Source organism: Paracoccus sp. SSK6, assembly GCF_039770665.1.
Classification (GTDB): domain Bacteria; phylum Pseudomonadota; class Alphaproteobacteria; order Rhodobacterales; family Rhodobacteraceae; genus Paracoccus.
The window spans coordinates 1-56776 of record NZ_JBDPNJ010000001.1 but is presented as its reverse complement, the minus strand read 5'-3'; the positions used below and the strand labels follow the sequence as shown (position 1 = coordinate 56776).

Below are 56776 nucleotides of genomic sequence, written 5' to 3'. Positions count from 1 at the left end.
ATGACCAGGTGCCGGACGACCGGCGCCAGCAGTTGGCAGGGTCGCTGTCTGCCCTGCAGGCCGCGCTGGACAAGCTGCAACCGGCAATCGGGATCAACTGATGCGCCTTTCTCCAAGCCGCCGCGATGTTCTTCTGGGCCTTGCCGCAGGCGGGTTTGCCGCCCTTGCCCCGCGGGCCGAGGAAGCCGCCCCCCACCTCGTCGAAGCTCCCCATGTCACCGACGCCCCCGTGGCCGAGCCCCTGGCCGCCCGGCAGCGCGTGCCCTTTCACGGGCTGCACCAGGCGGGCATCACCACGCCGCGCCCCGAAAACGGGCTGATCGCGTCCTTCGACGTGGCCGCGACCTCGATCGACGATCTGGAACGGATGCTGCGGCTGCTGACCGACCGCGCCCGGCTGCTGACCCAGGGGGGCCCGGTCCCCGACCTGGACCCCGCCCTGCCGCCCGCCGATTCCGGGCTGCTGGGGCCGGTGGTCATGCCCGGCAACCTGACCATCACCGTAGGGCTTGGCGCGTCCCTGTTCGAGAACCTGCCCTGGCTTGCCGGGTTGAAGCCCGCCAAATTGCAGCGCATGGCGCAGTTCCCGAACGACGCGCTGGAGGCCGACTCCTGCCACGGCGACCTGTCGATCCAGTTCTGCGCCAACCTGCAGGACACCAACCTGCACGCCCTGCGCGACATCGTGAAGAACCTGTCCGAGTTCCTGGTCCTGCGCTGGATGGTCGAGGGCAACGTGCCCCCGGTCATTCCCGACGCCAATGGCGCCACGCCAAGCGCGCGCAACTTCCTGGGCTTCCGGGACGGTTCCGCCAACCCCGATTCCAACGATGCCGCCCTGATGGACCGCGTCGTCTGGACCACGGCGCCGGATGAGCCCGCCTGGGCGCGGGACGGCAGCTATCAGGTGGTGCGCATCATCCGCAACATGGTGGAACGCTGGGACCGCACCCCCCTGGCCGAGCAGGAGCGCATCTTCGGCCGCCGCAAGATGAGCGGCGCGCCCCTGGACGGCGGGCCGGATGCGACCGAACATGACGCGCCCGACTATGCCGCCGATCCCGAAGGCCGCGCGACGCCGCTTGACGCCCATATCCGCCTGTCGAACCCGCGCGATGCCCAAAGCCCGCGCAACCTGATCCTGCGCCGCGCCTTCAACTATTCGCGCGGCGCGCTGAAGAACGGGCAGCTGGACCAGGGGCTGCTGTTCATCTGCTACCAGGCCGATCTGGAGGCGGGCTTCATCACCGTCCAGAACCGCCTGAACGGCGAGCCGCTGGAGGAATACATCAAGCCCGTCGGCGGCGGTTACTTCTTCGCCCTGCCCGGCGTCCGCGACGATGCGGACTATCTGGGCCGGGCGCTTGTCGATGCAGCCCGGCGGACCTGACGCCCAGCCATCCCCTTCTGACGATCCACCCGGAGAGCACGCAATGACCGCAACCTTCCTTCGCAGCACCGTTTTGGGCCTTGCCTTCGCGGGCCAGGCCTTGGCCGCCGATCCGTCCCTGGACCTGGTGGGGCCGCTGTCCGACTACAAGATCTTCGTGGCGGAAAACACCGCGCAGCTGGTCACGGATACCGAGGCCTTCGTGGCGGCGATCAAGAACGGCGACGTGGAAAAGGCCAAGTCGCTGTTCGCGCCGACCCGCCTCAGCTATGAGCGGATCGAACCCATCGCCGAGCTTTTCTCGGATCTGGACGTGTCCATCGACGCCCGCGCCGACGACTACGAGAAGGCCGAGCAGGACGAGGCCTTCACCGGCTTTCACCGCATCGAATACGGGCTGTGGTCCGAAGGCACCACCGAAGGGCTGGAGGGGTATGCCGACCGGCTGCTGGCCGATATCCGCGAGCTTGACAGCCGCATCACCGCGCTGACCTTCCCGCCGGAAATCGTCGTCGGCGGCGCCGCCGTCCTGATGGAGGAGGTCGCGGCCACCAAGATCTCGGGCGAGGAAGACCGCTACAGCCGCACCGACCTGTGGGATTTCGACGGCAATTTCGACGGCGCGGAAAAGATCTATACCCTGTTCCGCCCGATGGTCGAGGCCGAGAACGCCGATTTCGTCACCAAGGTGGATGCCAACTTCAAGGCGGTGGACGAGGTTCTGGCGAAATACAGGACCGCCGAGGGCGGCTTCGTCTCCTATGAGGAACTGACCGATGCCGACCGCACCGTGCTGGCGGCCAAGGTGAACACCCTGGCCGAGGATCTGGCGACCCTGCGCGGGAAGCTGGGGCTGGGGTGATCCCGGCGCCCTTCAGCAGCCGGATCGCCGGGCTTGATGCGGTCGGACTGGCCCGCCGCCTGGTCGGCGCGCGGCTTACGGTGCGCGGCACGGGCGGGATCATCATCGAAACCGAGGCTTATGGCCGGGACGACCCGGCCTCCCACAGCTTTCGCGGCCCCACGGCGCGGAACGCTGCGATGTTCGGTCCCGCTGGTCATGCCTATGTCTATCGCATCTATGGCATTCACCTGTGCCTGAATGTCGTGGGGCGGCCGGGGGAAGCGGCGCTGATCCGCGCCCTTGCCCCGCAGGAGGGCCTTGACATCATGCGGATGCGGCGGGGCAATGCGCTGCTCTGCAACGGGCCGGGACGGCTGGCCCAGGCGCTTGGCATCCGGCCCGAGGATGACGGGGCATCCTTCGACGGGCCGGACATGACGATCACCCTGCCCGCGCAGCCGCCCGAACTGCTTGCCGGCCCGCGCATCGGCATCAGCAAGGCGCAGGATTACCCCTGGCGCTTCGGCCTGGCCGGGGCACAGGGGCTGAGCCGGCCCTTCCCCCCGCAGGAAACATCGCCCTGATGCAAGGGCGGGCCGGGCCCCGCCATGGCCGGCGCAGGCTACCGCCAAACCCTTGGAATCAATGAATGCGGGCCACGATTTAGCATCATTGACCCTTCCGCAGAACAATGTCACCTTTCCGTCATGGGACCGTTGCACTCGCGTCACCCAAGCCCGCTAGGCCCGGGCGCGAACCGCAACTCCGAAGGGGAGGAACATCATGAACCGTCTTTTCACGGCGTCCGCGCTGGCGCTGATCGCGTCGCTGTCGGCGGCGAACGCCCAGACCGAAATCCAGTGGTGGCACGCCATGGGGGGCGAACTGGGCGCCAAGCTTGAGGAAATCACCAAGGGTTTCAACGAAAGCCAGGACGAATACCGGATCGTGCCGTCCTACAAGGGCACCTATCCCGAAACCATGACCGCCGCGATCGCCGCCTTCCGCGCGAAGCAGCAGCCCGCCATCGTCCAGGTCTTCGAGGTCGGCACCGGCACCATGATGGCCGCCCAGGGCGCCATCGTCCCGGTCCACCAGCTGATGGCCGATCATGGCGAAACCTTCGATCCCGCCGCCTATCTTCCCGCCGTGACCGGCTATTACAGCGACACCGAAGGCAAGATGCTGTCGCTGCCCTTCAACAGTTCGACCCCGATCCTGTATTACAACAAGGACGTGTTCCAGAAGGCCGGGCTGGATCCCGAGACCCCGCCCAAGACCTGGGCCGAGGTCGAGGAGTTCTCGAACAAGATCAGGGGATCGGGCGCTGCGACCTGCGGCTTCACCTCGCGCTGGATCAGCTGGATCCAGACCGAGAATTTCAGCGCCTGGCACAACCAGCCCATCGGCACGCTGGAAAACGGCCTGGGGGGCCAGGACGCGCGGCTGTCGCTGAACGGGCCGGTGCAGGTCAAGCATTGGGACAACCTGAAACGCTGGGCCGATGAAGGGCTGTTCAAGTATGGCGGCCCGGTCGCGGGCGATGCGGCAGCACCGCTGTTCTATTCCCAGGAATGCGCGATCTACATGGAAAGCTCGGGCGGGCGCGCGGGCATCGTGGCCAACGCCAAGGACTTCCAGGTGGGCTACGGGATGCTGCCCTATTACGACGATGTCGAGGGCGCGCCGCAGAACACCATCATCGGGGGCGCCTCGCTCTGGGTGCTGTCGGGCAGGCCGGACGCGGAATACGAAGGCGTGGCCAAGTTCTTCGAATACCTGTCCAGCCCCGAGGTTCAGGCCGACTGGCACCAGTTCTCGGGCTATCTGCCGATCACGCAGGCGGCCTATGACCTGGGCAAGGAACAGGGCTTCTACGACAAGAACCCCGGAACCGAGGTCGGCATCCAGTCGATCACGCTGAACCCGCCGACCGAGAATTCCAAAGGCCTGCGCTTCGGCAACTATGTCCAGATCCGCGCCATCATCGACGAGGAGTTCGAGCAGCTGCTGTCCGGGTCCAAGGACGCGCAGGGCGCGCTTGACGCCGTGGTCCAGCGCGGCAATGCGCTGATCGAGGAATTCCAGGCGCAGAACCAGTAAACCCGGCCTGGGGCCGCGCCTTGCCGCGGCCCCGCCTTCCACAAGGGGAAGACGATGAAGCGCACGCTGTTTCGAAACCAGCTTCTGCCCTGGCTTCTGCTGGCGCCGCAACTGGCGGTCACTTTCATCTTCTTCCTGTGGCCCGCGGCCCAGGCGATCCGGCAAAGCTTCCTGCGCCAGGACGCCTTCGGCATCAACACCAGCTTCGTGGGCCTGTCAAACTTCAGGGCGCTGCTGAACAGCCCGGAATACCTGAACTCGCTTCAGGTCACGGCGGTCTTTGCCGTCGCGGTGACGGTGCTGTCCATGGGCTTTTCGCTGCTGCTGGCGGTGGCCGTGGACCGGATGATCCGTTCGACCAGCATCTATACGACGCTGCTGGTCTGGCCCTATGCCGTGGCCCCGGCGGTGGCGGGGATCCTGTGGTGGTTCATCTTCAACCCCACCATCGGCATCATGCCCTATCTGCTGGACGCCCTGGGCCATGACTGGAACCACATCACCTCGAAAACCGACGCGATGATCCTTGTGGTGATCGCATCGGCCTGGAAGCAGATCAGCTACAACTTCCTGTTCTTCGTGGCGGGCCTGCAATCGGTTCCCGCCTCCCTGCGCGAAGCCGCCGCCATCGACGGGGCCGGTCCGGTCAAGCGGTTCTTCGACATCACGCTGCCGCTGATCTCGCCCACGACCTTCTTCCTGCTGGTCGTGAACATCGTCTATGCCATGTTCGACACATTCGGCGTCATCGACGCCACGACCGAGGGCGGCCCCGCGCAGGCCACCAACATCCTGGTCTACAAGGTCTATTTCGACGGCTTCGTGGGGCAGAACATGGGATCGTCGGCGGCGCAGTCGGTGATCCTGATGGGGATCGTGATCGCGCTGACGGCGATCCAGTTCCGCTATGTCGAAAAGAAGGTGGCCTATTGATGATCGAGAACCGCCCCGGCCTGAACCTTCTGGCGCATCTGACCCTGATGGCGGGCGTGGCCGTGGTCGCCCTGCCCGTCTGGGTGGCCTTTGTCGCGTCCACCCACCCGCCGTCGGCCTTCATGTCGGGCACGATCCCGATGTGGCCCGGCCCCGATCTGGTCCAGAACTATGGCCGGATGCTGGGGGCGGGGGTATCCACCAGCGGCACGCCGCCGGTGGGCACGATGATGGTGAACAGCCTGATCATGGCGCTGCTGATCGCCTGCGGCAAGATCGCCATTTCCATCCTGTCGGCCTTCGCCATCGTCTATTTCCGCTTTCCGCTGCGGCAACTGGCCTTCTGGTGCATCTTCATCACCCTGATGCTGCCGGTCGAGGTGCGGATCGTACCGACCTTCCAGGTGGTGGCCAACCTGGGCCTGCTGAACAGCTATGCCGGGCTGTCGATTCCGCTGATCGCATCGGCCACCGCGACCTTCCTGTTCCGGCAGGTCTTCCTGACAATCCCCGACGAACTGACCGAGGCCGCGCGCATCGACGGCGCGGGCCCGATGAAGTTCTTTCGCGACATCCTGCTGCCCTTGTCGCGGACCAACATCGCGGCGCTGTTCGTGATCCTGTTTATCTATGGCTGGAACCAGTACCTGTGGCCCCTGCTGGTCACCACCAGCAGCGACCATTACACCATCGTCGCGGGCATCAAGCGCATGGCCGACGCGGTGGACGGCGTGCCGCAATGGCATCTGGTGATGGCCACCGCCATGCTGGCGATGCTGCCCCCGGTTGCGGTGGTGATCGGAATGCAGCGCCTGTTCGTCAAGGGCCTTGTCGAGACGGAGAAATAAGAAGAATGGCATCCATCACCCTTGACGCCGTGGGCAAGGTCTATGCGGGCGGCACCCGCGCCGTGGGCGGCGTCAGCATCGACATCGCGGATGGCGAATTCATCGTGCTGGTTGGCCCGTCCGGCTGCGGTAAGTCCACGCTGCTGCGCATGGTCGCCGGGCTGGAATCGATCAGCGAAGGCACGGTCCGCATCGGCGACCGCGTGGTCAACGACGTGGAACCCGCGGACCGCGACATCGCCATGGTGTTCCAGAACTATGCGCTGTACCCGCATATGTCGGTGCGCCAGAACCTGGCCTACGGGCTGAAGAACCGCGGCACGCCCCGCGCGGACATCGACCGCCGCGTGGCGGAAGCCGCCGAGATCCTGCAGATCGGCCCCTATCTGGACCGCAAGCCGCGCGCCCTGTCGGGCGGTCAGCGGCAGCGCGTCGCCATGGGCCGGGCCATCGTGCGCGAACCGGCGGCCTTCCTGTTCGACGAACCGCTGTCGAACCTGGATGCCAAGCTGCGCGTGACCATGCGGTTGGAGATCAAAGAATTGCAGCGACGGCTGCGCACCACCTCGATCTATGTCACCCACGACCAGCTCGAGGCGATGACGCTGGCCGACCGGCTGGTGGTGCTGAACGGCGGGCGCATCGAACAGATCGGCACGCCGCTGGAGGTTTACCGCAAGCCCGCATCGACCTTCGTTGCGGGCTTCATCGGCAGCCCCGCGATGAACCTGATCAACCGCCGCGCCGTGCCCTATCTGCCCGGCACCGCCCATGCCGCCACCATCGGCATCCGCCCCGAGGATCTGACCTTGGCCCCCGACGGCCCCATCGAGATGGAGGTGGTCGCGGTCGAGGAACTGGGCGCGCAGCGGCTGGTCCATGGCCGGACCGGAGGAGAAAAGCTGACGGTGACGCTGCCCTCTGACGCCGCGCTGTCCGACAGCCTGCGGCTGGTCTGGCGACCGGGCTCGCTACATCTGTTCGCCGCCGAGGGCGGGGCACGGCTGGAGTAATCTTCGTCCCGGCAAGGCATTGGCAGGGTCGCAGACCGGCCGATGCCTTGCCCCACCCTGTCACGCCGATCTGGACTTCGGCCGATTGAACGCCCCCACGCCCAGATCGGGGGGCGCCAGGGCGGCTTCGACGGCATCGCCATCCAGGCACACCGGGCGGGCATTTCCGGGAATGATCGCGTCCGAACCCCGCGCCCCGGCGTCACCGGAACCCTGCGTCCTGTCCCGCGTTCACTGCGACACCCTTCTTGGTCCATCATGATCAGGCGCATTGCAATCGTCGGCACCGGCCCCACCGGCATCTATTCCCTGCAGCAGCTTCTGGAGATCGGCGAGCCCTTGGCGGTCACCCTGTTCGAAAAGGCTGGCAGGGCGGGCCATAGCCTGCCCTATTCGCCCGAAAACGCCAGCAGGTCGATGCTGGCCAATATCGCCAGCATCGAAATCCCCCCCGTCGTCACCCCCTATCTTGACTGGCTGGAGGATCAGCCCCCTCAGAAGCTGGCGGCCTATGGGCTTGATCCGGACGACCTGGATGACCGGCAGTTCACGCCAAGATTGCTGCTGGGCGACTATTTCCGCGACCAGCTTCTGTCGCTGATCGAAACGGCCCGGACTGAGGGCCACCGGATCGCCCTTTGCGAGGGAACCGAGGTTCTCGACATCATCCCCGACGCGAATGGCCTGCGGCTGCGGACCAGCACGGGTGAAATGCGTTTCGATCAGGCGATCCTGGCGACGGGCCACGACTTCCCCGACGACGAGGATGCCGAGCCCGGCTATTTCCCCAGCCCCTGGTCGGGACTGATCACGGCAGAGATCCCGGCGACCTCGGTCGGGATCATGGGCACCTCGCTCAGTTCCATCGACGCGGCCATGGCCGTCGCTGTCCAGCACGGCCGCTTCCGTCGCAAGGGGGGCGAGTTGCGCTTTGACGTGGCGCATCCCGGTCTTCGCATCACGCTGATGTCCCGCTCGGGCATCCTGCCCGAGGCGGATTTCTATTGTCCGATCCCCTACGAGCCGCTGGCCGTGCTGACCGACGCGGCGGTCGTCGCCTGCGCCACGCATCCCCACCCCCTGGACGCCATCTTCGACCTGATCCGCGCCGAGCTCATGGGCGCCGATCCCGCCTATGCGCTCCGGATCGGCCTTGGCGGCCTGGACGCCGACAGCTTTGCCACCGCCTACTTCGCCGACCGCCAGGCTGCCGACCCGTTTCGCTGGGCCCGCGAGAACCTTGAGGAAGCCGAGCGCAACAAGGCCGGGCGGATCACCGTTCCCTGGCGCTATGCCCTGCTGCGGATGCATGAAAAGGTCGAGACGGTCGTGGCGGATCTGTCCGACGCGGACCGCGACCGTTTCGACGCGGGGCTGAAGAAGGTCTTTGTGGACAATTATGCCGCCGTTCCTTCGGAATCCATCCGCCGCCTGCTGGCGCTGCGGGACGCGCGCATCCTGTCCGTCCTGCCCCTGGGCGAGGATTACGACCTGACCCGAGAGGAAACCCGCACGGTGGTCAAGACCGAAGGGGCCACCCATGTCTTCGACATCTTCATCGACGCGCGCGGCCAAAAGCCGCTTGGCACCGGGGATCTGGCCTTTCCGTCGCTGCGCGATGCCTTGCTGCGGGCGGGCCAGGATGTTCCCGAACTTGCCGGGGATTACAGCCTGACCGGCCCGAAGGATTTCGAAGGGCGTGTCTGGCTTGGCTCGATCCCCTATCTGATGCATGACCGGCCCTTTGTCCAAGGGATCACCGCCTGCGCGGATCTGGCCGCAGCCATGGCCGGAGGCATCGCGGCAGCCGGGGACCAGCATCTCGTGTCCTAAACGAAAGGCGGACGATCATTTTCAAGGAACAACCATGGCTCCCTCCACCCCCTCTCCCGACGCCGATACGCTGGAACGGTTTGTTCCGGCGCAGGACGACAGCTATGCCACGGCCCTTTCGGAACTGAGGCAGGGCCGCAAGCAAAGCCATTGGATGTGGTTCATCTTTCCGCAACTGCGCGGGCTGGGACGGTCGGCTGCGTCATACCATTACGGCATCGCCGATCTGGACGAGGCGCGCCGCTATCTGGCCCACCCGGTCCTCGGCCCGCGCCTTGTGGCCTGCGGCGAGGCCATCCTGGCCCATGGCGACGTCCCGGCCGAGACGATCATGGGAGCGGTCGATGCCGCCAAGCTGCGGTCCTCGGCCACGCTTTTCGCGGCGGTCGAGGATGCGCCGCCGGTGTTCGGCCGCATCCTTCGGACCTTCTTCCAGGGCCAGCCCTGCCGCAGGACGCTGGAGCGGATCCGGTAGTTCTGCCAGGACGCGCGCCCTGCCTCAGCCCCCCAGGGCGATCCCTTCCCTTCGGGGATCGGCGCCGCCCGACAGCCCCTCGGGGCCGATCACGATGCCCTGCAGCCCCGAGGTCAGGTCGGTTTCGTTCAGCGTAAACCCCATGGCGGTCAGGCCTTCGGTCAGGGCGGCGGGAAGCCCCGCCTCGACATCCATCGGGCCGAAGCGGTTGAGGATGTTGGGCGCGGCCACGGCGGCCTGGATATCCATGCCCCAGTCGAGATGCGCGATGATCGCGCGGGCGACATAGCCGATGATGCGGCTGCCGCCGGGGGATCCGATCACCATCGCGGGCTTGCCGTCCTTCATCACGATGGTGGGCGCCATCGACGACCGGGGCCGCTTGCCCGGCGCCAAGGCATTGGCGATGGGCCAGCCCGCCGCGTCATGGGTTTCGAAGCTGAAATCGGTCAGTTCGTTGTTCAGCAGGAAGCCGCCCGTCATCACGCGCGACCCGAAGCCGTTCTCGATGGTCGTGGTCATCGACAGCGCATTGCCGTCCCCGTCCACGATCGAGATATGCGTGGTCGATGGCAGTTCCAGCGACGTATCCTGCCCCCACAGCGCCGCATGGGACCAGCCGGGCGCCCCGGCGCTGACCTCGGGCAGGCTGTCGTCGCCCGACAGCAGCTTGCCCCGTTCCGCCAGATAGGCGGGATCGATCAGGCCTTCGGTCGGCATCGGCACATGGTCGCTGTCGGCCATGAAGCGGCCCCGGTCGGCAAAGGCCAGGCGCGAGGCGTCGCCGATCAGCCGCCAGCTTTCCGGGTTTTCCGCCCCCAGCGCGGCCAGGTCGTATCCGCCCAGCATCCCCAGGATCTGCCCCACGGTCAGCCCGCCGGACGATGGCGGCCCCATGCCGCAAACGTCATGGGCACGGTATTCCACGCAGACGGCAGGGCGTTCGATCACCCGATAGGCGGCCAGATCCTGCATCGACAGCAGGCCAGGATTCTTCGCCCCGCGCACGGCGGCGACGATGCCTTCGGCCACTGCGCCCTGATAGAACCCGTCGGCGCCCTCGGATGCCAGCTTGCGCAGGGTGGCGGCATAGGCCGGGTTCGTCAGGGTCGCACCCGCCGCGACCCCCTGGCCGCCGGGGAAGAAATAGGCGGTCGTCGCGGCCTCGGTTTGCAGCGCATCGCCTTCCTCCGCCACCAGGCCTGCCAGCCGGGGCGAGACGGTGAAGCCCCCTTCCGCCAGCCGGATGGCGTCGTCGAACAGCCCCGACCAGTTGGCCTTGCCCCAGCGGCGATGCGCGGCCTCCAGCAGCGCGGGCGTGCCGGGGATGCCCACCGACCGGCCGCCGACCACGGCCTCCATGAATTCCATCGGCTGGCCGTCGTCTTTCAGGAACAGCGTCGGCGTGGCGGCCAGCGGCGCGGTTTCACGCCCGTCAAGTGTTGTCAGCTCGCCGGTTTCCGCATCATACCAGACCAGAAAGGCCCCGCCGCCCAGGCCCGAGCTTTGCGGCTCGACCAGACCGAGGACGGCCTGAACGGCGATCATGGCATCGGCCGCGCTGCCGCCCGCCGCCAGAACCTTCGCCCCTGCCTCGACCGCAAGGGGGTTGGCGGCGGTGATCATCCAGTTCTGGCCGGTGACCGCCTTGCCCTCGGCCTTGGCCGCAAGCGCCGCGCGCGCGGCGTCGGTCAGCGGGCCGAAGCTGTCGGCGGGCGTCGCGGTCTCGGTCGCCGCCTCGGGCGCCACGGCATCGGTCGCCTGCTGGGCAAGCGCTGCGGCGGCGCTGCCCAGAAGCAGCACAAGCGTCAAGGTTGCACGGGTCATCCGATCCTCCACCATTGGCCCCTATACTGTGCCCCGCCGGGGGGAAGGGCGCAAGCCAAGGCTGGAATGTGATGGCGGCCCGGACAAATCGCCTTTCCCGCCCGTCATGCCCGGCCTGACCCTTTCGAAAGGCCTGCGCCCCGGCACGACGATCGAAAGCGTGTCCTGCATCGAAGGCGAGCCCCCGGCGGTCGAAGACCTGTGCGGCTTCGACGGCATCGTCTTTCCGGGATCGCCCATCCAGATGCACGAGGACAGGCCCGAGGCACGCGCGGCCCTGCGCTTCATGGCCGTTGTCTTTCAGACGGGAACGCCCTCCTTCGGATCCTGTGCCGGGCTGCAGATCACCGCCGTGGCGGCGGGCAGGACCGGGCCGCGAGCGGGCGGCACCAAGGCTGCGGCCGGTCCGGTGCTGCAGGGTCGCCCCCGTCCCGGATGGCCCCCGCCATGCATTCAAGCGTCGTGACGGCCTTGCCACCGGGCGCGACCCTTCTGGCCCGCAACCGCGAGACCGCCGTCGCGGCCGCCGAGATCCGGCATGGCAACGGGGTCTTCCGGGGCGCGCAGTATCATCCCGAAATCACCCTGCCGGACATCGCGGCCTCCCTGCGGCGAAAGGCGGTGGACCTTTGGGGCAGGGCCTTGCCGAATCCGAGGCCGCGCTGGACAGCCCCGCAGCGGCTTGAGGTCTTGGTGCCAGCCTCACCGGCGCGCTCTTGCCTGGCAGTTGGGAGTGGATGAAGAAATCACCGATCCCGAACACCGCCTGCGTGAAATCGACAATTTCCTGGGGGCGATGAAGGACCGGGGCAGGATGATTGCCTAAAGCCGGGCTTGTGTCGGGCGGCCTTGCCGCCTGCTAAAGACGGCTCAGCAAGTCCGCCTTCTTGGCGTCGAATTCGGCCTGGGTCAGGATGCCCCGCGACAGCAGCCCGTGAAGCTGCTCGATGGCGGCAGGGATCGCGGTTCCTGTCGCGGCGGGGGGCGCAGGCTCGCCTTCAGGCGGCTTACCGGGGCCCGCAAGATCCACCCGTGTCAGGCTGTCCAGCGATACCGGCCCATGCTGGCTGGTGAATTGCAGGGAAGCGCCGCCCTGCTGCTGGGACACGCCACCGATCCGATGATCCCCGGTATCGTACAGAAACATCTGCCCCTTCCGCATCACCGCCAGGCGGCGCGCTTCGGGAAAGACCGCATAGCGCATGTCCCCCTGCGATCCGCTGGAGGAGGGCGTGCCCAGACCGCTTGGCCAAGCCGGGGTATCCGCAGGTTGGTGGCGCGGCGCAGCCGCTGCCAGACCCGCCAGATCCCGGATCAGGGCTTCGACGCGGGCCTTCAGCCCGGTGTTGAACATGTCGCCGACCATCAGCATGCCGCCCGACCACTGGCCCATGCCGCCGAATTCGGGATGATCGAACTGCGCCTGCGTGCCATGCCCCCGCACCAGCGAGGACAGCATCGCCCTTGCCGCTTCCACGCTGAAGCCGTGCCGCCGCGCGATCTCCGCGACATCCCGGCGGTCTTCGCCCGTCACTCGCATTGCCGATCTCTCCCCATCCGGCCGAGCCGGGTTCAGGCCGCCCGACCCGGAGCCCTGGATGCCAGGGCCAGCCTTCCCGGCATCGCCTGCGGAAGGGCCGCGTGCGGCCCAACCCCTTCATGGACCATGAAGGCAGGCAAGGCGGCAGAAGAACAGGCGCCGCCCTGCTCAGAGCCGAGGGTTTTTCTCGCCAAAGGCGGGCCTTGTCGGGTCTTCATAGCCCTCATGCTCGTCCTTGGGGATGGTGTGGCCGGTATCGCGCGTCGTACCCCGCACACCGTCGGGCAGGATTCCCGGCTCTGCGCCGTCCCGCCGCCCCTTGTCATTCACCTTGTCGGCCTTTTCTCGTTCTTCCGCCATGGAAAGCTCCCTTGCTGTTGCCATAGTCGAAGGCAGGGAAGTCGAAACAAGACTGGGCCGGATTTGTTCCCCCGGCGACCCCGACAAAGCGATGGCACGCGGCATGAAACCAGCCGAGGCCTGCGCCGTTGGGGATCATATCCCCTTGCCGCGCCCAGAGCCCCGCCGATGCCGGTCCCATCTTCCGGGCGGCGCTCGACCGCTTCGACCCGGAGCGGCGCGCCACCGGCGTGCCCGGAGAGGCTGTCGTGATTTCCGGCAACGGCTGGGTGCCCGAGCCGACCTCGTCGCCTCTGGCCTTCTGGTGCGCGCGGGCCTTGGGGAACCCTGCTACGGCCCAGGGCCGCTATCAGCCACGGGCAAAGTCAGCCACGCACCTGCAGCCCTTGGGCAAAGCGGCGGGCGTTTTCGACATAGCCCCGGGCCGATCGGCGCAATCCCTCGATCTGCTCCTCGGTCAGCGCGCGCGCGACCTTGCCGGGGGCGCCGATCACCAGCGATCCGTCGGGGATCTCCTTTCCCTCGGTCACGATGGCCCCCGCCCCGATCAGGCAGTTGCTGCCGATGCGCGCCCCGTTCAGGATCACCGCGCCCATGCCGACCAGGCTGTTGTCGCCGATGGTGCAGCCATGGACGATGGCACGGTGGCCGATGGTGCAACCCTCGCCGATGGCAGTGGGAAAGCCGGGATCGGCATGGATCATCACCATGTCCTGGATGTTGCTGCGCGCGCCGATGTCGATGGGGGCCTTGTCGCCGCGCAGGACCGCGCCGAACCAGACGCCCACATTCTCGCCCAGGCGGACATTGCCGATCACGGCGGCGCCGGGGGCGATCCAGCAGGAGGGCGGCAGTTCGGGCGTCAGGTCATCCAGGCGAAAGGCAGGCATGGCGTCCCTTTTCTTGCAGGCGGGTCAGGCGTCTTTCCCGCCAAGGCATAGCCCATCCCCCCCAGGCCCGCCATCGGTTTCCATGGCTGCCGGGCCGACACCTGACGCGTCCGGCCCGGGCATCCGTCAGGCCATCCGCTCCAGCAGGTCGCTTGCGACATCCAGCCGGTCCTCGGGGCCTGCATCATGCAAGGCCAGTCGCCTGTCCTCGCAGGTCAGCGCATCCAGGCCGGAGACCAGCGGCGCATAGTCCCGCATGTCCACCCCCTCGCGGAAATCGAGCGCCACCCCCTCGGGCCCCAGGCTGAGGCTCGCCACCCCCAGCCGTCCGGCCAGAACGCGCACCTGGGCCGCGCGCAACAGCGTGTCCACCGGCGGCGGCGGGGCGCCGAAGCGGTCCGCGATCTCGTCGGCCAGCCGCGCCACGTCGTCCGAGGTGGCAGCCCGCGCGATGCGGTGATAGAGGTCGATGCGGATTTCCGGCTCGGGGATGTAGTCGGCGGGGATATGGCCCGGCTCGCCCGGAACCTGCGGGGGCGGCGGGGATTCGGCTTCCCCCTTGGCGCGCCGCAGGGCAGTTGCCAGCATCTCCTGATAAAGGCCCAGGCCCACCCGCTCGACATGGCCGGCCTGCTTGTCACCCAGCAGGTCGCCCGCGCCGCGCCGGTCCAGGTCGGCGGCGCTGATGGCCATCCCCGCGCCCAGCCGGTCCATCGCCTGCAGCGTTCCCAGGCGCCGTCGCGCGTCCTCGGCCAGATCCTCGCCCCCGGCTGTCAGAAGATGGCAATAGGCCTGCGCGGGGCCGCGCCCGACCCGGCCCCGAAGCTGGTGAAGCTGCGCCAGCCCGAACAGCGCCGGGCGCAGGATCACCATCGTGTTGGCCCGCGCCACGTCCAGGCCGCTCTCGATGATGCCGGTCGCCAGCAGCACGTCGCCCTGGCCCCCGGCAAAGCCCACCATGGTTTCGTCGATCTCGCGGGCGGACAACCCGCCATGGGCGACCTGCAGATGCAGGTCGGGAAGCAGGCGTTCCAGGCGTTCGGCCACCGGCGCGATGTCCTCGACGCGGGGAACGACGACGAAGCTCTGGCCGCCGCGCCGCCTTTCGCGCAGCAGGGCCTGGCGCAGCGTGGCGTCGTCCTCGGTGCCGATCACCGTGCGGACGGGGCGGCGGCGGGCGGGCGGCGTGCGCAGATAGCTGAGATCCTGCAACCCGACCAGAGCCGTCTGCAAGGTGCGGGGAATGGGCGTGGCACTCATCGACAGGACGTGCATGGCCTTGCCCAGGCTCCGCAGCCTTTCCTTCTGCGCGGCGCCGAAGCGCTGTTCCTCGTCGATGACCAGCAGCCCGAGGTTCTCGAAGCGGACGGTCTTGCCAAGCAGCGCATGGGTGCCGACGGCGATACGGACCGACCCGTCGGCAAGGCCCCCGCGGACAGCGGTGGCGGGCTTTCCGGTGACCAGCCGCGACAGGTGCCCCACGGCGATCCCCAGGGGGGCGAAGCGGCGGCGGAAGGTCTCATAATGCTGGCGCGCCAGAACGGTGGTCGGCGCGCAGACGGCCACCTGGCAGCCGCTCAGGACCGCTGCGGCGGCGGCGCGTAGCGCGATCTCGGTCTTGCCGAAGCCCACGTCGCCGATCACCAGCCGGTCCATCGGCCGCCCCGAGGCCATGTCGGACAGCACGGCGCGGATCGCCTCGGCCTGGTCGGGCGTCGGCTGGAAGGGAAAGCGGGCGATGAAGCGTTCGTAATCGCGGGCGGGTGGGACCAGCTTCGGCGCCTCCGCCGCCTCGCGCGCGCGGGTCAGCGCCACAAGATGATCGGCCAGCGTCGCCAGCGCATCGGCGGTGGCTTTGCGGCGCTGCGCCCAGGCCGTGCCGCGCAGGCGGTCAAGCCTTGCGCCCGTCTCGGCCGTGCCATAGCGCCAGATGCGGCCCGCGTCATGGGTGGGAACCATCAGGCGTTCGTCGCGGGCAAAGGTCAGGCGGATGGCCTCCGTCCCCGGACGGTCAGGGTCCAGGGCCTCCAGCCCTTCCAGCCGGGCCAGGCCATGATCCTCGTGCACCACGACATCGCCCAGGGCGAAGCCGGGGGACGGCAGGGCCGACAGGGGGGTAAGGCGCCCGTCCAGGGGTGCGGCCCGGCTGCCCAGAAGATCCTGCGCGGTGATGACGACCAGATCCCCGGTCACCGCCCCTTCCGCCAGATCGGCCAGAAGAACGGCGCGGTCATGGCTCTCGCACTCGGCCCAGCTGGCGGCCTGTTCGGGCGGGCGGCCATCGGCCTGCCCGACCATGCGCGTGATGCGCGCCCGTTCGGCCCTGGAACCGGCCACGAAGATCACCCGCCGCCCCGCCATGCCGTCATCGGCCAGGAACCGCGCAAGCCGGGCGCGCGGGCGGGCGGCGGCGGCAAAGGCCGGGACGGCGCTTCCCTCCGGCGGGGACAGCGGGTCGATGCGCGACGCCAGATCCGCCCAGTCCTGCGCCCCCAGATAGAGCGCGTCCACGGGCAGCGGAAAGGCGCCATCGGCCTCGGCTTCCGCACGCGCCTCCTCCAGCCGGGCCAGACGCCGGTCCGCTGCCTCCAAGGTGGCGGGCAGCGCGGTGATGCGGGCGCCCGCCATGTGGTCGGGCAGGATCGTCAGCGCGTCCCAGGCCTTGGGCAGCCGGTGTTCGGCCCCGCGTTCCCAAGGATCGTCGGCATGGGGCAGTTCCGTGACGGGGATGATGTCCAGCGCCTCGATCTCGGCGGTGGAACGCTGGGTGGCCGGGTCGAAACAGCGCAACGAGGTCACCGTGCCATCCGATATTTCAATCCGGCAGGGGCGCGCATCGCCCCCGGCAAAGACCTCGATCGTGCCGCCACGGATGGCGATCTCGCCCGGTTCGTCCACGCGGTCGTCGGCAGCATATCCGGCCTCGCGGGCAAAGCCTTCCAGGGCCGCCACGTCCAGCGGCTGGCCCAGGCGGATCGGAAAGCTGCGCAGCGCCTGCGGGGGCGGCAGGCGCTGCAGAAGCGCGGAAAGCGGCGTCACCACCAGGTCGCCCGGCTGCGGAGCCCGCAGCTTGCGCAGGACGGCCATGCGGCGGCCCATCGCGTCGGGCGTGGGCGAGGCCCTGTCGAACGGCAGGCAATCCCAGGGCGGCAGGAAAAGCACGCGCCGCCCCGGCAGAACGTCCCGCAGGAACAGGGCCAGCGCCGCCGCCCTGCGTTCGTCGCGGGCCACATGCAGCACCCTGTCTTCCGGCCCCAGCCCGCGAAGAAGGGCCAAGGCCTCGATGCAGATGGGGGAAGGGTCGGGCATGGCCACCTTTGATCGTCGCTTCGGCCAGGGGATCTGCCCGGATCGTCCTTATGAATGCGGCGGCAGGGCATAGGTTCCGGCCCGTCCCGGCTGCCTGCCCGGCTGTCTGCGCGCGCCCCTGTTCCGCCCGGAAGGATCACCCTGCGGCGGTCCCTTTCACCTTGACATATCTGCGAAACGGGCCTGCCACGGCGCGGTCCCGATCCTGCGCCATGGCGGGATTAATCTTTATTGTTGCGGCCGCAGGGGAACGCTTTGGCGGAATTCGGGTTTTCCAGACGCATCCAGAAACCCGGAGAACGCCATGTTCCTGCGCGTCGATAAGTTGCAAGTCGAACTGCCCGCCCCCAAACGACAGGATCCGAACGCCGCCGCTGCCCTGCAGGAATTGCTGGGCGGCAAGTATGGCGAGATGTCCACGCTGGGGAACTACATGTTCCAAAGCTTCAATTTCCGCAGCAAATCGAAACTGCGCCCCTTCTACAGCCTGGTCGCGGCCATCACGGCCGAGGAACTGGGCCATGTCGAACTGGTCTCGAACGGCGTGGCCATGCTGGCCAACGGGCCGGACAAGCCCGGTGGGGACGAGCAATTCGGCGGTGACATCTCGAACGCACCCTTCGAGGAGATGAAGGACATCCGCTCGGCCGCCTCGTTCTACAGCCATGCGGGGGGCGCGGTTCCGGTCAATTCGAACTCGATGTCCTGGAACGCGGACATGGTGACGACCACCGGCAACGTGATCGTGGACCTGTTGCACAACTTCCACCTGGAATGCGGCGCGCGGCTGCACAAGCTGCGGGTCTATGAATCGCTGACGGACGCCAACATCACCGGGCGCGAGGTCTGCGGATACCTGCTGGTGCGCGGATCGGTCCATGCCCATGCTTATGCCCTGGCGCTGAAGAAGCTGACGGGCGTCGATCTGGACAAGTTCCTGCCCACGCCGAACATCCCCTTGGGCAACATCCCGGAATGCCAGAAATACCTGGCCGAAGGATCGCACCGCCGCCTTTATACCTTCAGCCCCAGCGACTACGAGGAAATGCGCGGCATCTGGGGCGGCGGCGGGGAAACCGCCCTGCCCGACGACCCGCCGGGCGAACTGGAGGTCGTGGACGGCATGCCCGAGGGCGGCAAGATCCATGACCTGACCGGCGTGCCCTCGGCCTTCACCCCGGACTACGCGCCCGAGGAAATGTTCGAGATCGCGTCCAAGCTTTACCAGAAGTCGCGCTGAGCGGCGATGGCGGTCGTCCCCCGGGCGGCCGCCGCAATACCAGGAGACCTCGATGTCCCGTCGTCAGACAGACCTGCCCCTTGCCGCCGCCGTGATTGCCCTGACGGTGGGCGCGGGCTTTGCGGCAAGCGCCATCCTGAAATCCAGTCCCAGGCGCCCGCCCGACAGCGCGCCCGGCCGCACCGCGCGCCGGTCCAGTTTCGGCGGCTATCAGGTCGCGGGCCGCACCGTCACCATCAATGCGCCGCGTTCGCAGATCTATCAGATGTGGCGCGACCCGGACCGCCTGGCCGACTTCATGCAGGATCTGTCCGGCGTGCAGGTCAGCGGCGATCAGGTGACCTGGGTGATCGACGGCCCTGCCGGCCGGTTCGCCGTGGAAACCCGCCTGGTCGAGGACCGCGAGAACGAGGCCTTGGCCTGGCGGTCCGTGGAAGGCGCCGATATCGACATCGAGGCCAAGGTCCAGCTGCGCGACGCCCCCGCCGGGCGCGGCACCGAGGTCGAGGCGCATATCGCCTGGCGCCCGCAGATGGGCATCGTCGGGCGATGGGCCAACGCCCTGCGCGGCGCGGATCCGAAGATGCGCGGCAAGCAGGAACTGAAGCGGCTGAAGATGCTGGTCGAGACCGGCGAGATTGCAACGTCGGACAACCGGCCCGATCAACAAAAGAAGGCAAGCTGATGCGCGCACTGACCTGGCATGGCAAGCACGACGTTCGCGTGGACACCGTTCCCGACCCGCAGATCGTCAACCCCCGCGACGCGATCATCGAGGTGACGGCGACGGCCATCTGCGGATCGGATCTGCATCTTTACGACGCGGTGATCCCCGGCCTGGCGCCGGGCGACATCCTGGGCCATGAATTCATGGGTCGGGTGGTGGATACGGGCCCGAAATCGACGCTGAAAAAGGGCGACCGGGTGGTGGTGCCCTTCACCATCTCCTGCGGGGCCTGCTTCTTCTGCCAGCAGCAGCAGTTCTCGGCCTGCGACAACTCGAACCCGGTGGAAAAGCAGGAAGCCTCGGAACTGCTTTACGGCCACCCGATGAGCGGGCTTTTCGGCTATTCGCACATGACCGGCGGCTATCCGGGCGGGCAGGCGGAATATGTGCGCGTGCCCTTTTCCGATGTCGGCCCCATCGTCATCCCCGAGGGCCCGTCGGACGAGGAGGTGCTGTTTCTGTCCGACATCCTGCCCACCGGCTGGATGGCCGCGGAAAACGCCGACATCCGGCCCGGCGACAACGTGGCCGTCTGGGGCTGCGGGCCGGTCGGGCTGTTCGCGATCCAGTCCGCGCTGCTGATGGGTGCGGGCCAGGTGATCGCCATCGACCACTACCCGCACCGCCTGGAACTGGCGCGGGGCCTTGGCGCCAAGGTCATCGACTTCAAGCAGACCCATGTTCTGGAAGCCCTGATGGAGATGACCGGCGGCATCGGCCCCGACGCGGTGATCGACGCCGTGGGCATGGAAAGCCACGGCTTCGCGCCCGACGCCCTGATGGATGCGCTGAAGCAGCGGGTGGGGATCGGGGCCGACAATGTCCATGCCCTGCGGATGGCGCTGATGGCGGTCAGGAAGGGCGGGCGCGTGTCGATCCCCGGCGTCTACGGCGGCCTGGCCGACAAGTTCCCGATCGGCGCGCTGATGGAGAAGGGCCTGCAGATCCGCACCGGCCAGACCCATGTGCAGAAATACACCAAGGAACTGCTGCACCGCATCCTGGAGGGAGAGATCGACACGACCTTCCTGATCTCTCACCGCCTGTCCCTGGAAGATGCGCCGACGGGATACAAGAACTTCCACGGCAAGCAGGACGAATGGACCAAGGTGGTCCTGACGCCCGGCTCTGCGCCCGCAGGGGGACATTAGGATCATGCCCGCCACCAATGAAGACGGCGAAAAGACAACCGAAGCCGGTCCCATCGACCGATCCGCCGGGGCTGCGGGGGAACCGTCGGATACCGATTACGTCCGCGCCACGGCGCCCGTGCGCAACCGGCTGGCCTGGCAGGTGCTGGTCTGGCCGGTCGCGATGATCCTGCTGGTCATTCTTGGCGCCATCTGGGCCTTGTCGTGATCGGGGTCTGGTCATGACGGGCCGCGCGCCCAGGCCCGGCCCCCGGCGGCTGGGCCGCGCGGGCGTAGCGGCGGTGGCGATCCTTGCCGCCATCATCCTTGTGATCTTCCTTGGCCGCAACCTGTGGCACGCGGCCGAGGTTCATAACGCCCCCCCGGAAATCGGACAGGATCGGCAGCCCTGATTTCCTGCGGATCATTGGCTTCTCAGGGTGCTTCTGTCGTGGAAGCAGGTTCTTGCGAAGGCGACCATGAGGCAGGGGGCAAGACTGACGATCCCCAGATACGTCCCGACGGGCTGCAGCTTGACGAACCGCGCGAACGCCATGGGCGCTATTGGCGGATCCAGCGCATCGCCTGGTGGAGCTTTGGGACGGTCATGCCGCTGACGATTCCAGCCTGACCGGCAACGGGGGCGTCTTCCACAGGCGGGCCGTCCAGTTCGCCCATGCCCGCGCCGAGATGCCGCGCGTGTCCCGCTGGGAAGGCACGGACAAGGGGACGGTCATCTTCGACACTCCGGCTGACAGCCACCAGTTCCGCATCTTCCAGCCCTTCTTCGACCGTTTCTCGATCGAACGGATCCAGCCCGAACCGGACCAGGCCCTTCTGACGCAAGGCGCGCAGGCGATGACCTTCCCCACCGCCGGCCCTGCCCGCATCAGGTCAGGATCGACCTGCAGGCCCTGCATTTCGGGTGGATCAGCTTCGACAGGACGGTCAAAGGCGAAAACCCGCCGCATCACCCTGATCGTTATACCCTGAGGAAGCCATGGATTCGGTTATTCAAGGCACCGCCATCCATGTTTTCCTGCTGACCGATGCGCCTGTCCGGCCGCCGGATGCTGGCGCAGAGGACGCCCTTCGATTTCGTCCTGCTGCTGTGGCGATCCTGATCCTGACGCTGTTTGCCACGGATGGGTGCTGGCCTATGCCAAGTCCCCTTTCCATGCGCGGCCTCGGTCCTGGACGGCAATCCCACCGCCTTGGTCGAGGCCAGCGGCGGCATCAGCATCATCCCGAAGAAACAGTAGGTGGATCAGCGTCCCTGACTGGGCGGGATCAGGAAACGCATGCGTTTCCTCGCCCGCGTGTGAAGGCGCCACCAGAAACGGTGCCGCTCAAGCCCACGGTAGGCCGGCGCCCGCCGAGGGCGGGGCGGGGCGGGCGCCGGCCGGGCTTCTGAAGCCCGGCAGCATGGGTGGCTATGAAGTCACTTGGCGAAGGCGACGGCCTTCGCCAAGCTGAAGGCAGCGCAGGTGTCATATCGGCACATCCTGGCCGCACCCCCTTCAGCCCGGTCACTCCTCCCTCAGCTTCCTTTCGACCTTGTCGCGGCTGTTGCCCTCGGTCCGGACCGCGTCGCGGACCTCGTCGCGGGACACGCCCATCTTCTCGGCCTCGTAGCGGACCTCGTGGTTCTGGCCGCCCGCGACCTTGCGCCGGTCCTGGGCGCGTCCGCGATCCTTGTTGTCCTGTGCCATGAATGCTCCTTATTCGTCGTTGGGCTTGGCCATCTTGCTGTGCATCCTGGCGACCATCTCGGCCGGCAGGATTTCGGCCACCGTGGCTTGCGCCTTGTTCTTGAGGCCGGGCGTGGCCTGCGCCGTCCCCTCCAGCATGGCGCGATAGCCGTATTCGGCCACCATCTTCGGATCGTCCTTCGGCCCCTGCCCGACCGGCGTGTCCAGCATCCCGGCGCGTTCGAAGAACCGGGTGTCGGTCGGGCCCGGCATCAGGCAGGTCACGGTGACGCCCGTGTCCTTCAACTCCTCGGCCAAGGCGACCGAGAAGTTGTCCAGAAACGCCTTCGAGGCGTTGTAGACCGCCTGATAGCTGCCCGGCATGAAGCCCGCGATGGATCCGGTGATCAGGATGCGCCCCTGGCCACGCGCGACCATCCGTTGCCCTAGGGGATGGGCCAGCCGCAGGACGCCCAGGATATTGGTCGTCACGACACGCTCGATGCCTGCCAGATCCTGTTCCAGGAAGCTGTGGCCCAGCCCGGTGCCCGCGTTCAGGAACAGCAGATCCACGCCCTCGCCCCCCAAGGCCGCCAGCACGGCCGCCGCCCCTTCCGGGGTTGCCAGGTCGGCCTGAACCGGGCGGGCACCCAGTTCGCCGGCGGCGGCGTGGATGGCGGCTTCGTCTGCGACGACGATGGTGTCATGCCCGTCGGCAACGCAGAGCCGGGCCAGTTCGTATCCGATCCCCGACGAGGCGCCGGTGACAAGGGCAACGCTCATGAACGGCATCCTTTGCAAGAAGAAACGGTCTCTGTCTTCAACAGGCTGGCTTCGGGTCGGTTCCCGCAACGAAGCGCGGACTAATATTTGTCGGTCGTCCGTCGCGGCAGGAACCCTTGGGCGCCGCACATGGTTTCGGAAAAACCCTTGGCGAACAGGATCGGCCATGTCCCGCATTTCCTTGCTGACGATCTCGGCCGCGGCCTTGGCCGCGCCCTCCGCGCTGCTTGCCCAACCGCAGGGCAAGGTCGGGCAATATTCCGACGTGACCGTCACCGGCGCGATCCTGGAGCCCGCGCCCCGCAAACCCGCCAGCGACGAGGAATTGCTGGCGGGCTTCACGCTGCCCGAAGGGGCGACGGTCAGCGTCTTTGCGAAGGATCTGGTGAACCCCCGGATGCTGGCCGTGTCGGCGGACGGCACGCTTTACGCCACACGGCGCAGCGTGGGCGACGTGGTCATGCTGCGCGACGACGATGGCGACGGGGTGGCCGACGCGCCTGTCACGGTGGCCAGCCGTCCGGGGATGCACGGCATCGCCTTTGACGGCAACACCGTCTATCTGGCGACCGTCAACGATGTCTATATGGCCGATGTCGCGCAGGAAGGCCGCTTCGGCGAACTCAGCCGCATCATCAACGACCTGCCCGACGCGGGCCAGCATCCGAACCGGACGCTGGGGATCGGGCCGGACGGCAAGCTCTATATCTCGGTCGGCAGCACCTGCAACGCCTGCGCGGAGCCGAACCCGGAAAACGCCACCATCCTGCGCGCCGAACCCGACGGCACCAGCCGCACGATCTTCGCCAGCGGGCTGCGCAACACCATCGGCTTCGACTGGGAACCCGGCACCGGCCAGTTATGGGGCATGGATCACGGCATCGACTGGCTGGGCGACAACGAACAGATCGAGGAGCTGAACAACATCCAGCAGGGCAGGCAATATGGCTGGCCCTTCGTCTATGGCATGGACCAGTTCAACCCGCAGGACAATCCGCCGCCGGGCACCAGCTTGGAAACCTGGGCCGAGATGTCCGAGGAGCCGGTGCTGGGTCATACGCCGCACGCCGCGCCGATGCAGATGGTCTTCTATGACGGCGCGATGTTCCCCGAATGGCGGGGCGATGCGCTTGTCGCCATGCGGGGATCCTGGAACCGCCGCCCGCCTTCGGGATACGAACTGGTCCGCATCGATTTCGAGGACGGCAAGCCCGTGGGGATCGAGCCGGTGATGACCGGCTTCCTGGCCGAGGGCGCGGAGGGCTGGACCCAGGCGGGCCGCCCGGTCGGCGTGGCGGTGGGCCGCGACGGCGCGATCTTCGTGGCGGACGACACGGCGGGGGTGATCTATCGCATCGTCTCGGACGCCGCGCCGCAGGACCGCCCGCCCGCAGGCGGGCCCGTGCCGAACGCCTTGGTCCCGCCGCCCCCTTCGCCCCTGGCGATGGAGGTGCTGAAGGCGGAAGGCGGCCTGACCGTCACTGCCCCCTTCCAGGCCGATGGCCCCATCGACCTCAAGCACGTGGCGGATGGTGACAATGCCTCGCCCGCCCTGTCCTGGGAGGGCGCGCCCGAGGGGACGCAGTCCTTCGTCATCATCGCCGAAGACCCGGACGCCAAGGAACCCAAGCCCTTCGTCCACTGGCTGGCCTATGACATCCCTGCAGGCGTCACGGCCCTGCGCGAGGGGCTGCCCACGGAACCCTCGCTTCCCGACCCGCAGGGGGTGAAGCAGGGCGCGAATTCCATGGGCTCGACCGGCTATACCGGACCGAAGCCTCCGGTCCCCGATGGGCCGCATCACTATCACTTCCAGGTCTTTGCCCTGGATGTTCCCAGCCTGGACCTGCCCCCCGCCGCCGACCGCGCCGCCGTTCTGGACGCGATGCAGGGTCATGTCCTGGCCGGGGGCGGCATCACCGGCACCTTCGACCGCAACTAGGAGAACCCAGTCATGAAATATCTTGCAACAGCCCTGCTGATCCTGGCTCCCATGGCCCCCCTGACCGCCCTGGCCCAGGACGCCGAGGTCGCGCCCCCGGCCTTTGTCGAAAAGGCCGCCACGTCGAACATGTTCGAAATCCAGTCCAGCCAGATGGCCCAGGACAAGGCGACCGATCCGGCGCTCAAGGAATTCGCCGCCCAGATGATCACGGATCACGAAAAGGCCGGTGCCGACCTGAAGGCCGCTGCCGGGGACATTCCCGTCCCCACCGAGCTTGCGCCCAAGGAGGCCGAGATGATGGGCCTTCTGGAAAAGGCCGAAGGGGCGGAGTTCGACGACCTTTACAAGACCATGCAGGTCCGCGCCCATACCGAGGCGGTGGCCCTGTTCCAGGGCTTTGCGGAAAACGGCGACGATGCCGACCTGAAAGCCTTTGCCACGGCGACCCTGCCCACGCTGGAGGAACACAAGGCCCATATCGAGCAGATCACGACCGGCCAGTAAGCAATGGCCATCCTTCGGCCGTGGGCGGAACAAACCCCGCCTGCGGCCGTTTGATTTCCGCCCCCGTGAAGGATCTCCGCCATGGCCCCGCGCACGTTCTGGAAAGGCTACATGAAGCTGTCGCTGGTGACCTGCCCCGTCACCATGATGCCCGCCACGACCGAGGGCGAGAAGGTCCGCTTCCATACCCTGAACGCCAAGACCGGCAACCGCGTAGTCAGCCAGTATGTCGATTCCGTCACCGAAAAGCCGGTCCGGGATGAGGACGAGGTCAAGGGATACGAGAAGGCCGAGAACGACTATGTCATGCTGGAGGACGAGGAGATCGAGGCCGTTGCCCTGGAAAGCACGCGCACAATCGACATCGACATGTTCGTGCCCGACCATTCCATCGGCTGGGTCTGGTATGACAGGCCGCATTTCCTGATGCCCGCGGACGAGGTGGGCCAGGAAGCCTTTGCCGTGATCCGCGACGCGATGGAGGCGACCGGCACCGTCGGCATATCGCGGCTGGTCATGTACCGCCGCGAACGCGCCGTGATGCTGAAGCCGCGCGACAAGGGGATCGTGCTGTGGACGCTGCGCTATGGCGACGAGGTGCGCGACGAGGACGATTATTTCGACAAGCTGACGGCGGACAAGCCCGAGGCCAAGCTGATGACCCTGGTGCGTAAGCTGGTCGATGAACGCACCACCCATTGGGACGCCGAGATGGTGAACGATCCCGTGCAGGCACGCCTTCTGGACATCATCGCCGCCAAGAAGAAGGGCAAGAAGAAACCCGCCCGGCCCCGCGCGCCCAAGGTGGAAACGCCCGACAATGTCATCGACATCATGACCGCGCTGAAGAAAAGCATCCAGGCCGAAGGGCAGCGCGGCAGGGCGTGAGACTTTTGCTACCGGGGCCGTTCGCACCCCCAAGGGCGGGTGAGTGATCCTGTAGGGTGGGGTTTCACCCCACCTCCGCTGTGGCCGGTGGGGTAGAACCCCACCCTACGCCCATTCCCAAGAACCCGTAGGGTGCGTGCTCGCACGCACCGATGCGCCCTGTGATGGTGCGTGCAAGCACGCACCCTACACCAAGCTATCCTTTCCGCCGCCGCCAAGCCTTCGCCTCCAGCGCCGCATGCTGGGGTGAAACCCCACCCTACGGGCTGATGATCCCCGACCACGCGGGCGGGGAAATGCAGGGCGTGTTTCCTGGCCCACCCGTTCCAGCGACCGCCCTACCCCTTCCGCCGCTGCCCCTTGACCTCCAGCGGGCGGGCAGCAGTCCGAAAATCTTCCCACGGATCGCGGATCAGCCCGGCAAGGCGGCTCGGCGTGTTTTCCACCGTGAAGTAGCTGGGGCCGATCTGGTCCAGTTCCTCCCAGGCGACGGGCATGGACACGGCGGCGCCGGGACGGGCGCGGGTGGAATAGGCCGCGACCGCCGTCATGCCGCGCTGGTTGCGCAGCCAGTCGATCAGGATCCGCCCCTTGCGCCTGGCCTTGGCGACGGTCGAGACATAGGCATCGGGCGCGTCCTTCGCCATCGCCTCGGCAAGGGCCTTGGTGAAGGCCTTGACGGCGGGCCAGTCGGCCTTGGGTTTCAAGGGCGCCACGACATGCAGCCCCTTCCCGCCCGAGGTTTTCACGAACGCCGCCAGCCCCGCGTCCTCCAACCGCCGCCGCACCTCCTGCGCGCCCGCGATCACGGCGTCCCAGGGCACGCCTTCGCCGGGATCAAGGTCCATGGTGATCGTGTCGGGGTGTTCCCAATCGGCCACGGTGGAACCCCAGGGGTGGATCTCCAGCGCCGCCGACTGGACCAGCGCCATCAGCCCGTCCAGGTCGTTGATCGCGACCATCGCATCCTCGGCCTTCTCCTTGGGATCCTTGACCAGGGCGATGTTCTTGTTGATCCCATTCCAGGCGTGCTTCTGGAAGAAGCGCTGTCCGTCGATCCCGGCGGGGTAACGCAGCAGCGCCAGCGGGCGGCTGACGATGAAGGGCGCGATCTTCGGCCAGACTTCGGCATAATAATCGGCAAGACCCTCCTTGGTGATGCCCTCGTCCGGCCAATAGATGCGGTCGGGATGGGTCAGGGTCACGCGGCGCTTGGGGGCTTTCGGCGCCTCCTTGGCCGGGCCGCTTTCGCGCACCACATCCGTAGCGGGCTTGTCCTCGCGCAGCCCCCGGAAGGATGCGTGGCGCAACAGACCGTCGGCGGTCCAGGCGCGGAACTCGACCTCGGCCACCAGTTCGGGGCGGACATGGCGGACGCCGCGCGCCTCGTCCGATGTCAGCTTGCCCGCGAAGGGGCTGCGGTCGATGCGCATCGCGTCCAGGCGGGTGCGCAAGTCCTCGGCGATCTTCCGGGAAAAGCCGGTGCCGACGCGGCCCACGTAATCCAGCTTGCCGCCCTCGAACACGCCCAAGACCAGCGATCCGACCAGCTTGTCCGAACTGGTGGAGGGCACATAGCCCGCCACGATAAACTCCTGCCGGGCCGAGCATTTGGACTTGATCCAGTCCTTGCCGCGCCCTGACCGATAGGGCGCGTCGGCCTCCTTCGAAATGATCCCTTCCAGGCTGAGCCGGCAGGCATGGCGCAGCACCATGGACCCGCTTTCGCCGAAATGGCTGGAAAACCGCACCCGGCCCGGTTCCGTGCCCACCAGTTCCTCAAGCGCCCCCTTGCGGGCGATCAGCGGCGCCTCGCGCAGGTCGTAGCCGTTCAGATACATCAGGTCGAAGACGTAAAAGACAAAGCGGTCGTTGCGCCCGTCGGACAGGTCGGCCTGCAGCGCCGGGAAATCCGACGACCCTGCCCCGGATTCCACCACCAACTCGCCGTCCATGATGGCGGTTTCGGCAGGCAGGGCGCGCAGGGCGTCGGTGATTTCCGCGCCGAAGCGGTCGGTCCAGTCCAGTCCGCTGCGGGTCAGCAGCTTTACTTCCTGCCCTTCCAGCCGGGCCTGGAGGCGATAGCCGTCGAACTTGACCTCGTGCAGCCATTTGGCGCCGGTGGGCGGGGCGGGCTTCAGCGTGGCAAGCGCCGGTTCGATGAAGTCCGGCATCGGGGCCTTCTTCGCGCCGGTGGCGGGGGCGTCCGCGTCCTTGGCGCGGGACTTGCCCTTGGGTTTGGGCTTGACGGGCTTCGGCTTTTCCTCGGCCCCTTCGGCCACCTCCTCGACGCTGCGGCCGGTCTTTACCGACTCCGGGCGTTCCGTCAGGATGTCGGGCGCGTCATCGGGACGGGCGGCGGCGTCGTCGGACTTGATCAGCAGCCAGTTCTCGCGCGTCTCGCCGCGCTTGCCCCGCATCTTCACCAGATGCCAGCGGCCGGACAGCTTTTCGCCCTTCAACTCGAACTCCAGCTTGCCCTTGGCATAATCGCCGTCCAGCGGCACCCATGTCCCCCGGTCCCAGACGATGACCGCGCCCGCGCCGTAATTGCCCTTGGGGATGGTGCCCTCGAAATCCCCGTAATCCAGCGGGTGATCCTCGACATGGACGGCCAGGCGCTTTTCGCCCGCGACAAGGCTCGGCCCCTTGGCGACGGCCCAGCTTTTTAAGACGCCGTCCATTTCCAGCCGCAGGTCGTAATGCAGCCGGGTCGCCGCGTGCTTCTGGATCACGAAGGCATGGCCCGCCTTGCGTGCCTTCCGTCCGCGCGGTTCCGCCGTCTGCGAAAAGTCGCGCTTTTCGTTATAGACCTCCAGCCCGGCCCCGGATTGCCCCGCCATGTTTTAGCTGGCCTTCTTGCTGGCGGAGGCGCGGGACGGGGCCTTGCGCTTGGCCCCCTCGCCGCGCGGCTTGGTCGTGCGCCGCGCGGGCTTGGCCATGGCCGCGCTTTCGCGCAGGGCGGCCATCAGGTCCACGACCTCCTCGGGCTCGGGTTCCTTGCGGGGCTGGATCTTCCGGCCCTCGATCTTGGCGCGGACCAGATCGGCCAGGGCGGATTCATAGCGGTCGTCGAAGTCGCGTGGGTCGAACGTGCCGCGCTTGGTCTTGATGATGTGTTCGGCCAGGTCCAGCATCTCGCCCTCGACCCGGATGTCGGGCAGGTCGGCGAATGCCTCGGCGGGGTCGCGGACCTCATAGTCGAAGTTCAGCGTCGTGCCGATCAGGCCTTCGTCATGGGCGCGGATCAGCACCGTGCGGACGCGGCGGAACAGCACCGTCTGCGCAAGCGCCGCGACCTTTTTCGCGCGCAGCCCCTCGCGGATCACGGCAAAGGCCTCGACCGCGCCCTCATCGACGGGGGCGATGTAGTAGGGCTTGTCGAAGTAAAGGTCGTCGATGTCGTCGCAGCCGATGAAGGCGGTGATGGACAGCGTCTTGTCGCTGTCGGGCACGGCCGAGGCGACCTCGTCGGGGTCCAGCACGACATAATCGCCCGGCCCGATCTCGTATCCCTTGACCTGGTCGTCGCGCTCCACCGGCTTGCCGGTTTCGCTGTCCACGAAGACGCGGCTCAAGCGGTTGCCGGTCTTGCGGTTCAGCGTGTGAAAGGCGATGCGTTCGGATGTCGAGGCGGCGGTATAGAGGCCGACCGCGCAGGTGACCTCTCCGACCTTCAGGAATCCCTTCCAGCTTGCCCTGGGTGCCATCGCCGCCTCCGCCGTTCCTTGTGAATTGAACGGCTTGGGGCGGGCCGGGTTCCAGGGCAGGCGGCTGGCGCTATTCCGCAGCCCAGGTGCGCCGCGCGATTTCCTGCGCCAGAGGCCATTCGACCGACCGCATCCCGCCCGAGGGATCATGGCCCAGAAGCCCGTTGGGGCACAGCCGGTCGTCGTCCCAGCCGGGATGGTTGGCGATGGGGTAAAGGCAGATCCCCTCGACCCGGACGCCGCGGGCTTGGGCGCGGGCGACCTCGTCGCGAATATAGGCGAACCAGGAGGCGCGGCGCGCGCCCTCGGTCCCCGTCTCGGCGATCATCAAGGGGCGGTCATAGCGTGCCGCGACCTCGACCAGCAGGTCGGACAGGGGGCGATACCAGGGGTGGTCCATGTCGATGGGCGGGCCGCCGTGGATCCACTGGTTGTTCCAGTAGTAGTTGACGCCCAGGATATCCAGGAAGGACGGATCGCCGCCAAGCTGCGGCCACATCCGGCCCGACAGCAGGTCGAAGGCCTGGAACTGCGCGTCGTGATAGCCCTGCGCTTCCCACAGCGGACGGCCGTTATGCGGATCGTGATGGATCGCCAGCAGGGGTTCGGCATGGACGAAACGCGCGCGCGGATCGACGGCGCGCAACTCGTGCATGGCGGCGATGGAGGCGCGGGCAAGCTGGCATTTCAGCTCGTATCCCCGATGGGCTGCGAAGGGGTTGAGGTATTGCGCGTCGCCCCCCGCCCAGGCGAAGAAGCTGATCTCGTTCACCGGGCACCAGAAGGGGACGGCATCGGTCAGTTCGCGATGATGCAGCGCCACGGCGCGGGCAAGGCGGGCGAAGCGGTCAACGAAAGCCGCGCTCCAGATGTCCAGGCCGTCGGGCCAGCCGTAATGCATCAGATCCCAGATGACCTGGGTGCCGGTGTCGCGCGCGGCCTGCATCATCGGCGTCAGGCTGGCGAAATCGTAGCGGCCCGGCTCTGGCTCCACCAGATGCCAGCGGACCGCGTCTCGGCAGGCGCGGATGCCGAGATCCGCCAGTTGCCGGTAATCCTGGGCGGCATGGACGTCATGGCCCACGGCCTCGATCAGATCCAGCCTGCGCCCGTTGCGCAGCCGGTGGGTCGAGGACTCCCACCCGCCCAGGGTGAAGCTGTCGAAGGTGGCGGGCGGGGGCGCAGCGGGACGTTCCGCCAGCACCCGGTCGATCAGCGCCTGCCATTGCGGCACCACGACGCGGGCGGAGTAATGGGTGTGGACATGATCGCGCAGCGCAGCACCAAGGCGGGCGCGCAGGGGTGCATCCGCCAGCAGGCGTTCCATCGCGTCGGCCACGGCAGCGGGGTCTTCATGGGGGACGAAGATGCCGCTGATCCCGTCCACGATCTGTTCGACCGATCCGTTGTCGGCGGTGGCGATGACCGGCAGGCCCGCCGCGCCGGCCTCGGCGATGACATGGGGCATCCCCTCGCCGCGCGACAGCCAGCAGAAGATGTCCATGGCCGCCATGAGGTCCGGCACGTCCTTGCGGTCGCCCGTGAAGATCATCCGGTGGCCCAGCGGCCCGGCCATGTGGCGCAATTCGTGTTCGTATTCCGGCATGAAGGCGTCGGGACCGCCCACCACCACGAAGCGCGCGTGCCCCACCCGGTCGGCCACGCGCAGGGCGGCACCGATGAAATCCTCGACCCGCTTCTTGCGGTCAAGCCGCCCGACCCAGCCGATCAGGATCTCGTCCGCGCCGATGCCCAGGGATGCGCGCATGTCGCCGCGCCGTTCGGGGCGGAACTCGTCCAGGTCCACCATCGAGGGGATCTCAAGCGCATCCTGCATCCGGTCGGGCATCCTGGACGCCGCCGCCGCGCGGATGCTGTCGCAGACGCCGACATAGCGGGTGGTGAAGTGCTTGGGCCCCGACAGGGCCTCGCGCACCAACCCGCCATGTTCGATGAGCGGCGGGCGCAGCGCCATGCGTTCCAGCGCGGGATAGATGTCGGCCACGTCCTGGCAGGACACGACCAGATCGGCCCCCGCCAGCTTGCGGCGCAGATAGTCGATGGTTTCCTCGAAGCCCAGGCCATAGGGGGTCGTGTCCACATGGATGCCCAGTTCCGCCAGCTGGTCATGGGTCTGGTGGGGCATCCCCTCCTTGCGGAAGCAGGGGATGACGGTGATGCGATAACGGTCGCGCGGCAGGTTGCGCGCCAGCAGCCGGATTTCCGTTTCCTCGCCGCCCACGACCAGCCAGGCCATGACGAAGGTGATGCGGATCAGCGCGTGATCCGGGTGGGGCAGCGGGAAGGCATCGGGGGGTACGATCCCCCAGGCAAGGGTGTCGTCGGCGTTCATGCGGCCTCGAACACAATCTGGAGGAAGTCGGGACGCTCGGCCACCAGATGGCGCAGGAAGCCGGGCGCGTTGTCATAGGGCACGACATGGGTGATCATGTGCCGCCGGATCAACTCGCCCTCGGCCGCCAGCAGCCGCAGGGTTTCCTGTGCCAGCCGCCGCTGGTCCCAGGCATGGGCCAGGGGTCGCGGCATCCGGTTGATCTGCGCGCAACGGATGGCGAGGCCGTTGTGGTGGAACTCCTCTCCCAGTCTCGTTCCGTCCATGCCGCCCTGGTAGAAGGCCAGGTCGATGACGGTCCCCTGCGGGCGCAGCGCCTGCAGGCAGCGGTTGAGGCTCTCGGAGCGCGCGCGGGTCTGGAAGACATATTCCGCGCCGCGCCCGCCGACCTTGTGGTGCCAGGCGGTCTTGGCGTAACGGACGGCCTCGTCCTCGCCCATGGCGATGAAGCCCATCTTCCGCGCGATCTCCTGCCGGAAGGGCGAGGGGTCCACCACGACGACCTCGGACGCGCCGCCTTGGCGTGCGAACAGTGCGCAGAACAGGCCGACCGTGCCGCCGCCCCAGACCAGAACCGGGCGGCCCTCGACCCCCGCGCCGAGGTTGGGGACATTCGCACCGAACTGATCGGCATCGGCATGCAGGATGCCGTTGGCGGCGATCGGCCCCATCTGCGCCACGAAGATGCCCAGGATCGGGTCCATGCCATCGGGCAGCGTCACGAGCAGGTCATGGGCGGGGTTCGCCGTGTGGCCGGTCTTGTGGCCGAAGGTGGTGGCCAGCACGTCGCCATTGGCAAAACCCGGCGCGCGGGCGTCGATGACCTTCGCCACCTCCATGTAGCCCAGGAAGTTGACAGGGAAATGCGCCGACGGTTCCCCCGGAATGAACAGCCCCTGCCAGTCGTCCCAGCGGCTGTGCAGATAGGGGTTCGAGCCCTTGAGGAAGGTCAGTTCGGTCCCCGCCGACAGGCCCGTGTACATCAGATCCAGACGCACCTGCCCGTCGCCCGCCGGGCCTTCGTCATAGCCGAAGAAATAGGGCTCGTGCGGGCGTTCGATCCCCAGACTGCGGATATGGCGATGCTCATGCGGCATGGTGGGAACCCGGCGCAGCGGACGCACGAAAGATGGGCTGCGGGTCAGCCCGCAGCCCCTCCATCTTCACAAGGGCACCGTTCCGGGCGGACTCTGCGACCGCAAGGGCCACGCGATGCGTCATCAAGGCTTCGCTGTAAGGGCAGCGGATGTGGTTCTCGCGGCCCTGGACCGCTTCGATGAAATCGCGGTCCTCGCGCCAGACGGGATCGCCCTGGGCATGGCGCACGGGACGGCCCTGGCCCACGTCCACCATCAGGTCATGGTCGCTGATCTCCAGCGCCATGCCGTCGGCGAAGACATGCAGGCCCACGCGGTGGTTCCAGCGCAAGAGGCAGGTGGCCGACAGGTTGGCAATCGCGCCGCTGGCAAAGCGCAGCGTCGCCGCCGTCGCCGTGGGCACGGTCAGGCCCTGGAAATCGGCGCGGTCGCGGCGGGCGGACATGCCGAAGACCTCGGTCACGTCGCCGGCCAGGAAGCGGGCCGCGTCGATCACATGGGTCGCCTGTTCGACCACCTGGCCGCCGCTCTGGTCCTGGTTCCACCACCATTGCGGAGGCGGCGTCTGGTCCAGCCAGAAGCCCTGGATCAGATGCGGCGCATTATGGGCCAGGTGGGACCGCGCCTCGTCCATTGTGTCCAGATAGCGCCAGTGATAGCCGACGGCGGTGATGAGGCCCGCCTTCTCCACCTCGGCGCCGATCTCCTCGGCCAGGCTGATGTCCAGCGACAGGGGCTTTTCGACGAAGAAGGGCAAGCCGCGCGCGATGCAGGCGCGCTCGGGGGCACCGTGCGCAAAGGGCGGCACGCAGATATAGACGGCGTCCAGATCCTCGGCCGCCAGCATGGCTTCGTGATCGGCGTAGGCCACAGCACCCGTCGCCTCGGCCGCATGGCGGGCGCGCCCTTCGTCGGGATCGCAGAGGGCTGCGATCTGGACATCCTCCATGGTCCGCAGCACGCCGAAATGGCGATGCGCGATGCCGCCCGCGCCGATGAAGCCCAGCCTTGTCTTGGTCATTCCGTCCTCTCCACGCTGCCGCAGAACGCGGCGATAAATCCGCACCGTATCCGCCGCCATGCGGGCGGCGGTGAAATGCCCCGACCAGCGGGCCTGGCCCCTGCGCGCCACGATGGCGCGGGCAGCATCGTCGGTCAACGCCTGCGCGATGGCATCGGCCAGGGGCCGCGACCGGCGGGGCGGCACCAGCCAGGGATGGCCGGGGCCCAGGGCCTCGGCCGATCCGGTGACATCGGTGGCGATGACGGGCAGGCCGATGGACATGGCTTCAAGCGCCACGAGCGGCAGGCCTTCGAAGCCGGATGGCAGGACCAGCAGGTCGGAGGCGGCCATCAGCGCGGGCACGTCGCCGCGCCGGCCCAGGAAGCGGACATGCCTGGCAAGCCCCAGCCGCGCGGTCCAGTGGCGCAGCCGCCCCATGCCCGCCCCCTGCCCGACCAGATCCAGGCGCGCGGGGATGCCGCGCCGGTGCAGGCGCGCAAGCGCCGCCAGCAGCGTGCGGTGCAGCTTCTGCGGGCTGAAGCGCCCGACGCACAGCAAGGTCATGCCGTCCGCGCCCTTGTGGGCCAGCACCGGCGCGGCGGTGCCGTTCGGGACCGCATGGACGGCCCCGTCCCGCCCCATGGCCGCAAGCGCCGCCCGCCAGCCATCGGCCGCGGCATCCGAGACGGCGATGACCGCATCCACGTTCCGGCTGGCATCGGCGTAATGGGCGATCTGGTCCGCATCGGTCAGAAGCCAGGGCAGGTGTTCGGTGCGGATCACCGCCCGGCCCGCCCGCGCGGCGGCTGCGACAAGGCCATGCCCTTCCCAGCCGATGCCCGCATGGACATGGACGATGCGGGGACGGCTGGCGGCGATGAAAGCCTCGGCATCATGGGGGGCGAAGACCTGCGCGGGCAGGCCCATGGCCTTGGCCCGCGCGGCAAGGGCGCGGCCCGCCGCATGGTCGGGAAAGGCCAGAGCGGCCATGCCGTGCGGCAGGGCCCCGGCCAGCGTCAGCATGTGTTCGCCGACCCCCGATGGCTCGGGGCTGTCGGTCACCAGAAGGCAGCGCATCAGGCGGTCATGTCGTGGGGACCATCGCTTCCGCCGCGGGCTGCCGGGCCGTCAGCCGCCGATGGATCGCAAGCGCCTGGCCCACGACCTGATCCATGTTGTAATACCGATAGCTGCCCAGCCGGCCCGCGAAGATCACCCCCGGTTCCGCCGCCGCAAGCGCGTCATAACGGCGGAACAGGTCGTGGTTTTCCGGGCGCGGGATCGGGTAATAGGGATCCCCTTCAGCGGACGGATATTCGTAGCTGACCGAGGTCCGCGCGTGCGTCTGCCCGGTCAGGTGCTTGTATTCCGTGATCCGGGTATAGGGCACGTCCTCGGCCGGGAAGTTCACGACGCCGACGGGCTGGAACTGCGGCTGGTCCAGCGTCTCGTGGCGGAAGCGCAGGCTGCGATAGGGCAGCGTGCCGAAGCGGTGGCCGAAATAGGCGTCGATGGGCCCGGTATAGACCACCAGCCTGCCCTTGTCGGCGGCTTCCAGGTCGTGGAAATCGGTGCCAAGCCCAAGCTCGATATTCGGATGGTCCAGCATCCGTTCGAACATCCGCGTGAAGCCGTCCTTCGGCATGGCCTGGTGCCTGTCGGTGAAGTATCGGTCGTCGGTATTGGTCCGCGTCGGCACCCGCGCCGTCACCGACTTGTCCAGTTGCGACGGATCCAGCCCCCATTGCTTGCGGGTGTAGCCCTGGAAGAAGGTCTCGTAGAGTTCGGTGCCGATGGCGTTCACCACTACATCGCGCGAGGTGCGGATGTCACGGACCGGCTGCGCCTGCCGGGCCAGGAAGGCCTCGGCCTCGGCATCCGATTGCAGGTCCAGGCCGTAAAGCATGTTCAGCGTGGTGCGGTTGATGGGCATGGGCAGGGATTTGTCGCCCACCCGCGCCAGCACGCGGTGTTCGTAAGGGCGCCATTCGGTGAAGCGGCCCAGCCAGTCGAACACGTCGTCGCTGTTGGTGTGGAAGATATGCGGGCCATAGCGGTGGATCAGGACGCCCGCATCGTCCAGGCAGTCATAGGCGTTGCCCGCGACATGGGGACGCTTGTCCACCACCAGTACGCGCTTGCCCGAGACTTCGGCAAATTGCCGCGCCAGCACCGATCCGGCAAAGCCCGCGCCGCAGATCGTCACGTCATGCTTCTTCGCGCCGCGCAGCACCGCAGGCACCGGCAGCTTCACGACCGAGGCCGAGGGCTGGTGCCTGCCAAGCGCCCGGTCCAGGTGGTCGCGCATCCGCTGGAAGGTGTTGTCCCAGCTGAGATCGGCCAGAAGCCGGTCGGCCTCGTCGCGCCAGCCTTCGGGCCGGTCGCGCTGCGCAAGCGCCTCCTCGCAGGCGCGCACGAAGCCGCTCGCATCACCGGCGATGCGCACGGCGGCAACGTCACCGTAATGGCGCACCACGTCGCGCACGGGGGTGGAGACGACCTGCACGCCGCCCGCCAGATATTCGGGCGTCTTGGTGGGGGAGATGAAGCGCGTGGCCTCGTTCATGGCAAAGGGCATCAGCGCCACGTCCCAGCCCGACAGATAGGCGGGCAACTGGTCATAGCCGCGCTGGCCCAGCCAGTGGATGTTGGGTGCGCGGGGCAGATCCTCGGGGCCGATCTTGGCCAGCGGCCCGATCATCACGATCGACCAGTCGGGATGGGCATGGGCCAGGGCCGCGATCAGGCCCAGATCCAGCCGTTCGTCGATCACCCCGTAATATCCAAGCCGGGGACGGGGCAGCCGGGCCTGATCCTCGGGTTCCGCCAGCCCGGCCCGCGCGCGGGCGAAATGGGCGGTATCGACGGATGACGGAAAGGGATGGATGTTGGCGTGCCGGTCGGCCTTCGCCTCATAGATGGAATGGCCACCGGTGAAGACCACGTCCGCCGCCGCCATCAGCGCGGCCTCGTTCGCGGCCAGTTCGGGCGGCGCGAAGCGGAAGGCCGACAGTTCGTCCATGCAGTCATAGACCACCGCCGCCGCATCGACATGCGCCGCGATGGGCCACATCATCGGGGTATAGAACCACAGGACCGGGCGGTGGATGCCCGCCACGCCCATCATCTGGTCCAGCAGGCCCGACAGCGCGCGGGCCTGATCCTCGGGCGACCAGCGGGCGGGGACGCGGGGGCGGATCGACTGGACAGTCGTGCCCTCGAAGGCGTGGAATTCCAGATAGGGCAGGTGATGGTCGGTGGGGATCGCCTCTTCCCAGAAGAACAGGCGGTAATCGGCGGCAAAGCGCGACATCAGGTGCTGGGGGCGTTGCAGCACGAAATCCCAGCGAAGATGCGAAAAGCAGATCAGCGCCGGTCGGATCGCAAGCGCAAGGGGTGTGAGGGGGTTGGCATCGTTCATGGCACCATCCTTGCATTGCTGATTTCGGTCAGTGTTTCGGAAAGCACGGCCATGCTGGGCCGCCAGCCCCATCGGGACAGCGCGACATCTCGCGTGTCATAGCGGGCGTAATCGCGCAGCAGCATGTCCAAGGCCTCGGCAAAATCGGCGCCTTCATGGGCGGCCAGGCCGGTCTCGGGCGTGATGAACTGCAGCCCGCAGGACAGGCGCGCATTGGCCAGCACGGGCAGGCCCGCCAGTTGGTATTCGGTCAGGATCGCGGGCGCGCCGTCGTCCACGCCGCAGACCACGCCCACGCGGGCGCGGTTGATCTGGCGATTCACCTCGTCGAAGGGAACGCCGGGGGGGCCGACGATCTCTAGATCCAGCCCCTCGCGCGCGGCGCGGTCGCGGAATTCGTCGGCCTGATGGCCATAGCCCACGACCAGAAGCCCGCGCGTGCCGGGCCTGCGCGCCATGGCGTCGAACAGGATGTCGTGGCGCTTGTAGGGCTGCGCGCAGGCCACATAGACCACGTCGCGGTCCTTGTCCGCGCCCGTCGGGAAGAACGTATCGCCCGAAGCGAAAGCGGGCCCGATGGGCAGCACCAGGGTCCGCGCGCCGGGCACGCGCGCCTCGATCTCCCGCGACTGCCAGTCGGCCCCGGTCAGGAACAGGTCGAACCGCACGGCCAGGTCGTCGGGAATGCGCAGGGCAGGCGCGTCGATGGAATTGTAGATCTTCAGCGACGTGGCGCAGGCGTCCAGCAGTGCCGCATCCACCCCCAGCCCCCAGACGCAGAGGATGTCGGGCGCGCCGACCCGGCGGATGAAATCCACCGCCTCGGACGAGCCATAGGGCGCGGGGGTATCGGCACGGAAGACGCGCCGGATCAGGGCGGGGTTGTCCGCATCGGGCGTGCCGTCGGGGCGGCCCGTCTCGCGGTCGGATTCCCCGTCGCGCCCCGCGAATGTCCAGATTTCCGCATGATCGGCCATGCCGGCCGCAACCGCGGACAAGGGCAAACGTTCCAGGTATCCGCCCACGACATCCACCCTGCCGGGCCGCTCCCGGCCGGACGGGCGCGTGCTTTTGTCCCAGAAGGCGGGATCGGCGGGGGATTGGGGAAGGGCTGGTGGAACCTGCGAACAAAAATCGGAAATCGCAACGATCCAGCCAGGCATCGGGGTCCATCCGGCATTGAAGAGCCTTGAACAACAGGCCATTCCGCCAAAGGTTTCATTGATCTTTATTAATGCCTTGCGGTTCCTGCCCGGATGCGGGCTGGACTTGAGATCGGATCCGGCAAAAGATCGGGCAGAATCAACGCAGGATGCCTCTGATGCAGACCCAGGCCATCCGTTTTTCCGCATTCGGCACGCCGGAGGTGCTGTCGCTGCACCCGGTCGATCTGCCCCCGCCGGGCGCGGCCGAGATCCAGTTGCGCCACACGGCCGTCGGGCTGAACTTCATCGACATCTATCACCGCAAGGGCGTCTTCGCCGCGCCCCTGTCCCTGCCCGGCGGCCTGGGGGTCGAGGGCGCAGGCAGGGTCACGGCGGTGGGCGAAGGGGTGACGGGCTTTGCGCCGGGGGACCGCGTGGCCTATGTCGGCGGCCCGCCGGGCGCCTATGCCCAGGCCCGGAACCTGCCCGCCGCCCGCGCGATCAAGGTGCCGGACAGGATCGACGACACCACTGCAGCGGCGATGATCTTCAAGGGGCTGACCGCCGAATACCTGATCCATCGCTGCGTGGCTGTCCAGCCAGGGGACCGGGTTCTGGTCCATGCGGCGGCGGGCGGGGTCGGCTCCATCGCCTGCCAATGGCTGAAGGCCATCGGCGCCGTCGTGATCGGCACCGTGGGGTCCAAAGCCAAGGTCCATGCCGCGCTGCGCAACGGCTGCGCCCATGTGATCGTCACGGAAACCGAGGATGTGGCCGCCCGCGTCAGGCAGATCACCGAAGGCAAGGGGGTGCGGGTGGCCTATGACTCGGTCGGGGCGGATACCTTTGCCGCCTCGCTGGACAGCCTGGCGCCGCGCGGCACGCTGGTCAGTTTCGGCGAAAGCTCGGGGCCCGTGCCGCCGCTGGCGGTGTCGTCGCTGGGGGCCAAGGGGTCGCTGTTCGTGACCCGCCCTTCCATCGCGCATTACACAGCGGATCGCGCGGAATATCAGGCTGCCGCGCAGCGGTTGTTCGCGGCCATGGCGGACGGGACGCTGGCGCCCCCGCAGGTGACGACCTATCCCCTGGCGGACGCCGCCCGCGCGCAGGACGACATGGAACACCGCCGCACCCAGGGGTCGGTCGTGCTGCTGCCCTGAGGGTTCAGCCCCACCTGGCCAGCGAAGCCGCCAGATCCGGGTCGGTCTTCGCGGCGTCCTGCAACGTCTCGCCCGCCGCCGCCGCGGCCCAGGCACGGCGGATGGCGCGCACGCCCGCCGCAGGCCCGTTCGGATGGCCGTGGATGCCGCCGCCGCCCAGATACATCAGGTCCAGCGTCTGCCCGGTGCGCCGATAGGTTTCGACCGCCTGCCCGCCCCATTGGCCCGAACAGACCACCGGCAGGGGCCGGTCCGCGTCCGAGAAGATCGGCGTCATCACGTCATGGAAGGACCGCACGAAGCTGTCGTCAGGCTCCCAATATTTCGCTCGTATCCCGTTGATCTGGAACTGGTCCACGCCCAGCAGGCGCCAGATCTTCTGCCAGGCGCGGAACTCCATCCCCAGGGCCGGGTGGCGGGTCAGGATGTCCCAGCCGTTGCGATGCGCATGCAGGCAAAGCTGCGACCGCTTGCGCAGGAAGGCCATGCCGCCATGGCCGATCGAGTTGATGTTGACCACCGCCGCATTGCCGCCACGGGCCGCGACATGGTCATGGTCGCGCATCATCCGGTCCGGGTCGGCCGAGGAGATGCCAAAGGCATACATCACCTTTTTCCCCGTCCGGTCGGCATGGCGCTCGATCACCGGCATGATCGCATCGACCCGCGCGGCAAGCGGCGAATAGCCGGGCGACATCAGCTTTTCGTCGTCCTTGATGAAATCGACGCCCGCCTCGCACAGGGTCTGGACGACTTGCGCGGTATCCTCGGGCGAGAGGCCGAGCGAGGGCTTAATGATCGAGGCGATCATCGGACCTTCGGAAACCCCCATCAGGCGGCGGGAGCCTGCGATGCCGAATTGCGGGCCGGGATGGCAGGCAAAGGCGGGCGGCAGGTCGAAATCCATGACGCGCACGCCGGTCAGCCCGCGTATGGCATAGACGCCCCCCACGGTGATGGTCATCAGCGCGGCGATGTCGGTGCCGATGGCCTCCAGCGGCCAGGAAATGGTCACATCGGCGCGGTGGAAGGGGCCGGGCGCGTCGGACGGAAAGCCTGGGGTTTCCGCGTCGGGCAGCGGGTCGATTCGTTCCACGCGGGCGGCATAGCGGGCCTTCAGTGCCTCGGTTTCCCCCGGCAGTTCGGTAAAGGTGCCGGTGGACTGGTCGGCGGCGATCTTCTGCGCCAGGGCCTCGACGTTGCCCGGTGTCTCGATGCGATAGGTGACGCGGATATGGTCGGTCATGCTGCTGTTCCCCTTGGCCCGCCGCCGTCGCGGATCCAGCCGAAATAGTCCTCGGATCCCATCTGCCCGCCTTTCAGGGCGATTTCCAAGCCATCATGCGGGCCGGTTCCAAAAGCCTGGCACAAGGCCGCGCCGGGAATGGTCGGCGCCTTTGCGACAAGCGCCGACAACCCAAGCTGCCGCATCCCGTGCCCCGAGGTATCGCCGCCCGAGATCACCGCGCGCCGGACGCCTGAGGCGCGCAGCGTTCCGTCCAGGATGCGGCCAAGCGCTTCCCCGATGCGGCGGTTGGCGGTGGCGGGGTCCATGCCGCTGCGGGCAAGTGCCGCGCGGAAGGCATCGACCTGCGGGCCTTCGCCGCATGCGGAATGGACCAGCGGGCTTTGGCCCGCTTGGGCGGCGGCGATGGCCGCCTGGGTCAGGCGCCGCTCCTCCTCCGCCATGTCGGCATCGCTGCCGGTGACCGCGCGGGCGTCGAAGGGCAGCAGGGCAAAGCCGTTCCGCCCCGCCCAGTCCAGTTGCCGCGCCGTGGTGGGCGAGACGGAACCCGACACCGCCACGATCCGCTCGGCACGCAGCAAGCCGCCCGGCGCATCCGCGCGCGGGATCGCGCCGCTGTCCTGCCAGTGGCGGACAAGCGCGTATTCGACGCCCTGGCTGCCCGCGACGAACCCCAGATCGGCGCGGTTTTCCCAGATCAGCCGGCCTGCCGCGGTTTCGCTGGCAGGCTCCATGCTGTCGAGAGACAGGATTCGCGCGCCTGATGCCAGCGCCTTTGGCAACGCCTGCAGATCCCCCAAATCCTCCAGGTCGATCAGAGCGGAGGGCAGGTCCGTCTGCGCCGCCAGATGGCGCAGCAGGTCGGATTCGGCCATCGGCGTGACCGGATGGCGCGACATGACCGGATGGCGGTCCAGACGGAACACCCCGTCCAGCGTGCCCGCGAACAGGTGCCCGAATGCCTGATACCGCCGCATCTGCGGCGCGGCGGTCAGCAGCGGCACGGCCTTGGCGGGGCGCACCTGCAAGCCGATCTCGATCGCTGCGCCGATGGAGCCGCTGTCGGGCGAGGAATCGAAGGTCGAGCAGATCTTGTAATGCAGGATCGGCGCGCCAAGCCCGTCCAGCCAGCCGAACAGCGCAGGCAGGTTCCGGGCCATCCAGGCCGGATCATGGCTGCGCGCCGTGGTGGCGATCCCCACCCCCCGGCAGCCCGCGAACCGCGCCGCCAGATCGGGCGTCGGAATGTCGGTGAACAGGACCGAGGGCAGGCCCGCGAATTGCAGCACCTCCATCACCGCAGCCGATCCGGTGAAGTCGTCGCCCAGCCATGTGACCCAAGGCGCCATCGAATCCTCCCTTGACAGTCCAAGTTTCTGATTATCTCATCATACCAGTTTGGCAAGGATGATTCCTGCTGAGGAGGATAACAAGATGACGAAAGTTGCCCTGTTCGGGGCTGGCGGCAAGATGGGCGTGCGCCTGTCCACGAACCTTGCCAAGACCGACTTCGACGTGGCCCATGTCGAGGTCAGCGATGCCGGACGCGAGCGGCTGAAGACGGAGTTGGGCTTCGACACCGTGGATGCCGATGCGGCGCTTTCCGGGGCCGAGGTCGTGATCCTGGCTGTGCCGGACACCGTGATCCGCAAGGTCGCTGCATCCGTGGTGCCGCAGGTGGCAGCAGGCACGATGATCGTCATCCTGGACGCCGCCGCGCCCTTCGCGGGCCACCTGCCCGAACGCGCGGACATCACCTATTTCGTCACGCATCCCTGCCACCCCCCGATCTTCAACGACGAGGATACGCCGGAAGGCCGCGCGGACCATTTCGGTGGCGTTGCCGCGAAACAGGGCGTGGTCAACGCGCTGATGCAGGGCCCCCGCGAGCATTACGAACTGGGCGACCGCATCGCCCGCGCCATCTATGCCCCCGTGGCCCGCAGCTACGAAGTGACGGTCAAGCAGATGGCCATGCTGGAGCCGGGCCTGTCGGAAACCGTCTGCGCCTCGCTGCTGACGATCATGCGCGAAGCCATGGACGAGGTCGTGGCCCGAAGCGGCGTTAGCAAGGAATGTGCCCGCGACTTCCTTCTGGGCCATATGAACATCCTGGGTGCGGTGATCTTCGAGGAACGGCAGGGCCAGTTCTCGGACGCCTGCAACAAGGCCATCGAGTTCGGCATCCCCATGCTGATGCGCGACGACTGGAAGAAGGTGCTGGAATGGGACGAGGTCGCCGCCAGCATCGAGCGGATCACCTGAACGGAAAAGTAATCGTCATCTTGTCATACCTGTTGACAGGATGGCGATTCCCCCGCAGCTTGAAACGGTCAGAGAGGAACCGGCAGCAGTCCGGCTGACCTTATGGGAGGAAAAACATGAAACTGACCCGCCGGCTGATGATGTCAGCCTTTGGCCTTGCCATGACCGTGACCATGCCGTCCTTCGCCAGTGCCGAAGGGCTGATCGCGATCATCACCCCCAGCCACGACAACCCCTTCTTCAAGGCCGAGGCCGTGGGCGCCGAGGCGAAGGCCAAGGAACTGGGCTATGACACCGTGGTCATGGTTCATGACGACGACGCGAACAAGCAGCTGGAGCTGTTCAACACCGCCACAGCCCAGGGCGCCAAGGCGATCATCCTGGACAATGCCGGGGCCGATGCCACCGTTGCCGCCGTCCAGAGCGCCAAGGACGCAGGCATCCCGTCCTTCTTGATCGACCGCGAGATCAAGGAATCCGGCGTCGCCGTCAGCCAGATCGTGTCGAACAACTACCAGGGCGCGCAGTTGGGGGCCGAGGAATTCGTCCGCCTGATGGGCGAGACCGGCAAGTATGCCGAGCTTCTGGGCCGCGAGGCGGACACCAACGCAGGCATCCGGTCGTCCGGCTATCACGACATCATCGACCAGTATCCCGACATGGAGATGGTCGCCCAGCAGACAGCCAACTGGTCGCAGACCGAGGCCTATACGGTGATGGAGACGATCCTTCAGGCCAACCCGGACATCAAGGGGGTAATCTCGGGCAACGACACCATGGCCATGGGCGCCTGGGCCGCGCTTGAGGCTGCGGGCCGGACCGACGTGATCGTGGTGGGCTTCGACGGGTCGAACGACGTGCGCGATTCCATCAAGGCGGGCGGGATCAAGGCCACCGTCCTGCAGCCGGCCTATCGCCAGGCGCAGCTGGCCGTGGAACAGGCCGACAAGTATCTCAAGACCGGATCGACCGGCGTGGATGAAAAGCAGCTGATGGACTGCATCCTGATCACGTCTGAGAACGCCGACAAGCTGGAAACCTTCGCCCTGGCGGAGTGACCACGTTTCGGCCCGGCGCATGGTCGCCGGGCCGCTTGTCCCTTGCCCCGGAGTCCCGCATGATGCGCGCGATGACCGCGATCCTTGGCCTGTCGCTGGCCCTGACGGCGCTTGGCGCCTGCAAGATCGTCCCCAATCCCGAACCCGGCAGCGAAAACGCAGGCGCCCCCCAGTCCGACGAGGACCGGATGGCCGCCAAGGCGGGCGAGATCTATGCCGCCCAATTGGTTCCCTATGTCAGCGGGAAGGCCATCGACCTGCCCATGCTGACCACTGCCCTGCAGGGTGGGTTGGAGGCCGCCGGCAAGGCCCATGGCGTGCGCCCCCAGGCCGAGGGCAGCCCCTGGAACTTCCTGGTCAAGGGCCAGGGCACCGTGGTCGAGGCCAATCGCGAATCCCGCGCGGCTACCCTGACGCTGGATGCGACCGGCGACGGAAAGGCCGACGTGACCATCCAGCTTGGCCCGGTCATCAAGGGCACGGCGCTGCGCGATGCGGCGGATTTCATCGTCTTTACCGACTATCGCGACCAGATCGAATTCGCAAAGCTCGCCCGTGCGCTGAACGACCGCGCGCATGGGGCGATCCAACTGCCCGAGGGCGACCTGACCGGCAAGACCTTCCGCTTCGAGGGCGCGACGACGCTCCGCAGCGCCACCGATCCGGTCCTGGTCGTGCCAACCCTGCTGGAAGCCGCGCCATGACGCATGACATCGGGTTGCAGATCCGGGGCGGCACCAAGGTCTATCCCGGCACCCGCGCGCTGAAAGGGGTCGATTTCGACCTCCGCATGGGCGCGGTCAACGTGCTGGTCGGCGAAAACGGCGCCGGCAAGTCCACCATGATGAAGGTCATCGCCGGGGTCGAGCAGCTGACCGAGGGCCGGATCCTCATGGACGGGGCCGAGGTCCATTTCAGCGGCACCGACGACGCCCGCCGCCACGGCATCGGCATCGTGTTCCAGGAACTGAACCTGTTCCCGAACATGACGGTGGCGGAAAACATCTTCATCAACCGCGAGATCACGCGCGGCCGCATCGACATCGACATGGCCGCGCAGCGCGAGGCCACGCGCGGGTTGATGCGGCGGCTGGAACACGACATCGACCCCGATGCCCTGGTGGGCGACCTGCGCGTCGGCCAGCAGCAGATCGTCGAGATCGCGAAAAGCCTGGCGCAAGACGCGCGCATCCTGATCCTGGACGAACCCACGTCGGCGCTGTCGGCCGCCGAGGTCGAGATCCTGTTCCGCGTCATCGCCGACCTCAAGCGGCAGGGCGTCGGCATCGTCTATATCTCGCACCGGCTGGAGGAGCTGATCCGCATCGGCGACTACATCACCGTGCTGCGCGACGGCACGATCACTGGCGCGCGGTCGATGGAGGGCGTCGATGTGGACTGGATCGTCCGCGCCATGATCGGCGAGGCGTCCAGGGACTTTGCCAAGGACATCGACCACCCCTATGGCCCCGAGGTGTTCCGGGCCGAGGACGTGACCCTGCCCCGCCCCGGCGGCGGCCTGGCCGTCGATCACGTCGGCATGTCCCTGCGCGCGGGCGAGATCCTGGGCGTCTACGGGTTGATGGGCGCGGGCCGCAGCGAGTTCCTAGAATGCGTGATCGGCCGCCACCCCCATGCGGGCGGGCGCATCTTCGTGGATGGCAAGCAACTGAAAACCCGCACCGTGTCAGGCCGCATCCGGTCGGGGATCGCCCTGATCCCCGAGGATCGCAAGAATGACGGGTTGGTCCAGATCCTGTCGATCCGCGAGAACATGACGCTGTCGTCATTGAGCGAATTCACCACCGGCTTTCACATGAACCTGGGCGCCGAGCGCGGCACGGTACGCGATTTCGTAAAGCGCCTGACCGTCAAGATCGCGTCGATGGAAAATCCGGTCTCCAGCCTGTCGGGCGGGAACCAGCAGAAGGTGGTCATCGGCAAGGCGCTGATGACGAAACCCAAGGTGCTGCTGATGGACGAGCCCTCTCGCGGCATCGACATCGGCGCCAAGGCCGAGGTCTTCCGCACCATGCGCAAGCTGGCCGCCGAGGGGCTTGGCATCGTCTTCGTCACCTCGGACATGGAGGAGCTGATGGCGCTGTCCGACCGCATCGTGGTCATGTCGAACGGCCGCGTCACGGGCGAATTCGACCGCAAGGACGCGACCGAGACCCTTGTCATCGCCGCCTCCGCCAAAGGGCACGTCCCCACCCCATCCAAGGAGCATGTCGCATGACCCATGCCGCCACAGACGCGCCGCATCAGGCCGGTTCCGCGAACCTGCTGCTGCTTTTGCTGAAGGCCCGGACCTTCATCGCTCTGATCCTGGTCTTCGCCTTCTTCGCCTTTGCCGCGCCGAATTTCCTGTCCACGGCGAACATGGTGATTATGTCGAAGCACGTCGCGCTGAACGCCTTTCTGGCGATCGGCATGACCTTCGTGATCATCTCGGGCGGGATCGACCTGTCGGTCGGATCGATCGTCGGCCTCTGCGGCATGGTCGCGGGCTGGCTGGTGCTTTACGGCATCGACCCCGGCCTTGGCTGGTCGATCCAGTTCAACACGGTCGAGATCTGCCTGATCGTGATGGGGGTGGGCGTGCTGATCGGGGCGGTCAACGCCTTCCTGATCACGAAACTGAACGTCGCGCCCTTCATCGCTACGCTTGGCACGCTTTATGTCTGCCGGGGCGCGGCGATGCTGTTTTCCGACGGCCGGACCTTCCCGAACCTGAACGGCAACCCCGAATACGGATCCGACACGTTCCGGCTGATCGGGGCGGGGAATGTGCTGGGCCTGCCGATCTCGATCTGGATGCTGGTCGTGGTAGCGCTGATCGCGGCCTATGTCGCGCGCCGCACGCCGCTGGGGCGGTACATCTATGCCGTGGGCGGCAACGAACGCGGCGCGGCGCTATCGGGGGTCAAGGTCAACCGCATCAAGTTCTTCGTCTACATGTTCAGCGGGCTTTGCGCGGCGCTGGTGGGGCTGATCGTCTCGTCCCAACTGGTCGCCTCGCATCCCGCGACGGGTCAGGCCTTCGAGCTGAATGCGATTGCCGCGGCCGTCCTTGGCGGCACGTCCATGTCGGGTGGGCGCGGGCGGATCGGCGGCACCATCGTCGGCGCCTTCGTGATCGGCGTGCTGTCGGACGGGCTGGTGATGATGGGCGTGTCGTCCTTCTGGCAGACGGTCATCAAGGGGCTTGTCATCATCGCCGCCGTGGTGGTCGATCAGGCGCAACAGAAATTGCAGGCGCGCGTGGCGCTGCAGGCGGAAGCGGGGAAGTAGGATGAAGGGTGCATTGATCGGCTGCGGGTTCTTCGCGCAGAACCAGATGCATGGCTGGACCGGGATCGAAGGGGTCGAGATCGTCGCCGTCTGCGACCGCGATCCCGCGCGGCGCAATGAGACGGCAACGCGCTTTGGCGCCCGCCCCTATGCCGACGCCGCCGAGATTCTGGCAGCCGAGGATCTGGACTTCGTGGACATTGCCACCACCGTCGCCTCTCACCGTCCGCTGGTGGAACTGGCGGCACAGGCGGGCGTCCATGTCATCTGCCAGAAACCCTTTGCCGAGACGATGGAGGATGCCCGCGCCATGGTGGGTGCCGTCGATGCGGCGGGAAAGACCCTGATGGTGCATGAGAACTTCCGCTGGCAATCGGCGGTCCGCGCCGCCATCGAGGCGGTGCGGGGCGGTGCCGTAGGTCAGCCCTTCTTCGGGCGCGTCAGCTTCCGGTCGGGCTATGACGTGTTCTCGGGCCAGCCCTATCTGGCGACCGATCCGCGCTTCATCATCCAGGATCTGGGCATCCATGTCCTCGACGTGGCCCGCGCCCTGTTCGGCGATGTGGCGACGCTGGCGGCCACCACGCGGCGGATCAACCCCGCGATCCGGGGCGAGGACGTGGCGACCATGCTGCTGGAGCATGAAAGCGGCGTGACCAGCGTGGTCGATTGCTCCTATGCGACCCGCCGCATCCCCGAAACCTTCCCGGAAACGCTGCTGGAAATCGACGGCGACCGGGGCACGCTGCGGCTGGACGCAGGCTATCGGCTGGTGATCCAGACGGATGGAGAGCAGGTCCGCGACGTGGCCCCGCCGGTCCTGCCCTGGGCGGAACGGCCCTGGCACAACATCCAGGAAAGCGTGCAGCTTATTCAGCAGCACTTCGTGGATTGCCTGCGCAGCGGAATGCAGCCCGAAACCTCGGGCCACGATAACCTGAAAACGCTGGCCCTGGTCGAGGCGGCTTACCGCTCCGCCGCCGACCGTTCGCGCATCGACATGCGGGCGCCGGAATGGACCTGACCCGGCTCTACGGCACCGACAAGCCGCCGCGCCAAGGACAGGTGTTGCGCGCGGGCGAGGCCACGGCAACGCTGGAAGCCGGGCAGTTGCGCCACCTGCGCGTGGGCGGGAGCGAGGCGATCCGCGCTGTCTCCTTCCTGGTCCGCGACCGGGACTGGGGCACGGTGGACCCCGTGATCTCGGACCTGACGGTGGACGGCGGACGCGTCACCTATCGCGCGCGCTATGACATGGGCGCGGGCAGTCTCGATGCGCAGGTCGTGCTGACCCTGACGCCCGACAGCCTCACTGCCGAGGTCGTGGCTGTGATCCATGGCACCGTGGAAACCAACCGCGCGGGCTTCACCGTGCTGCATCCCATCGAAGGCGTGGCCGGCGCCCCGGTGCGGGTCGGCCATCCCGATGGTGTCGAAGATGCGCGCTTCCCAGCGCTGATCGAACCCTGGCAGCCCTTCAAGGAGATCACGTCCCTGATCCATCAGGCGGGCGACCTCCGCATCGAATGCCGCCTGGAAGGCGATGTCTTCGAGATGGAGGACCAGCGCCAATGGGGCGATGCGTCCTTCAAGACCTACAACCGCCCGCTGGCGCTGCCCTGGCCCTATGCAATCCGTGATGGCGAGGAACTGCGGCAGGCGGTGCGCATCACCTGGACCCCTGCCCCGGCTGCCGAGCCGGTCGCGCCGATCCGCGCGCAGGTTCCAAATGCGACATTCCCCGAAACCGCGCTTGTGGTGACCGCCTCTGACGCCCGCCGCGCCACGGCCAACCCCAACGACCTGCGCCGGATCGGCGCGCAGCGGGTGCTGTGCCATCTGGACATCGCCGCAGGGCACGGGCTGGCGGAACTGCAAGCTTTCGCAGCCTTGCAGGTGGTTCTGCCAGACCTCGCCTATGACCTGGAACTGATCGCCGCCTGCCCGCCCGACAGCGACCCGGATGCGGAATTCGCAAGCTATGCCGCCGATCTGGCGGCATCAGAGTTCCGCCCCGCATCCATCATGACCTGTCCCTCGGTGGACCGGCAATCGACGCCGCCGGGATCGGAGTGGCCTCCCTGCCCGCCGCTGGACGCAATCCACGCCGCCGCCCGCAAAGCCTTTTCCGGCATCACCCTGGGCGGGGGCATGGCGAGCTTCTTTCCCGAACTGAACCGCAAGCGCCCACCCGCAGATGCCTGGGATTTCGTGACCCACGGCCTCTGCCCCATTGTCCACGCCGCCGACGACCTGTCGGTGATGGAGACGCTGGAGGCCGTGCCGCATATCCTCGCCTCCGCCCGCGCGATCATCGGCGGCCGGGATTATCGGCTGGGCCCATCGACCATCGCCATGCGCCAGAACCCCTATGGCAGCCGCACGATCCCCAACCCGGACCGCGACCGGGTCTGCATGGCCGAGGACGATCCCCGCCAGGATGGCGCCTTTGCTGCAGCCTGGACTTTGGGATTGGCCGCAAGAATTGCGCCCGCAGGCGTGACGGTCTGGACCCCTGCCGCGCTTTACAACCCGCGCGGGCTGGTCCGCGACGATGGCAGCCTGCGGCCCGTGGCGGCGGTGGTGCGGGCCTTGGCCGCGCAGGCGGGCCAGCCGGTGCGCCGCGCGACGGTGGCCAAGGGCCGGGCGGAACTGGCCTTCGACGATGCCACCCTGACCGCCAACCTCACGCCCGCCGATCCCGAGCCCTTCGGCTGGCAAAGCCGCCCGCCTTCGCCTAAGTCCTGACCAAAGACCGCAGACAAGGGCCACGCCATGAAACACGACCCCCATGCCAGCCCCGACCGGATCACCCGCCGCAAGCTGTCCGACCAGGTCTTCGACCGCCTGCGCGAGATGATGGCCAGCGGCGAGCTGCCCCCCGGCGCGCCCATGCCGTCCGAACGCGACCTGATGGAGCGGTTCGGCGTCGGCCGTCCCGCCGTGCGCGAGGCCTTGCAGCACATGCACACCATGGGCCTGATCACCATCAGCCATGGCGAACGCAGCCGCGTGAACGAACTGACGGCGGGCAGCGTGCTGGCCCGCGTCGATGACGTGGCGCGGATGCTGCTGTCGTCGGAACCCGAGCAGCTGGAGCATCTGAAGCAGGCCCGCCGCATGTTCGAAACCGGCCTGGTCCGCGTGGCGGCCGAAAACGCCACCGCGCAGGACGTGCGCGACCTGCGCGAACTGGTCGGCGAACAGCGCGCCCGCACCGGCGACCCCGAGGCCTTCGTCACCGCCGACATGGCCTTTCACACCCGCATCGCGCAGATCTCGGCCAATCCGATCCTGATGGCGACCAGCCAGGCGATGCTGCGATGGCTGTTCCAGTATCACGGCGTGCTGCTGCACTGGTCGGGAAATGAAAAGATCACGCTTCGGGAACATGACGACATCGTGGACCTGATCGCCGCCCGCGACGCGGATGGCGCGGTGGCGGCGATGGGGGCGCATCTGGATCGGTCCAACCCGCTTTATCGCCACCACGCAGGTCAGGGCGGCTAAGCTCCGGTTCACCGGCGCGGCCTCAGACGCAAGCCTGGTTGCGGCCAGAGCCACGCCCCCATGGTCTTTCCGGCAAACGGCAATGGTCCGGGATGGCGCATTGGAAAAAACCATGCGGAGGCGGCGATGAGCCGGGACGGCGTGGCGGTGGTGGTCGGCGCAGCGGGCGGGCGCTTCTGGACCGGCTGCAGGCGCAGGGGCGGTTCCGCGCGGTGATCACCTATCACGCCTCTAGGTGGATCTGACGGATGAGGGCAGCATCGCCCAGGCCGCGCAGCGGGTGGCGGGGCTGGGCACGCCCGGTCTGGTCATCATCGCCACCGGGTTTCTGCACGGACCGGGGATCGAGCCGGAAAAGATCCTCCAGGCCTTGGACCCCGCCGCGATGGCCGCGTCCCTTGCCGTTAATGCCATCGGCCCTGCGCTGATCCTGCGCCATGTCCTGCCGCTTCTGCCCCGCGACAGGCCGTCGGTCGCAGCCGTGCCGTCGGCCAGGTCGGCAGCATCGGGGACAACCGGCTGGGGGGCTGGTATTCCTATCGCGCCGCGAAAGCCGCACTGAACCGGATCGTCCGCACGGCATCGGTCGAATTGCGCCCCACCCATCCGCGGGCGATCTGCGTGGCCTTTCATCCCGGCACGGCGGCCACCAGCCTGTCGCGGAAATTCGCCAGGACCGGGTTGCAGATCCAGCAACCGGCCGAGGCCGCCGCCGCGCCGCTGGCCGCCATCGACCGGCTGACCCAGACCGTTTCGGCGCCCCGATCCCGTGGCAGGCTTGCACTGGCCCCTTGGCCTGCCGCATTCTGCGCGCATGGATCTGCCCCTTGCTTCCCCCGCCCTGTCCGCCGATCAGGCCGAGGCGCTGACCGCACTCTATCGGCGCGGCACGCCCGCCAACACGCTGCGCGCCTGGGAACGGGATCTGGCCTATATCGCCGCCTGGAAGCAGGCGGCCTTCGCATCGCCGCTTGCCTGGCCCGAGACGGAAGCCGTGGCGCTGCGCTTTCTTCTGGATCATTCGCAGGATCTGATCGATGCCCCCGGCGCCGCGCAGGACACGGCGCTGGCGCTGATCGCGGCGGGGCTGCGCCGGTCGCTGGCCTGCCCCGCGCCCGCCACCCTGGACCGCCGCATCGCCAGTTGGCGGGCCTTTCACCGAATGCGGAACCTCCATTCGCCTTTCGAATCGCCGCTTGTCGCACAGGCCCGCGCCCGCGCCCGGCGCGCGGCGGCGCGGCCGAGGGCGCGCAAGTCCGGCAACCCCATCACCCGCCCGGTGCTGGAGGCGATGCTGGCCACCTGCGATCACAGCCACCGGGGCTTGCGGGACAAGGCTCTGCTGATGCTGGGCTGGGCCTCGGGCGGGCGGCGGAGATCCGAGATTTCGGCCCTGAACGGGGATGACGTGGACGCGCGGGACTTCGAGGGTCAGGGCCTGCTGCGCATCCGGCTGCTTGCGACCAAGACCACCGGCCCCGACCTGGCCCCCCGCCTGCCGCTGAAGGGCCGCCCGGCCCGCGCGGTCATGGCCTGGATCACCGTGGCGGGCATCCACGGCGGCCCGCTGTTCCGCCCGATCAGCCTGTCCGACCGGGTGCTGAAGCGCCGCCTTGGCCCCGAAGGGATCCGAGAGGTCGTGCGCCATCGGCTGGTGCTGGCGGGCTATCCCCCGGATTTCGCCAGTGCCCACGGGCTGCGGTCGGGCTTCCTGACGCAGGCCGCCCTGGACGGCGCGCCCCTGCCCGCCGCCATGGCCCTGTCGCTGCATCGAAGCCCTGCGCAGGCGCAGCGTTATTACGCGGATGTCGAGATCGCCGACAATCCGGCCACCGATCTGCTGGGATAAGGCATAAGGCCTTTCCCCCCAAGCCCTGATGGCCGCTTTGGCGAAACGAGGCCATCGCCCAGGTCCAGCCTGTCTTTCCTTCGGGGCGGCGGGCCAGCATTTCCTCGGGCCATGCCGCCAGCAAGAAGGGATCGACCTGTAGGGCAGCCGGGCGGTCGCGGTGCTGGACCCGGCCACCGAATACAGCGGCAACCGGCTGACGGTCACGGCCGCCGGGAGGCAGGGGATCCTCAAGCCCATGGGCCCCGGCGAACAGCAGTTCACTGGCCGAAGGCGGGGAAGGGGTGGACCTGAACCCCACCTGAACCCCGACGGCTCGCGGCGGGACGCGGGCTAGCGGCCGGTGATGCCTTCGATGGGCTGCGGCGGGACCGGGCGCGTCACCAGATAGTTCCGGCGCTTTTCGTAGAAGGCATTGCCGCCCGTCACCAGCACGTAATGCATGTTGTCATAGGGAAACCTGTGTCCCGCCGTATGGAAGAACATCGCGTTGCCGACCAGCGGATGGCGTTCGCCGCGCAGGACCGACCGGGCGGCCTCGCGCACCTTGGGCGCGGTCTTCAGGTTCATCTTGCGCTTCATGATGCCCGGCGCGAACTGGTTCTTCTGCCCGACGACGCCGCAGACCGACCGGGGATACTGGCCCGATTGCACGCGGTTCATCACCACGCTGCCCACCGCGACCATGCCGTCGCGGCTGGAGCGGTTCGATTCGAAATACATCGCCCGCTCCATGCATTCCTGTTCGGACATGCGATGCCCGAAGCCGCAGCCCGCCAGCCCCAGCAACGACGCAAGCGACAGCCCGGCCCAAACCCGTGAGATCCCCGTCATCGTCCTGCCCCTGCCTGTTTTTGCAGGATGCTTAACAGGAACCGGGATGCTGCCGCAAGCCGACGCCTGGGGTCAGGAGGCCACGCAATCGGCATAGTGATGGACCACGCCATCCGGCCCCGCTTCCAGCACCAGCCCGTGGATGTCGGTCTCGAAGCCCGGACATTCGCGCGCGAATTCGCGGTTGAAGCGCAGATAGTCCACGATCTTGGCGTTGAAGGTTTCGCCCGGAATCAGCAGCGGGATCCCCGGAGGATAGGGGGTGACCAGGCTGGTGGTGATCCGGCCTTCCAGATCGTCGATGGGCACGCGTTCGGTCTTGCGGCGCGCGATATGGGAAAAGGCCTCGGTCGGCGTCATCGCCGGGTGATGGTCGGTCAGGTAGATCTCGGTCGAAAGGCGCGCGACATCGTATTTCGCATACAGCGCATGGACGTGTTGGGACAGATCGCGCAGCCCCATATGTTCGTATCGCGGATGCTTGGCGCAGAATTCCGGCATCACGCGCCACAAGGGCTGGTTGCGGTCGTAATCGTCCTTGAACTGCTGCAAGGCCGCGACAAGCGTGTTCCAGCGGCCCTTGGTGATGCCGATGGTGAACAGGATGAAAAAGCTGTAAAGCCCGGTCTTTTCCACCACCACGCCATGTTCGGCCAGGTATTTCGACACGATCGATGCCGGGATGCCGGTCGTGTCGAACCGCCCCTCGATGTCCAGGCCGGGGGTGATGATGGTGGCCTTGATCGGGTCCAGCATGTTGAAGCCCGGCGCCATGTCGCCAAAGCCGTGCCAGCTGTCCTCTCCGTCGCGCTGCACGCCTTCGCTGTCAGTGCGGCGCAGCACCCAGTCCTTGGTGCGGCCGATGCCCTCCTCCTCCAGCGCGTCGGGGCCCCAGACCTGGAACCACCAGTCGTTCTCGCCGAATTCGGCATCGACCTTGCGCATGGCGCGGCGGAAATCCAGGGCCTCCAGGATCGATTCCTCGACCAGGGCCGTGCCGCCCGGCGGCTCCATCATCGCGGCGGCCACGTCGCAGCTGGCGATGATCGAATATTGCGGACTGGTCGAGGTGTGCATCAGGTAGGATTCGTTGAACAGGTGCCGGTCCAGCTTCGTTTCCTCGGAATCCTGGACCAGGACGTGGCTGGCCTGCGAAATCCCCGCCAGCAGCTTGTGGATCGACTGGGTGGCATAGGTGACGGCGTGCTTGGTGCGGTCGCGCTTGCGGCCCATCGCGTGATAGGTGCCGTAGAAGGGGTGGAAGGCCGCATGGGGGATCCAGGCCTCGTCGAAATGCAGGTTCTCGACATAGCCATCCAGCATCCGCTTGATTTCCTCGGTGTTGTAGAGGACGCCGTCATAGGTGGACTGGGTCAGCGTCATCATGCGCGGCCTGACCGCATCGGCATCGACGCCCTGCAGCAGCGGGTTCGCGCGGATCTTGGCGCGGATCGATTCGGGCTCGAACTCGGCATGCGCGATGGGGCCGATGATGCCCCAGTGGTTGCGCGTGGGCCGCAGGAAGACCGGGATCGCGCCGGTCATGATGATCGCGTGCAGGATCGACTTGTGGCAGTTGCGGTCCACGACCACCACGTCGCCGGGCGCGACCGCGTGGTGCCAGACCATCTTGTTCGAGGTGCTGGTGCCATTGGTCACGAAAAAGCAGTGATCGGCGTTGAAGATCCGCGCGGCATTGCGTTCGGACGCGCCGATGGCGCCGTTGTGGTCCAGAAGCTGGCCCAGCTCCTCGACCGCGTTGCAGACATCGGCCCGCAGCATGTTCTCGCCATAGAACTGGTGATACATCTGGCCGATGGGCGATTTCAGGAAGGCCACGCCGCCCGAATGGCCGGGGCAGTGCCAAGAATAGGATCCGTCCTCGGCATAATCCAGCAGCGCCTTGAAGAACGGGGGCTGGATGCCTTCAAGATAGGACTTCGCCTCGCGGATGATGTGCTTGGCCACGAATTCCGGCGTATCCTCGAACATGTGGATGAAGCCGTGGAGTTCGCGCAGGATGTCGTTGGGCAGGTGGCGGCTGGTCTTGGTTTCGCCATGCAGGAAGATCGGCACGTCGGCGTTCTTCCAGCGCACCTCCTCGATGAAGTTGCGCAGGTCCACGACGGCGGGATCAAGGTCGGGGCCGTGGCTGAATTCCTCGTCGTCGATGGAGAGCACGAAGGCGGAGGCGCGGCTTTGCTGCTGGGCGAATTGCGACAGGTCGCCATAGCTGGTAGCGCCCAGAACCTCGAAGCCCTCGGCCTCGATGGCCTCGGCCAGGGCGCGGATGCCCAGGCCCGAGGTGTTCTCGGACCGGAAATCCTCGTCGATGATGACAATGGGAAATCGGAATTTCATCGGCTTTCCTTTTGATCAACGCCGCGAGTCGCGTCGTTGTTTCGCCTGCGGGCCTGCCCGTCAAGACCGGCATGGCCGAACCATGCCGATCCGGCGACTGCAAAGACGAAGCTTGTCCCCCTGTCGTGAACGGCGTAGACCGCGAATCAGGCCAAGGCCAAACCCCTGTGCCGCGCCAAGGCTTCCACCATCATCAG

Annotated in this window: 50 protein-coding genes (1 of these 50 cut by a window edge); 32 read left to right on the top strand and 18 right to left on the bottom strand. The window is 67.4% G+C overall.

Annotation, left to right across the window (positions count from 1 at the left end):
* The 10 genes from efeO (AAIL68_RS00250) to AAIL68_RS00205 form a co-directional block, all read left to right on the top strand.
* Positions 1-101, top strand: the final stretch of a protein-coding gene (gene efeO, locus AAIL68_RS00250) for an iron uptake system protein EfeO (protein ID WP_347137483.1). It extends 1072 nt beyond the left edge of the window; the window shows 101 of its 1173 coding nt (coding positions 1073-1173); the start codon falls outside the window, past its left edge; the stop codon is at positions 99-101.
* On the top strand, positions 101-1390 hold the full coding sequence (efeB, locus tag AAIL68_RS00245; RefSeq protein WP_347137482.1) for an iron uptake transporter deferrochelatase/peroxidase subunit: 1290 nt from the start codon (positions 101-103) through the stop codon (positions 1388-1390). The genes efeO (AAIL68_RS00250) and efeB overlap by 1 nt, the downstream gene beginning before the upstream one ends.
* Positions 1341-2252 carry an iron uptake system protein EfeO gene (gene efeO / locus AAIL68_RS00240; RefSeq protein WP_347137481.1) on the top strand — a complete coding sequence of 304 codons (912 nt, stop codon included), beginning with the start codon at positions 1341-1343 and terminating at the stop codon, positions 2250-2252. Before efeB ends, efeO (AAIL68_RS00240) begins: the two co-directional genes overlap by 50 nt.
* Positions 2252-2818, top strand: a complete 567-nt coding sequence (locus AAIL68_RS00235; protein WP_347137767.1) for a DNA-3-methyladenine glycosylase — start codon at positions 2252-2254, stop codon at positions 2816-2818. Before efeO (AAIL68_RS00240) ends, AAIL68_RS00235 begins: the two co-directional genes overlap by 1 nt.
* Positions 2819-3017: 199 nt before the next feature.
* Positions 3018-4337 (top strand): sn-glycerol-3-phosphate ABC transporter substrate-binding protein UgpB, encoded by a 1320-nt coding sequence (gene ugpB / locus AAIL68_RS00230; protein ID WP_347137480.1) that lies wholly within the window; start codon positions 3018-3020, stop codon positions 4335-4337.
* A 54-nt stretch (positions 4338-4391) separates the two neighbouring features.
* Positions 4392-5270, top strand: coding sequence for a sn-glycerol-3-phosphate ABC transporter permease UgpA (gene ugpA, locus AAIL68_RS00225; protein WP_347137479.1), 879 nt, complete (start codon positions 4392-4394; stop codon positions 5268-5270).
* On the top strand, positions 5270-6118 hold the full coding sequence (gene ugpE, locus AAIL68_RS00220) for a sn-glycerol-3-phosphate ABC transporter permease UgpE (RefSeq protein ID WP_347137478.1): 849 nt from the start codon (positions 5270-5272) through the stop codon (positions 6116-6118). The genes ugpA and ugpE overlap by 1 nt, the downstream gene beginning before the upstream one ends.
* Positions 6119-6123: 5 nt before the next feature.
* Positions 6124-7131 (top strand): sn-glycerol-3-phosphate import ATP-binding protein UgpC, encoded by a 1008-nt coding sequence (locus AAIL68_RS00215; RefSeq protein ID WP_347137477.1) that lies wholly within the window; start codon positions 6124-6126, stop codon positions 7129-7131.
* Between the two features lie 258 nt (positions 7132-7389).
* Complete coding sequence (locus AAIL68_RS00210; protein ID WP_347137476.1) at positions 7390-8964, top strand: FAD/NAD(P)-binding protein; 1575 nt, start codon at positions 7390-7392, stop codon at positions 8962-8964.
* 34 nt (positions 8965-8998) lie between these two features.
* Positions 8999-9439: a DUF1810 domain-containing protein gene (locus tag AAIL68_RS00205; RefSeq protein WP_347137475.1), complete on the top strand. Its 441-nt coding sequence runs from the start codon at positions 8999-9001 to the stop codon at positions 9437-9439.
* A 24-nt stretch (positions 9440-9463) separates the two neighbouring features.
* Here AAIL68_RS00205 and ggt read toward each other — a convergent pair whose 3' ends face one another.
* Positions 9464-11266 (bottom strand): gamma-glutamyltransferase, encoded by a 1803-nt coding sequence (ggt, locus tag AAIL68_RS00200; protein ID WP_347137474.1) that lies wholly within the window; start codon positions 11264-11266, stop codon positions 9464-9466.
* Between the two features lie 106 nt (positions 11267-11372).
* Between ggt and AAIL68_RS00195 the strand changes: the two genes are divergently transcribed.
* Positions 11373-11732 (top strand): hypothetical protein, encoded by a 360-nt coding sequence (locus tag AAIL68_RS00195; RefSeq protein WP_347137473.1) that lies wholly within the window; start codon positions 11373-11375, stop codon positions 11730-11732.
* Positions 11733-12125: 393 nt separating this feature from the next.
* On the opposite strand, the gene AAIL68_RS00190 is transcribed toward AAIL68_RS00195, so the two are convergent.
* From AAIL68_RS00190 to AAIL68_RS00175, 4 genes are all read right to left on the bottom strand, one after another.
* Positions 12126-12806, bottom strand: a complete 681-nt coding sequence (locus AAIL68_RS00190) for an SHOCT domain-containing protein (RefSeq protein WP_347137472.1) — start codon at positions 12804-12806, stop codon at positions 12126-12128.
* A 168-nt stretch (positions 12807-12974) separates the two neighbouring features.
* A complete protein-coding gene (locus AAIL68_RS00185) occupies positions 12975-13166 on the bottom strand; it encodes a hypothetical protein (RefSeq protein WP_347137471.1) in 192 nt (63 codons plus the stop codon).
* 365 nt (positions 13167-13531) lie between these two features.
* Complete coding sequence (locus AAIL68_RS00180; protein WP_347137470.1) at positions 13532-14056, bottom strand: gamma carbonic anhydrase family protein; 525 nt, start codon at positions 14054-14056, stop codon at positions 13532-13534.
* A 126-nt stretch (positions 14057-14182) separates the two neighbouring features.
* On the bottom strand, positions 14183-17365 hold the full coding sequence (locus tag AAIL68_RS00175) for a DEAD/DEAH box helicase (RefSeq protein ID WP_347137469.1): 3183 nt from the start codon (positions 17363-17365) through the stop codon (positions 14183-14185).
* Positions 17366-17669: 304 nt separating this feature from the next.
* Here AAIL68_RS00175 and AAIL68_RS00170 point away from each other — a divergent pair, with 304 nt between their 5' ends.
* The 6 genes from AAIL68_RS00170 (at position 17670) to AAIL68_RS00145 (ending at position 21455) form a co-directional block, all read left to right on the top strand.
* Positions 17670-18605, top strand: coding sequence for a manganese catalase family protein (locus AAIL68_RS00170; RefSeq protein WP_347137468.1), 936 nt, complete (start codon positions 17670-17672; stop codon positions 18603-18605).
* Positions 18606-18657: 52 nt separating this feature from the next.
* Positions 18658-19290, top strand: a complete 633-nt coding sequence (locus tag AAIL68_RS00165) for an SRPBCC family protein (RefSeq protein ID WP_347137467.1) — start codon at positions 18658-18660, stop codon at positions 19288-19290.
* Entirely contained in the window at positions 19290-20483 is a 1194-nt protein-coding gene (locus AAIL68_RS00160) for a zinc-dependent alcohol dehydrogenase (RefSeq protein WP_347137466.1), read from the top strand. Before AAIL68_RS00165 ends, AAIL68_RS00160 begins: the two co-directional genes overlap by 1 nt.
* A gap of 4 nt (positions 20484-20487) precedes the next feature.
* On the top strand, positions 20488-20691 hold the full coding sequence (locus tag AAIL68_RS00155; RefSeq protein WP_347137465.1) for a hypothetical protein: 204 nt from the start codon (positions 20488-20490) through the stop codon (positions 20689-20691).
* A 13-nt stretch (positions 20692-20704) separates the two neighbouring features.
* Positions 20705-20875, top strand: a complete 171-nt coding sequence (locus AAIL68_RS00150) for a hypothetical protein (RefSeq protein ID WP_347137464.1) — start codon at positions 20705-20707, stop codon at positions 20873-20875.
* A 151-nt stretch (positions 20876-21026) separates the two neighbouring features.
* Positions 21027-21455, top strand: coding sequence for a hypothetical protein (locus AAIL68_RS00145; protein ID WP_347137463.1), 429 nt, complete (start codon positions 21027-21029; stop codon positions 21453-21455).
* A 536-nt stretch (positions 21456-21991) separates the two neighbouring features.
* Here the strand turns inward: AAIL68_RS00145 and AAIL68_RS00140 are convergent.
* Both AAIL68_RS00140 and AAIL68_RS00135 read right to left on the bottom strand, forming a co-directional pair.
* Positions 21992-22174 (bottom strand): DUF3606 domain-containing protein, encoded by a 183-nt coding sequence (locus AAIL68_RS00140; RefSeq protein WP_347137462.1) that lies wholly within the window; start codon positions 22172-22174, stop codon positions 21992-21994.
* A 9-nt stretch (positions 22175-22183) separates the two neighbouring features.
* Entirely contained in the window at positions 22184-22936 is a 753-nt protein-coding gene (locus tag AAIL68_RS00135) for an SDR family NAD(P)-dependent oxidoreductase (protein ID WP_347137461.1), read from the bottom strand.
* Positions 22937-23102: 166 nt separating this feature from the next.
* Here AAIL68_RS00135 and AAIL68_RS00130 point away from each other — a divergent pair, with 166 nt between their 5' ends.
* The 3 genes from AAIL68_RS00130 to AAIL68_RS00120 all read left to right on the top strand — a co-directional run bounded on the left by AAIL68_RS00130 (position 23103) and on the right by AAIL68_RS00120 (position 26273).
* On the top strand, positions 23103-24878 hold the full coding sequence (locus AAIL68_RS00130; RefSeq protein WP_347137460.1) for a YbhB/YbcL family Raf kinase inhibitor-like protein: 1776 nt from the start codon (positions 23103-23105) through the stop codon (positions 24876-24878).
* A gap of 12 nt (positions 24879-24890) precedes the next feature.
* Entirely contained in the window at positions 24891-25385 is a 495-nt protein-coding gene (locus AAIL68_RS00125; RefSeq protein WP_347137459.1) for a DUF4142 domain-containing protein, read from the top strand.
* An 81-nt stretch (positions 25386-25466) separates the two neighbouring features.
* Positions 25467-26273: a Ku protein gene (locus AAIL68_RS00120; RefSeq protein WP_347137458.1), complete on the top strand. Its 807-nt coding sequence runs from the start codon at positions 25467-25469 to the stop codon at positions 26271-26273.
* A gap of 338 nt (positions 26274-26611) precedes the next feature.
* On the opposite strand, the gene ligD is transcribed toward AAIL68_RS00120, so the two are convergent.
* From ligD to AAIL68_RS00085, 7 genes are all read right to left on the bottom strand, one after another.
* Positions 26612-29116, bottom strand: a complete 2505-nt coding sequence (ligD, locus tag AAIL68_RS00115; RefSeq protein WP_347137457.1) for a DNA ligase D — start codon at positions 29114-29116, stop codon at positions 26612-26614.
* Positions 29117-29119: 3 nt separating this feature from the next.
* Positions 29120-29983, bottom strand: coding sequence for a Ku protein (locus tag AAIL68_RS00110; protein ID WP_347137456.1), 864 nt, complete (start codon positions 29981-29983; stop codon positions 29120-29122).
* Between the two features lie 70 nt (positions 29984-30053).
* Positions 30054-32336 (bottom strand): glycosyltransferase, encoded by a 2283-nt coding sequence (locus AAIL68_RS00105; RefSeq protein ID WP_347137455.1) that lies wholly within the window; start codon positions 32334-32336, stop codon positions 30054-30056.
* Positions 32333-33433: a zinc-binding alcohol dehydrogenase gene (locus tag AAIL68_RS00100; RefSeq protein ID WP_347137454.1), complete on the bottom strand. Its 1101-nt coding sequence runs from the start codon at positions 33431-33433 to the stop codon at positions 32333-32335. Before AAIL68_RS00100 ends, AAIL68_RS00105 begins: the two co-directional genes overlap by 4 nt.
* Positions 33423-35513, bottom strand: coding sequence for a glycosyltransferase (locus AAIL68_RS00095; RefSeq protein ID WP_347137453.1), 2091 nt, complete (start codon positions 35511-35513; stop codon positions 33423-33425). Before AAIL68_RS00095 ends, AAIL68_RS00100 begins: the two co-directional genes overlap by 11 nt.
* 7 nt (positions 35514-35520) lie before the next feature.
* Positions 35521-37857, bottom strand: a complete 2337-nt coding sequence (glf, locus tag AAIL68_RS00090) for a UDP-galactopyranose mutase (RefSeq protein ID WP_347137452.1) — start codon at positions 37855-37857, stop codon at positions 35521-35523.
* Positions 37854-38834 (bottom strand): glycosyltransferase, encoded by a 981-nt coding sequence (locus tag AAIL68_RS00085; protein WP_347137451.1) that lies wholly within the window; start codon positions 38832-38834, stop codon positions 37854-37856. The genes glf and AAIL68_RS00085 overlap by 4 nt, the downstream gene beginning before the upstream one ends.
* 344 nt (positions 38835-39178) lie before the next feature.
* Here AAIL68_RS00085 and AAIL68_RS00080 point away from each other — a divergent pair, with 344 nt between their 5' ends.
* Entirely contained in the window at positions 39179-40162 is a 984-nt protein-coding gene (locus tag AAIL68_RS00080; protein ID WP_347137450.1) for a quinone oxidoreductase, read from the top strand.
* A 4-nt stretch (positions 40163-40166) separates the two neighbouring features.
* Here the strand turns inward: AAIL68_RS00080 and oiaX are convergent, their stop codons facing one another.
* Both oiaX and AAIL68_RS00070 read right to left on the bottom strand, forming a co-directional pair.
* Complete coding sequence (gene oiaX / locus AAIL68_RS00075) at positions 40167-41408, bottom strand: 3-oxo-isoapionate-4-phosphate decarboxylase OiaX (protein ID WP_347137449.1); 1242 nt, start codon at positions 41406-41408, stop codon at positions 40167-40169.
* Complete coding sequence (locus AAIL68_RS00070; protein WP_347137448.1) at positions 41405-42757, bottom strand: four-carbon acid sugar kinase family protein; 1353 nt, start codon at positions 42755-42757, stop codon at positions 41405-41407. Before AAIL68_RS00070 ends, oiaX begins: the two co-directional genes overlap by 4 nt.
* 85 nt (positions 42758-42842) lie before the next feature.
* On the opposite strand from AAIL68_RS00070, the gene AAIL68_RS00065 reads away from it, so the two are divergent.
* The 11 genes from AAIL68_RS00065 (at position 42843) to AAIL68_RS00015 (ending at position 53384) form a co-directional block, all read left to right on the top strand.
* On the top strand, positions 42843-43673 hold the full coding sequence (locus tag AAIL68_RS00065; RefSeq protein WP_347137447.1) for a phosphogluconate dehydrogenase C-terminal domain-containing protein: 831 nt from the start codon (positions 42843-42845) through the stop codon (positions 43671-43673).
* Positions 43674-43789: 116 nt separating this feature from the next.
* Positions 43790-44731 carry a D-ribose ABC transporter substrate-binding protein gene (locus AAIL68_RS00060; protein ID WP_347137446.1) on the top strand — a complete coding sequence of 314 codons (942 nt, stop codon included), beginning with the start codon at positions 43790-43792 and terminating at the stop codon, positions 44729-44731.
* A gap of 59 nt (positions 44732-44790) precedes the next feature.
* Positions 44791-45435, top strand: coding sequence for a DUF2291 domain-containing protein (locus AAIL68_RS00055; protein ID WP_347137445.1), 645 nt, complete (start codon positions 44791-44793; stop codon positions 45433-45435).
* On the top strand, positions 45432-46970 hold the full coding sequence (locus tag AAIL68_RS00050) for a sugar ABC transporter ATP-binding protein (RefSeq protein ID WP_347137444.1): 1539 nt from the start codon (positions 45432-45434) through the stop codon (positions 46968-46970). Before AAIL68_RS00055 ends, AAIL68_RS00050 begins: the two co-directional genes overlap by 4 nt.
* Positions 46967-48025: an ABC transporter permease gene (locus AAIL68_RS00045; RefSeq protein ID WP_347137443.1), complete on the top strand. Its 1059-nt coding sequence runs from the start codon at positions 46967-46969 to the stop codon at positions 48023-48025. Before AAIL68_RS00050 ends, AAIL68_RS00045 begins: the two co-directional genes overlap by 4 nt.
* Before the next feature lies 1 nt (position 48026).
* Positions 48027-49049: a Gfo/Idh/MocA family oxidoreductase gene (locus AAIL68_RS00040; RefSeq protein WP_347137442.1), complete on the top strand. Its 1023-nt coding sequence runs from the start codon at positions 48027-48029 to the stop codon at positions 49047-49049.
* A complete protein-coding gene (locus AAIL68_RS00035) occupies positions 49040-50773 on the top strand; it encodes a hypothetical protein (protein WP_347137441.1) in 1734 nt (577 codons plus the stop codon). Before AAIL68_RS00040 ends, AAIL68_RS00035 begins: the two co-directional genes overlap by 10 nt.
* Positions 50774-50800: 27 nt before the next feature.
* Positions 50801-51535, top strand: coding sequence for a transcriptional regulator NanR (locus AAIL68_RS00030; RefSeq protein ID WP_347137440.1), 735 nt, complete (start codon positions 50801-50803; stop codon positions 51533-51535).
* Positions 51536-51627: 92 nt separating this feature from the next.
* A complete protein-coding gene (locus AAIL68_RS00025) occupies positions 51628-51780 on the top strand; it encodes a hypothetical protein (protein ID WP_347137439.1) in 153 nt (50 codons plus the stop codon).
* On the top strand, positions 51771-52097 hold the full coding sequence (locus tag AAIL68_RS00020) for a hypothetical protein (RefSeq protein ID WP_347137438.1): 327 nt from the start codon (positions 51771-51773) through the stop codon (positions 52095-52097). Before AAIL68_RS00025 ends, AAIL68_RS00020 begins: the two co-directional genes overlap by 10 nt.
* A gap of 252 nt (positions 52098-52349) precedes the next feature.
* The gene (locus tag AAIL68_RS00015) at positions 52350-53384 is read left to right on the top strand and encodes a tyrosine-type recombinase/integrase (RefSeq protein ID WP_347137437.1); all 1035 of its coding nucleotides are present in this window, start codon (positions 52350-52352) and stop codon (positions 53382-53384) included.
* A 333-nt stretch (positions 53385-53717) separates the two neighbouring features.
* Here the strand turns inward: AAIL68_RS00015 and AAIL68_RS00010 are convergent, their stop codons facing one another.
* Together AAIL68_RS00010 and AAIL68_RS00005 are read right to left on the bottom strand one after the other, a co-directional pair.
* On the bottom strand, positions 53718-54218 hold the full coding sequence (locus tag AAIL68_RS00010; protein WP_347137436.1) for a cell wall hydrolase: 501 nt from the start codon (positions 54216-54218) through the stop codon (positions 53718-53720).
* A gap of 72 nt (positions 54219-54290) precedes the next feature.
* Positions 54291-56579 (bottom strand): arginine/lysine/ornithine decarboxylase, encoded by a 2289-nt coding sequence (locus AAIL68_RS00005; RefSeq protein ID WP_347137435.1) that lies wholly within the window; start codon positions 56577-56579, stop codon positions 54291-54293.
* Between the last annotated feature and the right edge of the window lie 197 nt (positions 56580-56776).

Excerpts from the sequence above, each read along its gene's own strand:
- AAIL68_RS00175 (WP_347137469.1), bottom strand. The coding sequence starts at position 17,365 with ATGCCCGACCCTTCCCCCATCTGCATCGAGGCCTTGGCCCTTCTTCGC.
- AAIL68_RS00005 (WP_347137435.1), bottom strand. The coding sequence starts at position 56,579 with ATGAAATTCCGATTTCCCATTGTCATCATCGACGAGGATTTCCGGTCC.
- AAIL68_RS00035 (WP_347137441.1), top strand. The coding sequence starts at position 49,040 with ATGGACCTGACCCGGCTCTACGGCACCGACAAGCCGCCGCGCCAAGGA.
- ligD (WP_347137457.1), bottom strand. The coding sequence starts at position 29,116 with ATGGCGGGGCAATCCGGGGCCGGGCTGGAGGTCTATAACGAAAAGCGC.
- AAIL68_RS00190 (WP_347137472.1), bottom strand. The coding sequence starts at position 12,806 with ATGCGAGTGACGGGCGAAGACCGCCGGGATGTCGCGGAGATCGCGCGG.
- AAIL68_RS00180 (WP_347137470.1), bottom strand. The coding sequence starts at position 14,056 with ATGCCTGCCTTTCGCCTGGATGACCTGACGCCCGAACTGCCGCCCTCC.
- AAIL68_RS00015 (WP_347137437.1), top strand. The coding sequence starts at position 52,350 with ATGGATCTGCCCCTTGCTTCCCCCGCCCTGTCCGCCGATCAGGCCGAG.
- AAIL68_RS00060 (WP_347137446.1), top strand. The coding sequence starts at position 43,790 with ATGAAACTGACCCGCCGGCTGATGATGTCAGCCTTTGGCCTTGCCATG.
- glf (WP_347137452.1), bottom strand. The coding sequence starts at position 37,857 with ATGAACGATGCCAACCCCCTCACACCCCTTGCGCTTGCGATCCGACCG.
- AAIL68_RS00185 (WP_347137471.1), bottom strand. The coding sequence starts at position 13,166 with ATGGCGGAAGAACGAGAAAAGGCCGACAAGGTGAATGACAAGGGGCGG.
- AAIL68_RS00210 (WP_347137476.1), top strand. The coding sequence starts at position 7,390 with ATGATCAGGCGCATTGCAATCGTCGGCACCGGCCCCACCGGCATCTAT.
- ggt (WP_347137474.1), bottom strand. The coding sequence starts at position 11,266 with ATGACCCGTGCAACCTTGACGCTTGTGCTGCTTCTGGGCAGCGCCGCC.
- oiaX (WP_347137449.1), bottom strand. The coding sequence starts at position 41,408 with ATGACCGACCATATCCGCGTCACCTATCGCATCGAGACACCGGGCAAC.
- AAIL68_RS00080 (WP_347137450.1), top strand. The coding sequence starts at position 39,179 with ATGCAGACCCAGGCCATCCGTTTTTCCGCATTCGGCACGCCGGAGGTG.
- AAIL68_RS00025 (WP_347137439.1), top strand. The coding sequence starts at position 51,628 with ATGGCGCATTGGAAAAAACCATGCGGAGGCGGCGATGAGCCGGGACGG.
- AAIL68_RS00030 (WP_347137440.1), top strand. The coding sequence starts at position 50,801 with ATGAAACACGACCCCCATGCCAGCCCCGACCGGATCACCCGCCGCAAG.
- ugpB (WP_347137480.1), top strand. The coding sequence starts at position 3,018 with ATGAACCGTCTTTTCACGGCGTCCGCGCTGGCGCTGATCGCGTCGCTG.
- AAIL68_RS00195 (WP_347137473.1), top strand. The coding sequence starts at position 11,373 with ATGCCCGGCCTGACCCTTTCGAAAGGCCTGCGCCCCGGCACGACGATC.
- AAIL68_RS00120 (WP_347137458.1), top strand. The coding sequence starts at position 25,467 with ATGGCCCCGCGCACGTTCTGGAAAGGCTACATGAAGCTGTCGCTGGTG.
- AAIL68_RS00070 (WP_347137448.1), bottom strand. The coding sequence starts at position 42,757 with ATGGCGCCTTGGGTCACATGGCTGGGCGACGACTTCACCGGATCGGCT.
- AAIL68_RS00135 (WP_347137461.1), bottom strand. The coding sequence starts at position 22,936 with ATGAGCGTTGCCCTTGTCACCGGCGCCTCGTCGGGGATCGGATACGAA.
- efeB (WP_347137482.1), top strand. The coding sequence starts at position 101 with ATGCGCCTTTCTCCAAGCCGCCGCGATGTTCTTCTGGGCCTTGCCGCA.
- AAIL68_RS00105 (WP_347137455.1), bottom strand. The coding sequence starts at position 32,336 with ATGAACGCCGACGACACCCTTGCCTGGGGGATCGTACCCCCCGATGCC.
- AAIL68_RS00055 (WP_347137445.1), top strand. The coding sequence starts at position 44,791 with ATGATGCGCGCGATGACCGCGATCCTTGGCCTGTCGCTGGCCCTGACG.
- AAIL68_RS00160 (WP_347137466.1), top strand. The coding sequence starts at position 19,290 with ATGCGCGCACTGACCTGGCATGGCAAGCACGACGTTCGCGTGGACACC.
- AAIL68_RS00050 (WP_347137444.1), top strand. The coding sequence starts at position 45,432 with ATGACGCATGACATCGGGTTGCAGATCCGGGGCGGCACCAAGGTCTAT.
- AAIL68_RS00040 (WP_347137442.1), top strand. The coding sequence starts at position 48,027 with ATGAAGGGTGCATTGATCGGCTGCGGGTTCTTCGCGCAGAACCAGATG.
- AAIL68_RS00155 (WP_347137465.1), top strand. The coding sequence starts at position 20,488 with ATGCCCGCCACCAATGAAGACGGCGAAAAGACAACCGAAGCCGGTCCC.
- AAIL68_RS00095 (WP_347137453.1), bottom strand. The coding sequence starts at position 35,513 with ATGCGCTGCCTTCTGGTGACCGACAGCCCCGAGCCATCGGGGGTCGGC.
- AAIL68_RS00065 (WP_347137447.1), top strand. The coding sequence starts at position 42,843 with ATGACGAAAGTTGCCCTGTTCGGGGCTGGCGGCAAGATGGGCGTGCGC.
- AAIL68_RS00140 (WP_347137462.1), bottom strand. The coding sequence starts at position 22,174 with ATGGCACAGGACAACAAGGATCGCGGACGCGCCCAGGACCGGCGCAAG.
- ugpE (WP_347137478.1), top strand. The coding sequence starts at position 5,270 with ATGATCGAGAACCGCCCCGGCCTGAACCTTCTGGCGCATCTGACCCTG.
- AAIL68_RS00085 (WP_347137451.1), bottom strand. The coding sequence starts at position 38,834 with ATGGCCGATCATGCGGAAATCTGGACATTCGCGGGGCGCGACGGGGAA.
- AAIL68_RS00125 (WP_347137459.1), top strand. The coding sequence starts at position 24,891 with ATGAAATATCTTGCAACAGCCCTGCTGATCCTGGCTCCCATGGCCCCC.
- AAIL68_RS00045 (WP_347137443.1), top strand. The coding sequence starts at position 46,967 with ATGACCCATGCCGCCACAGACGCGCCGCATCAGGCCGGTTCCGCGAAC.
- AAIL68_RS00010 (WP_347137436.1), bottom strand. The coding sequence starts at position 54,218 with ATGACGGGGATCTCACGGGTTTGGGCCGGGCTGTCGCTTGCGTCGTTG.
- AAIL68_RS00170 (WP_347137468.1), top strand. The coding sequence starts at position 17,670 with ATGTTCCTGCGCGTCGATAAGTTGCAAGTCGAACTGCCCGCCCCCAAA.
- AAIL68_RS00100 (WP_347137454.1), bottom strand. The coding sequence starts at position 33,433 with ATGCCGCATGAGCATCGCCATATCCGCAGTCTGGGGATCGAACGCCCG.
- efeO (WP_347137481.1), top strand. The coding sequence starts at position 1,341 with ATGCGGACTATCTGGGCCGGGCGCTTGTCGATGCAGCCCGGCGGACCT.
- AAIL68_RS00110 (WP_347137456.1), bottom strand. The coding sequence starts at position 29,983 with ATGGCACCCAGGGCAAGCTGGAAGGGATTCCTGAAGGTCGGAGAGGTC.
- ugpA (WP_347137479.1), top strand. The coding sequence starts at position 4,392 with ATGAAGCGCACGCTGTTTCGAAACCAGCTTCTGCCCTGGCTTCTGCTG.
- AAIL68_RS00215 (WP_347137477.1), top strand. The coding sequence starts at position 6,124 with ATGGCATCCATCACCCTTGACGCCGTGGGCAAGGTCTATGCGGGCGGC.
- AAIL68_RS00205 (WP_347137475.1), top strand. The coding sequence starts at position 8,999 with ATGGCTCCCTCCACCCCCTCTCCCGACGCCGATACGCTGGAACGGTTT.
- AAIL68_RS00130 (WP_347137460.1), top strand. The coding sequence starts at position 23,103 with ATGTCCCGCATTTCCTTGCTGACGATCTCGGCCGCGGCCTTGGCCGCG.
- AAIL68_RS00165 (WP_347137467.1), top strand. The coding sequence starts at position 18,658 with ATGTCCCGTCGTCAGACAGACCTGCCCCTTGCCGCCGCCGTGATTGCC.
- AAIL68_RS00150 (WP_347137464.1), top strand. The coding sequence starts at position 20,705 with ATGACGGGCCGCGCGCCCAGGCCCGGCCCCCGGCGGCTGGGCCGCGCG.